The sequence below is a fragment of the Bradyrhizobium sp. UFLA01-814 genome (assembly GCF_046718885.1).
Taxonomy (GTDB): Bacteria; Pseudomonadota; Alphaproteobacteria; order Rhizobiales; family Xanthobacteraceae; genus Bradyrhizobium; species Bradyrhizobium elkanii.
Window position 1 is genome coordinate 1 of record NZ_JAQOSR010000060.1, and the last position, 44,971, is coordinate 44,971.

37 protein-coding genes are annotated in these 44,971 nt (G+C 66.0%); 16 read left to right on the forward strand and 21 right to left on the reverse strand.

What is annotated here, in order from left to right; all coding sequences use genetic code 11:
- Together PMN64_RS19495 and trhA are read right to left on the reverse strand one after the other, a co-directional pair.
- A partial coding sequence (locus tag PMN64_RS19495) for an SDR family oxidoreductase (protein ID WP_411781789.1) occupies nucleotides 1-606 on the reverse strand: 606 nt, incomplete at its 3' end.
- A gap of 252 nt (nucleotides 607-858) precedes the next feature.
- Nucleotides 859-1,554, reverse strand: coding sequence for a PAQR family membrane homeostasis protein TrhA (trhA, locus tag PMN64_RS19500; protein ID WP_304496771.1), 696 nt, complete (start codon nucleotides 1,552-1,554; stop codon nucleotides 859-861).
- 196 nt (nucleotides 1,555-1,750) lie between these two features.
- Between trhA and PMN64_RS19505 the strand changes: the two genes are divergently transcribed.
- Entirely contained in the window at nucleotides 1,751-3,214 is a 1,464-nt protein-coding gene (locus PMN64_RS19505) for a YcjX family protein (RefSeq protein ID WP_411781790.1), read from the forward strand.
- Nucleotides 3,211-4,242, forward strand: coding sequence for a YcjF family protein (locus PMN64_RS19510; protein WP_411781791.1), 1,032 nt, complete (start codon nucleotides 3,211-3,213; stop codon nucleotides 4,240-4,242). Before PMN64_RS19505 ends, PMN64_RS19510 begins: the two co-directional genes overlap by 4 nt.
- Nucleotides 4,243-4,377: 135 nt before the next feature.
- Here PMN64_RS19510 and PMN64_RS19515 read toward each other — a convergent pair whose 3' ends face one another.
- Nucleotides 4,378-5,928 (reverse strand): glycosyltransferase family 39 protein, encoded by a 1,551-nt coding sequence (locus PMN64_RS19515; protein WP_411781812.1) that lies wholly within the window; start codon nucleotides 5,926-5,928, stop codon nucleotides 4,378-4,380.
- 220 nt (nucleotides 5,929-6,148) lie between these two features.
- Between PMN64_RS19515 and PMN64_RS19520 the strand changes: the two genes are divergently transcribed.
- From PMN64_RS19520 to PMN64_RS19540, 5 genes are all read left to right on the forward strand, one after another.
- Nucleotides 6,149-7,894, forward strand: coding sequence for an adenylate/guanylate cyclase domain-containing protein (locus PMN64_RS19520; protein ID WP_411781792.1), 1,746 nt, complete (start codon nucleotides 6,149-6,151; stop codon nucleotides 7,892-7,894).
- Between the two features lie 161 nt (nucleotides 7,895-8,055).
- The gene (locus PMN64_RS19525) at nucleotides 8,056-8,283 is read left to right on the forward strand and encodes a hypothetical protein (RefSeq protein WP_028342505.1); all 228 of its coding nucleotides are present in this window, start codon (nucleotides 8,056-8,058) and stop codon (nucleotides 8,281-8,283) included.
- 208 nt (nucleotides 8,284-8,491) lie between these two features.
- A complete protein-coding gene (locus PMN64_RS19530; protein WP_411781793.1) occupies nucleotides 8,492-9,691 on the forward strand; it encodes a molybdopterin-dependent oxidoreductase in 1,200 nt (399 codons plus the stop codon).
- Nucleotides 9,692-9,702: 11 nt separating this feature from the next.
- Entirely contained in the window at nucleotides 9,703-10,014 is a 312-nt protein-coding gene (locus tag PMN64_RS19535; protein WP_085970707.1) for a c-type cytochrome, read from the forward strand.
- Nucleotides 10,015-10,297: 283 nt separating this feature from the next.
- Nucleotides 10,298-10,498 (forward strand): cold-shock protein, encoded by a 201-nt coding sequence (locus PMN64_RS19540; RefSeq protein ID WP_016842427.1) that lies wholly within the window; start codon nucleotides 10,298-10,300, stop codon nucleotides 10,496-10,498.
- Nucleotides 10,499-10,700: 202 nt separating this feature from the next.
- On the opposite strand, the gene PMN64_RS19545 is transcribed toward PMN64_RS19540, so the two are convergent.
- The 3 genes from PMN64_RS19545 to PMN64_RS19555 form a co-directional block, all read right to left on the reverse strand.
- Nucleotides 10,701-12,773, reverse strand: coding sequence for a tetratricopeptide repeat protein (locus tag PMN64_RS19545; RefSeq protein ID WP_411781794.1), 2,073 nt, complete (start codon nucleotides 12,771-12,773; stop codon nucleotides 10,701-10,703).
- A gap of 225 nt (nucleotides 12,774-12,998) precedes the next feature.
- Nucleotides 12,999-13,619 (reverse strand): hypothetical protein, encoded by a 621-nt coding sequence (locus PMN64_RS19550; RefSeq protein ID WP_411781813.1) that lies wholly within the window; start codon nucleotides 13,617-13,619, stop codon nucleotides 12,999-13,001.
- A 123-nt stretch (nucleotides 13,620-13,742) separates the two neighbouring features.
- Nucleotides 13,743-14,207 (reverse strand): Lrp/AsnC ligand binding domain-containing protein, encoded by a 465-nt coding sequence (locus PMN64_RS19555; protein ID WP_018273295.1) that lies wholly within the window; start codon nucleotides 14,205-14,207, stop codon nucleotides 13,743-13,745.
- A gap of 114 nt (nucleotides 14,208-14,321) precedes the next feature.
- Here PMN64_RS19555 and putA point away from each other — a divergent pair, with 114 nt between their 5' ends.
- The gene (gene putA / locus PMN64_RS19560) at nucleotides 14,322-17,330 is read left to right on the forward strand and encodes a bifunctional proline dehydrogenase/L-glutamate gamma-semialdehyde dehydrogenase PutA (RefSeq protein WP_411781795.1); all 3,009 of its coding nucleotides are present in this window, start codon (nucleotides 14,322-14,324) and stop codon (nucleotides 17,328-17,330) included.
- 367 nt (nucleotides 17,331-17,697) lie between these two features.
- The gene (locus tag PMN64_RS19565; protein WP_411781796.1) at nucleotides 17,698-18,903 is read left to right on the forward strand and encodes a CaiB/BaiF CoA transferase family protein; all 1,206 of its coding nucleotides are present in this window, start codon (nucleotides 17,698-17,700) and stop codon (nucleotides 18,901-18,903) included.
- Between the two features lie 26 nt (nucleotides 18,904-18,929).
- Here PMN64_RS19565 and PMN64_RS19570 read toward each other — a convergent pair whose 3' ends face one another.
- The 3 genes from PMN64_RS19570 to PMN64_RS19580 form a co-directional block, all read right to left on the reverse strand.
- Nucleotides 18,930-19,094, reverse strand: a complete 165-nt coding sequence (locus tag PMN64_RS19570) for a hypothetical protein (RefSeq protein ID WP_304496779.1) — start codon at nucleotides 19,092-19,094, stop codon at nucleotides 18,930-18,932.
- A 99-nt stretch (nucleotides 19,095-19,193) separates the two neighbouring features.
- Nucleotides 19,194-20,741, reverse strand: coding sequence for a hypothetical protein (locus PMN64_RS19575; protein ID WP_411781797.1), 1,548 nt, complete (start codon nucleotides 20,739-20,741; stop codon nucleotides 19,194-19,196).
- 90 nt (nucleotides 20,742-20,831) lie between these two features.
- A complete protein-coding gene (locus PMN64_RS19580) occupies nucleotides 20,832-21,902 on the reverse strand; it encodes a hypothetical protein (RefSeq protein WP_411781798.1) in 1,071 nt (356 codons plus the stop codon).
- A 204-nt stretch (nucleotides 21,903-22,106) separates the two neighbouring features.
- Between PMN64_RS19580 and PMN64_RS19585 the strand changes: the two genes are divergently transcribed.
- The 3 genes from PMN64_RS19585 to PMN64_RS19595 all read left to right on the forward strand — a co-directional run bounded on the left by PMN64_RS19585 (nucleotide 22,107) and on the right by PMN64_RS19595 (nucleotide 24,043).
- Nucleotides 22,107-22,481 carry a Crp/Fnr family transcriptional regulator gene (locus PMN64_RS19585; protein WP_018273297.1) on the forward strand — a complete coding sequence of 125 codons (375 nt, stop codon included), beginning with the start codon at nucleotides 22,107-22,109 and terminating at the stop codon, nucleotides 22,479-22,481.
- A complete protein-coding gene (locus tag PMN64_RS19590) occupies nucleotides 22,478-23,287 on the forward strand; it encodes an MBL fold metallo-hydrolase (protein ID WP_028342514.1) in 810 nt (269 codons plus the stop codon). Before PMN64_RS19585 ends, PMN64_RS19590 begins: the two co-directional genes overlap by 4 nt.
- Before the next feature lie 141 nt (nucleotides 23,288-23,428).
- Nucleotides 23,429-24,043, forward strand: a complete 615-nt coding sequence (locus tag PMN64_RS19595; protein ID WP_028342515.1) for a glutathione S-transferase family protein — start codon at nucleotides 23,429-23,431, stop codon at nucleotides 24,041-24,043.
- A gap of 132 nt (nucleotides 24,044-24,175) precedes the next feature.
- Here the strand turns inward: PMN64_RS19595 and PMN64_RS19600 are convergent, their stop codons facing one another.
- From PMN64_RS19600 to PMN64_RS19610, 3 genes are read right to left on the reverse strand one after another with little or no spacing between them, the layout of a single operon-like run.
- Nucleotides 24,176-24,670, reverse strand: coding sequence for a TPM domain-containing protein (locus PMN64_RS19600; protein WP_028342516.1), 495 nt, complete (start codon nucleotides 24,668-24,670; stop codon nucleotides 24,176-24,178).
- Nucleotides 24,671-24,672: 2 nt separating this feature from the next.
- The gene (locus tag PMN64_RS19605; protein WP_411781799.1) at nucleotides 24,673-25,569 is read right to left on the reverse strand and encodes a TPM domain-containing protein; all 897 of its coding nucleotides are present in this window, start codon (nucleotides 25,567-25,569) and stop codon (nucleotides 24,673-24,675) included.
- Between the two features lie 21 nt (nucleotides 25,570-25,590).
- Nucleotides 25,591-26,208, reverse strand: coding sequence for a LemA family protein (locus PMN64_RS19610; protein WP_028342518.1), 618 nt, complete (start codon nucleotides 26,206-26,208; stop codon nucleotides 25,591-25,593).
- Between the two features lie 159 nt (nucleotides 26,209-26,367).
- Here PMN64_RS19610 and PMN64_RS19615 point away from each other — a divergent pair, with 159 nt between their 5' ends.
- From PMN64_RS19615 to PMN64_RS19625, 3 genes are read left to right on the forward strand one after another with little or no spacing between them, the layout of a single operon-like run.
- The gene (locus PMN64_RS19615; RefSeq protein WP_411781800.1) at nucleotides 26,368-27,222 is read left to right on the forward strand and encodes an enoyl-CoA hydratase; all 855 of its coding nucleotides are present in this window, start codon (nucleotides 26,368-26,370) and stop codon (nucleotides 27,220-27,222) included.
- A gap of 8 nt (nucleotides 27,223-27,230) precedes the next feature.
- Nucleotides 27,231-28,376, forward strand: coding sequence for an acyl-CoA dehydrogenase family protein (locus PMN64_RS19620; RefSeq protein ID WP_028342520.1), 1,146 nt, complete (start codon nucleotides 27,231-27,233; stop codon nucleotides 28,374-28,376).
- Between the two features lie 13 nt (nucleotides 28,377-28,389).
- Complete coding sequence (locus PMN64_RS19625) at nucleotides 28,390-29,586, forward strand: acyl-CoA dehydrogenase family protein (RefSeq protein WP_028342521.1); 1,197 nt, start codon at nucleotides 28,390-28,392, stop codon at nucleotides 29,584-29,586.
- Nucleotides 29,587-29,683: 97 nt separating this feature from the next.
- On the opposite strand, the gene PMN64_RS19630 is transcribed toward PMN64_RS19625, so the two are convergent.
- From PMN64_RS19630 to PMN64_RS19660, 7 genes are all read right to left on the reverse strand, one after another.
- The gene (locus PMN64_RS19630) at nucleotides 29,684-32,011 is read right to left on the reverse strand and encodes a xanthine dehydrogenase family protein molybdopterin-binding subunit (protein WP_411781801.1); all 2,328 of its coding nucleotides are present in this window, start codon (nucleotides 32,009-32,011) and stop codon (nucleotides 29,684-29,686) included.
- Nucleotides 32,012-32,170: 159 nt separating this feature from the next.
- Nucleotides 32,171-33,262: a S1C family serine protease gene (locus PMN64_RS19635; protein ID WP_411781802.1), complete on the reverse strand. Its 1,092-nt coding sequence runs from the start codon at nucleotides 33,260-33,262 to the stop codon at nucleotides 32,171-32,173.
- Between the two features lie 97 nt (nucleotides 33,263-33,359).
- The gene (locus PMN64_RS19640; RefSeq protein WP_411781803.1) at nucleotides 33,360-34,235 is read right to left on the reverse strand and encodes a dihydrodipicolinate synthase family protein; all 876 of its coding nucleotides are present in this window, start codon (nucleotides 34,233-34,235) and stop codon (nucleotides 33,360-33,362) included.
- Nucleotides 34,228-35,184 (reverse strand): NAD-dependent epimerase/dehydratase family protein, encoded by a 957-nt coding sequence (locus PMN64_RS19645; RefSeq protein WP_411781804.1) that lies wholly within the window; start codon nucleotides 35,182-35,184, stop codon nucleotides 34,228-34,230. The genes PMN64_RS19640 and PMN64_RS19645 overlap by 8 nt, the downstream gene beginning before the upstream one ends.
- A 23-nt stretch (nucleotides 35,185-35,207) precedes the next feature.
- Entirely contained in the window at nucleotides 35,208-36,848 is a 1,641-nt protein-coding gene (gene pgm / locus PMN64_RS19650; protein WP_411781805.1) for a phosphoglucomutase (alpha-D-glucose-1,6-bisphosphate-dependent), read from the reverse strand.
- A 244-nt stretch (nucleotides 36,849-37,092) separates the two neighbouring features.
- Nucleotides 37,093-38,745 carry an acetolactate synthase large subunit gene (locus PMN64_RS19655; RefSeq protein ID WP_411781806.1) on the reverse strand — a complete coding sequence of 551 codons (1,653 nt, stop codon included), beginning with the start codon at nucleotides 38,743-38,745 and terminating at the stop codon, nucleotides 37,093-37,095.
- A 78-nt stretch (nucleotides 38,746-38,823) separates the two neighbouring features.
- Nucleotides 38,824-41,490: a M1 family metallopeptidase gene (locus tag PMN64_RS19660; protein ID WP_411781807.1), complete on the reverse strand. Its 2,667-nt coding sequence runs from the start codon at nucleotides 41,488-41,490 to the stop codon at nucleotides 38,824-38,826.
- A 249-nt stretch (nucleotides 41,491-41,739) separates the two neighbouring features.
- Between PMN64_RS19660 and PMN64_RS19665 the strand changes: the two genes are divergently transcribed.
- The gene (locus PMN64_RS19665; RefSeq protein WP_411781808.1) at nucleotides 41,740-43,194 is read left to right on the forward strand and encodes a GH1 family beta-glucosidase; all 1,455 of its coding nucleotides are present in this window, start codon (nucleotides 41,740-41,742) and stop codon (nucleotides 43,192-43,194) included.
- A gap of 1 nt (nucleotide 43,195) precedes the next feature.
- Here PMN64_RS19665 and PMN64_RS19670 read toward each other — a convergent pair whose 3' ends face one another.
- Both PMN64_RS19670 and PMN64_RS19675 read right to left on the reverse strand, forming a co-directional pair.
- Entirely contained in the window at nucleotides 43,196-44,263 is a 1,068-nt protein-coding gene (locus PMN64_RS19670; protein WP_411781809.1) for a maleylacetate reductase, read from the reverse strand.
- Between the two features lie 19 nt (nucleotides 44,264-44,282).
- Nucleotides 44,283-44,971: helix-turn-helix transcriptional regulator (locus PMN64_RS19675; RefSeq protein ID WP_411781810.1), on the reverse strand; the 689-nt coding region annotated here is incomplete at its 5' end.

A 44,971-nucleotide genomic window follows, 5' to 3' on the forward strand; every position in this document is an offset into this window, starting at 1 on the left:
GGATTGCGGGCCCTTCGGGATCGAGCGCAGCATGTTGGTGTCGACGCCCTGCGGGCAGAGGATCGAGACCTTGATGTTGTCGGCGCGGTGCGAGATCGCGAGGTTTTCCGCAAAGCCGACCGCGGCGTGCTTGGTGGTCGAATAGGCCGGGCTGCCGACCTGCGACAAGAGGCCCGCGGCCGAGATGGTGTTGAGGAAATAGCCGCCGCCGCGCGCCTTCATGCGCGGCACCAGATGCCGCGCGGCATAGACATGCGCCATCACATGGATCGCCCAGCTCCGCGACCACGGCTCGTCCGAGGTGCCGCCGGCGTTCACCGACAGCGGATCGAAGCCGCCGCCGATGCCGGCATTGGAGCAGAACAGCGCGATCGGGCCGAACATGCGCTCGGTCTCGTCGATCACGTGCAGGATGTTCTTCTCCTGCCCGACGTCGCATTTGAAGGCGGCACCGCCGACCGTGGCCGCGACCTTCTCGGCCGCGCCATGATCGAGGTCGACGACCACGACCTTCGATGCGCCCGCGGCGTGGAATGCCTCGCACAGCGCCTTGCCGATGCCATTGCCACCGCCGGTGACCACCACAACCTTACCTGCCACCTGCATGGCCATCCTCCCGATATCTTTGCTTGCACACTGTCGCTTTACCCACTCGCTCCTGCGTGACCCGTCACCCCCGCGCAACGGCGAAGCCGTTGTCGCTGGAGGAGCGCGGCACGCGCGTCTCGAAGGGTCGACGGCCACCAGCCGGGCCGTGCATCCTTCGAGACGCGCTCCGCGCTCCTCAGGATGACGGGACAAAGCGCAACGGGCGTATCACGAAGCATGATAGCCCATTCGCCGCAGATGGCGAGAGCTTCAGCTGGCCAGCACGACGTCGAACACCGCCGTGTAGTGGCAGGCGGCCCCGAGCAGCACGAAGCAGTGCCAGATCGCGTTCTGGAAGCGCAGCCGGCGCCAGGAGTGGAAGATCACCCCCAGGCTATAGAGAATACCGCCCGCCAGCACGAAGCCGAGCGCCATCGCCGGCAGCACCCTGACGACGGCGTCGTAGAGCATGATGCCGCTCCAGCCCATCGCGAGATAAAGCCCGACCGAGAGCCGGTCGAAGCGGCCGGGATAGCGCAGCTTCAGCCAGATCCCGACGATCGCCACGCACCAGACCCCGGCCAGCAACGCGATCGCGAAAGTGCTGTCCTTCAGTTCCACGATGAACGGCGTATAGGTCGCGGCGATCAGCAGATAGATCGCGGAATGATCGAAACGCCGCAGCACCCATTTGGCGCGCGACACCGGCCAGAGATTATAGGTCGCCGACAGCACCAACATCGCGAGCAGGCCGGCGACATAGACCGAGACCACGGCGATGTCGAACGGGCCGGCATAGACCGCGGTCAGCACGATCAGTGCGGTGGCGGCGACCAGCCCGAACGCGACGCCGACGAGATGAATGACGCCGTCGGCGATCAGCTCGGCACGGTCGTAGTTCCACAGCGCGGCGCCGGCCGCGTGGATCGAGGTCGAGGCAAGTTGCTTCAGGCGGAAGACCGTCATGCAGGCTTTCCCGTGGGCCGATAGACGATGGGTAGCGCGGGCATGGTGACGCGTTCAATTCCCTTGCCCCCTGACAATCCCCTCGCCTGTAAAGGCGCCGGAAATGTGAAGCTTGATTTTGGCCCGATAATCGCCACTTTGCGGGTGATCGCCCGCCCCTTTTGGTCCCTCCTGCCGGGTTTTTCGTTAACCCTCCATGCCCCCCAGCTTCACTGATATCGTCGAGGAAGCCCGTCTCTCGGCGCGGGCGCTGCTCGACTATGGCGAGGGATTCTTCAACCCGACGGTGCGGCTCGGCGTCACCGGCCTGTCGCGCGCCGGCAAGACCGTGTTCATCACCGCGCTGGTGCACGGCCTGACCCGCGGCGGCCGCTTCCCGGTGTTCGAGGCCTATGCCTCGGGGCGGATCGCGCGCGCCTATCTCGCCCCGCAACCCGACGATGCGGTGCCGCGCTTCGCCTATGAGAACCATGTCCGGACATTGGTCGAGGAGCGGAGCTGGCCGAGCTCGACCTCCGACATCTCCGAGCTCCGTCTCGTGATCGAGTATCAGCGGCAAAATGGCGCGGACCGCACGCTGACCCTCGATATCGTCGACTATCCCGGCGAGTGGCTGCTCGACTTGCCGCTGCTCAACAAGAGCTACGAGCAATGGTCGGCGGAAAGCCTTGCGCTGTCGCGCGAGCCGCTGCGCGCCAAACTCGCGGCGCCCTGGCACGCCCATCTCGCGACGCTGAAGCCCGAGGCCAGAGAGGACGAGCAGGCCGCGCTCACCGAAGCACGCCTGTTCACCGACTATCTGCGCGCCTGCCGCGACGAGCGCTTCGCGATGAGCCTGTTGCCGCCCGGCCGCTTCCTGATGCCCGGCAATCTCGCCGACACGCCGGCACTCACCTTTGCGCCACTCGACGTGCCCGCAGGCGGCAGCGCGAGTGACGGCTCGCTATGGGCGATGATGCGGCGGCGCTTTGAAGCCTACAAGGACGTCGTGGTGCGGCCGTTCTTCCGCGACCATTTCGCGCGGCTCGACCGCCAGATCGTGCTGGCCGATGCGCTCGCCGCATTCAACGCCGGCCCTGAGGCGCTGCACGATCTCGAAGCCGCGCTCGCCGGCATTCTCGACTGCTTCCGGATCGGCCGCAGCACGATCCTGAGCGCGCTGTTCCGGCCGCGCATCGACCGCATCCTGTTCGCGGCAACCAAGGCCGACCATCTGCACCATCAGAGCCACGACCGGCTGGAGGCCGTGCTGCGGCGGATCGTGGCCAAGGCCGCCGAGCGCGCGGAATATGCCGGCGCCGACATCGACGTCGTCGCGCTCGCCGCGGTGCGCGCCACGCGCGAGGCGCAGGTCCAGCGCGGGCGCGACCGGCTGCCGTCGATCCTCGGCACGCCGGCGCCGGGCGAGGTCGCCAATGGCGAGCGGCTTGACGGCGAGACGGAGGTTGCGACCTTTCCGGGCGACCTGCCCGACAATCCGGAGGAGCTGTTCAACGGCGGTTTCCGCGGTCTCTCAAACTCAGACACAGAGGCCGCAGACTACCGCTTCCTGCGCTTCCGTCCGCCAAAGCTGGAACGAAACGGCGATGCAGAGCCGGCGCTGCCTCACATCCGCCTTGACCGCGCCCTCCAGTTCCTGATCGGAGACAAACTGCAATGAACGAGAAGACGCCCCCGCGGCGGCCGGCGACGTTCAAGCTCGACGATCCCGGCGTGGTCGTGATGGATCCGGACGACGGCGGCCGCCTCACCCGCGGCACGATCCAGATCGTGCCCGAGGCCGAGCCCGCGCAGCTCCCGGTCCCGGTTGATACGCCGCTGGTGCCGGCGCGCCGCGGCTTCCGCTGGGGCACGCTGTTCTGGAGCGCGGTCGCGGGCCTCGTGGTGCTCGGCACCGGGCTTGGCGTCATCAATCTGGTTGAGGATCTGTTCGCACGCAATGAAGGCCTCGGCGTCCTCGGGCTGGGACTCGCCGTCATCGCCGCGGTGGCGCTCGCGGTCGTCACGACGCGCGAGCTGGTCGGTCTGGCGCGGCTTGCGACCATCGAGAAGCTGCATCTGCGCGCCGCCGAGGTGCTGATCAGCGACGACCGCGCCGCGAGCCGGGTGATCGTCGCCGATTTGCTCAAGCTCGCGCACCAGACCCCGCAGCTCGCCCGCGCCCGCAGCACGCTGCAGAGCCACACCGACGACATCATCGACGGCGCCGACATGATCCGCCTCGCCGAGCGCGAGTTGATGACGCCGCTCGACGAGGAGGCGCGACGCTTGGTCTCGACCGCCGCGCAACGCGTCTCGGTCGTGACCGCGGTCAGCCCGCGCGCGCTGTTCGACGTGCTGTTCGTGTTCGTGGCGAGCTTGCGGATGATCCGCCAACTGGCGCGGCTCTATGGCGGCCGGCCCGGCGCGCTCGGCATGATCCGCCTGCTGCGCCACGTCATCGCGCATCTCGCCATCACCGGCGGCATGGCCGCCAGCGACAGCCTGATCCAGCAGATGCTCGGTCACGGCATCGCGGCAAAACTGTCACAACGCCTCGGCGAAGGCATGCTCAACGGCCTGTTGACCGCCCGGCTCGGCCTCGCCGCGATCGACGTCACCCGCCCGCTTCCCTTCAACGCCCTGCCGCGCCCGGCGCTAACGGATCTCGCGAAGGACCTGATCCGCAAGCGCGAGGAAGAGGAATAGCGCTTCTCCTGAGCGAGCAGTGCTCGTTGCTGCGCCCTCTCCCCTTGTGGGAGAGGGCAACTCAGTTGTTCACCACGCCCGCGCTTGGGTGAGGGGTCTCCATCCATACGCACCTCGCCCGCGGAGAGAGACCCCTCATCCGGCAGCCTTCGGCTGCCACCTTCTCCCACAAGGGGAGAAGGTGATCTCGCAACGCTCCGCCAGCATCGCCAGCACCCGCCAGCGGAAAAACGTCGTGTCCGGCGGCGGCGACAGATCGGGCGTCCAGCCGCTGATCTTCTCCAGCGAATAGGTGTCCATCACCATGCCGCGCCAGCTCCGCGTCACGCGCTCCAGCGGCTGGCGCACCGCCGTCGTCTCGCTCCACAGCGGCAGATTGTTCTCGGGCTCGCGCCCGACATAAATGCCGGCGTGGTCCCTGATCTTGCTCATGCCGGGATCGGCAAAGCCCTGGAAGCGGCCGCGCTCGTTGATTTCGATGACCGTCACCTTCCCGCGCAGCAACCAGCGCAGCATCGCATAGGTGCGGTAATCCGTGGTCGCGACCCAGGTCGCGCCGGTCGCCTCTACCTGCGCCAGGGTGCGCGCGGCCACCACATCGTAGCCCGCCTCGGTGCCGATCGGATCGGTGTGGCCGATCAGATTCCACGGCGCGAACATGTAGTAGAGGAAGACGCAGACCACGAACACGATGCCTGATGTGATCGCGGTCCGCGCCCAATAGACCGTCGATTTGACGAGCCCGACCGACCAGCCCTCGAACGGCATCCGCGTGACGTTGATGGCAACCGCCGCGAGGCCGGCCGGCCACAGGAACATCGGCCAGGTGTCGCCGACCCGCAGCGTCAGGGACTTCCAGAGGAAGTAGATGAACGGCACCAGCACCGCGGTCGCCAGCAGGATCGCAACCGGCTCGCGCCTGGTGTAGCCGCGCCATGCCGTCAGCGCGGTGCCGAACAGCGTCACCGGCAGCAGCACGAAGCCGACCAGGCCGAACTGCATGCCGACGAATTCGCCGACGGTGCGCAGCGTGAAGGCGCGCTCGGCGGTGGCGCGCACCGCCTGGAAGCGGAACGAGGCCCAGTCGTGCCCGGCATTCCAGATCAGCACCGGCGCGAACACGATAATCGCGATCAGCGCGGCAAGATACGGATACGGGCTGCGCAGCCAGCGCCAGCGCCAATCCGGCACCAGCGCAAAGGCGAGCACCGCCGGCGCGAACATGATCGCGGTGAATTTCGACAGCAGCGCCAGCCCGGCAAACAGCCCCGCGGCGAGCCACCAGCGCCCGTCACCACTTTGCGCAAGCCGGACCAGCGACCACAGCATCGCGACCGAAAACGGGATCAGCGCCGTATCGGGCGCGACCTTGGCCATCAAGAGGCCGTAATACAGCGCCGCCTCCGGCAACAGCAGCGCCAGCATCACGGCGCGGACGTTGTTGGCCGTCACGCGGCGGACGATGTCGGCGAGCAGGAGCTGGGTGGCCAGCATCGCCACGATGCCGCCGAGGCGGACGCCGAGATTGGTGTCGCCGAGGATCGCGGTGCCGAAGCGGATGAACCAGGCAACCATCGGCGGATGGTCGAGGAACGACAGCACGTTTTCCTTCGACCAGGTCCAGTAATAGGCCTCGTCGGTGCGCAGATCGAGCACATGGGCGTAGACCAGCCGCATCGCGGTCATGGCAACGATCACGGCGATGACGCCCCGCCAGTCCGGCGCGCGCGAACGGGCCGGCTTAACGCTGTTGTTATCGGCTCCAGGTTCGGCTTGGGCTATCGTCACGGCGCGCTTTTTGTTCGACTCTTAACGGAGTGTCAACGTGCCGCGCGGCCCGCTCTCACGGCTGGTCCGGACCCGCGACGGTGTTCAGCGCGGGAATTAACCACTAGACTTGCCGATCATGAATCACATGGCCTCCCCCTCGCGCGAGCATTTGCAGGACATGGCCCGCGGTATCGGCCTGCGGCAGGTCCGCATCGTCACGGGGGCGATCATGTTCGCCTACCTGATCAGCCATTTCCTCAACCACGCGCTCGGCAATATCTCGACGCAGGCGCTGGCGATCGGGGTCTACTACCACACCGAATTCTGGCAGTTCCTGCCGGTCGCGATCGTGTTCTACAGCTCCTGCCTGGTGCATACCGGGCTCGGCATCTGGGCGCTCTATCAGCGCCGCGAGTTCCACTGGAAGGCGATCGAGCCGCTGCAGCTGACGCTCGGCCTCAGCATCCCGATGCTGATCGTCGCCCACGTCGTCGGCGTACGGCTCGGCCAGACCCTGTACGGGCAAGAGAAGCTCTACCCCCAGGAGCTGTACACCTTCTTCATCGCCTCGCCGAACCGGCTGTGGCAGATGCTGGCGGTGCTGGTGATCGCCTGGGTGCATGGCTGCATCGGCCTGTATTTCTGGCTGCGGCTGCGTCCGTTCTTCAAGCGCGCCGCGCCGTTCCTGCTCGCCGGAGCCGTGCTGATCCCGACCCTGGCGATGCTCGGCATCTACCAGGGCGGCCGCGCCACGATCATCGACTATCAGGACCCCGACTGGCGGCGCGAGGAGCTGTCGGTGCAGAAGCTCGGCACCGCGGCGCAGGGGACCACGCTCGAGAAGATCACCGACGACCTGACCATCGGCTATCTCGGCTTGCTCGGCCTCGTGCTGCTGGCGCGCGGCGCGCGGGCCCTGCTGGAGCGCCGCGGCGGCATGATCGCGCTGTCCTACGGCAACGGCCGGACGCTGCGGGTACCGAAGGGATTGAGCGTGCTGGAAGCGAGCCTGCGCTACAATGTGCCGCATGCGAGCGTCTGCGGCGGCCGCGCGCGCTGCTCGACCTGCCGCATCCGTATCATCGGCGATCACGCCGGATTGCCCGAGCCCTCGCCGCGCGAAGCCTTCGTGCTGCACCGGGTCGGCAATGACGATCCGTCGATCCGGTTAGCCTGCCAGTTGCGGCCGACCGCCGACCTGAATTTCTTCCAGCTGTTCCTGCCCAGCACGACGTCGGCCAACGCGCACGCCGCCAATCCGGCACGGGTCGGCCAGGAGCGCTATCTGGTCAGCATGTTCGTCGACATGCGCGGCTCGACGCAGCTTGCCGAGAAGCGGCTGCCGTTCGACACCGTGTTCATCGTCAACCGCTTCCTCGGCGCGGTGTCGCAGGCGGTGCTGGAAGCCGGCGGGCGGCCCAACCAGTTCATCGGCGACGGCATGCTGGCGCTGTTCGGGCTTGCCACCGACCGGCAGGTGGCCTGCCGCCAGGCATTGTGCGCGGCGGCGCTGATCGCAACCCATATCGACGAGCTGAACCAGTTCCTGAGCCACGATCTGCGCGAGCCGATCCGCTTCGGCATCGGCATCCATGGCGGCGAGGTGATCGTCGGCGATATCGGCTATCGCGACCACATGGTGTTCACCGCGCTCGGCGATGCCGTCAACGTCGCGGCACGGCTGCAGGACATGACCAAGGCGCTGGCCTGCGAGGCGATCATCTCGGACGAGGTGCGCGTCACCGCCGGGCTGGCCGACGATGCCCTGCCGACGCAGGAGGTCGCGATCCGCGGCCGCAACGAGCCGATGACCGTGCGCACGGTCGAAAAGACGCAGCTCCTGTCGACGCTGGTCGACGACCGGCGTGCCGTCGCGGCCTGACCGGTTCATCCCCCTCTTTCCGAATGTGACCTGCCGCACATCCGGCGGTGCGTTCAGCAGAGATGCTCGAACGTGCCCGGTGCCGGATGCGACTGACTGGCGATGGGTAACACTGCAACCGCGCCGCGACAGAGCTCAACGCGCATCTGAAGGAGAAGACCATGTTTCGCAAAGTCACGCTCGCTCTCGCCACTGCCGCAACCCTCGGTGCCGCCGCGCTGGCGCCGACCGCAGCTTCGGCCAAGCCGTTCTTCTGGCATCCGCATCACCATCACTTCTGGGGTGGCCCGGGCATTGCCGTCGGCTTCGTCGACTCCGGCTGCTACGCCACCCGCCTGGTGCTGACGCCCTACGGCTATCGCTATCGCACCGTGAACGTCTGCTATTGATCGAACCTTCTACTTGGATGGAAACGCCCCGGTCGTCCACGCGACCGGGGCTTTTCGTTGTTGCGACGCAACGCTGCGAAAGCTCAATTGACTTGCCGTTCCCCGGTGCGACATTTGGGCTGCGTGCATTCCATGATGCGAAGGCGCGCAAGGTAATCTGGGGCTGGTGATGACCGGCTCACGACAGAACAGCTTCGGAGGAAGCGGGATGCTCGATCGACGAGACTTGATGAAGCGCGCCGGATTGGCCGCTTTGGTGACGGGGCTGGGATCAAGGGGCGCATTCGCCCTCGACACCGTGACGCTGCCCTTTGGCAATGGCGAGCGACCGCTGGTGCGCTACCCGCAGAAGCGCCCGATGATCGGCCTAACCGCCCGCCCGCCGCAGCTGGAAACGCCGTTTGCGGTCTTCAACGACGGTCCGCTCACGCCGAACAATGCGTTCTTCGTGCGCTACCACCTCGCCGACCTCCCCTACAATCTCGATCCGGACAAGTTCACGCTGGAGATCAAGGGCAAGGTCGACAAGCCGCTGAAGCTGTCGCTGAAGGACATCAGGAAGCTGAAGGCGACGGATATCGTTGCCGTCAACCAGTGCTCCGGCAACAGCCGCGGCTTCTTCAGTCCGCGCGTCGCCGGCGGCCAGCTCGGCAACGGCGCGATGGGCTGCGCGCGCTGGCACGGCGTGCCGCTGAAGACCGTGCTCGACATGGCCGGCGTGCAGGCCGGAGCCAAGCAGGTCACCTTCAACGGCATGGACGGTCCGGTCAGCGACAAGACGCCGGATTTCATCAAGGCGCTCGACATCGACCACGCGCGCGACAGCGAGGTGATGCTGGCCTGGGGCATGAACGGCGAGGACCTGCCGTTCCTCAACGGCTTCCCGCTCCGCCTCGTGGTGCCCGGCTATTACGGCACCTATTGGGTGAAGCACCTCAACGAGATCACCGTGATCGACAACGTGTTCGAGGGCTTCTGGATGAAGTCCGCCTACCGGATACCGGATACGCCGAACAACGCGGTCGAGCCCGGCACCGCACCGAAGGCGACGATCCCGATCAATCGATTCACGGTGCGCTCGTTCATCACCAGCGTTGCCGACGGCGCCAAGCTGAAGGCCGGCCGCACCATGCTGCGCGGCATTGCCTTCGACGGCGGCAAAGGCATCAAGGAGGTGATGGTCTCGACCGACGGCGGCAAGAGCTGGACGCCGGCCAAGCTCGGCAAGGACCTCGGCAAATACGCCTTCCGCGAATGGAAGCTGCCGGTGAAGCTCGCGGCCGGTCCCGCAGAGCTGAAGGTGCGCGCCACCAACAATGCCGGCGACACCCAGCCGATGGATCCGTTGTGGAATCCGGCCGGCTATCTGCGCAACGTCGTCGAAACCGTGCGCGTCACCGCGGCGTGAGGAGAAGCATCATGACCAGCAAGCTGCTTCCATCCCTCGCCGCGATCGCCATGCTGTCGATCGGCGCCGCCGTCGCCGCGCCCGTGAACTACACGGTCCCCGAGGAGACCGCGGCCTTCAAGCCGGGCCCCAACCTCGAGGTGGTGCAAAACAACTGTACCGCCTGCCACTCGGCCGACTACATCAAGACCCAGCCGCAGGGCGAGAAGTTCAAGAAGGATTTTTGGCAGGCCGAGGTGACCAAGATGATCAAGGTCTACGGCGCGCCGATCGACGAAGCCGACGTCGGCAAGATCGTCGAATACCTCTCCGCGACCTATTGAGACGCAGCCGGTTGATCCCCGCGCGCCAGCCGAAAAGGCAGCGCGCGGGACGATCGATCCAATTCGGTACACTGGAACCGATCCGTTTTTGCAGCGCATCAATTGACCACGAAACGGGCAATCCGGCGTCAAACCCCCGCAAAGCGGGTTGTTTCCGGTCAAAAACACACCGTCGTTTGATCTACCCAGCTTTTTTCAAACTGCTATCCTGTCGTTGCGGACAAGCCGGTTTGTGCGGGGGCCGGCTGGTCTGTTTTCGATTGATTCCGCGGAGACGACTGGAATGCCCAAAGGTACAGTGAAGTGGTTCAACCCGACGAAGGGCTACGGATTCATCCAGCCCGCAACGGGCGGCAAGGACATTTTCGTGCATATTTCAGCAGTTCAGAAGGCTGGCCTTCAGACCCTGAACGAAGGCCAATCCGTCGAGTACGAAGAGATCGCAAATCGCGGCAAGACGTCAGCCGAGAATCTCAAGGTCTAGCGTATTAGCGCCAGATCCGGCGGCGCACTCTCGGATACCGTCCGGGAGTGGGGGCCGACCCAACATCAGACAACGTGACGTTCGGCGGGGCGGGCACGATGCCCGCGCGCCACGGCGTTGAGCTTTTTTCGGCCGCCCTCGCCCGCGCGCGCCGACGTTCATCCTTTGCTCCAGCAAAGCGCGCGGCCGCCGAGTTGCCGCGTCACAGGCAGGTGCCGCTCTGGCCGTTGCCGCACGGCACCCGCTTCGACAGCTCCTGAACCTTGCGCTTCGACTCGGCCTGCGCCAGCACGTCGAACACGCTTGACGGCGTGAGCTGCGTTGCCTTGCGGAAGTCCTCGGTCGCCTTGTCGGCATGGTTGAGCGCCTCATGCGCCTTGGCGCGGGCGAACAGGCCCTCAACCGTCTCCTTCTGCGCAATCGCCCGGTCGAGATCCTCGACCGCCTTGTCGTAGTTGCGCAACGCCGACCAGGTGATGCCGCGTAATGTCAGCGCCGGCTGATAATCGGGCCGCGCAGAGAGGATGAAGTTGAGATCCTTCATCGCGTTATCCGGCTTCTTCAGCCCGAGATAGGCCCGGGCGCGGAGCACATGCGGGAAGGCATCGTTGGGCGCCCGCGTGATGATCTGGTCGAAGGCGGCGATGGCACGGTCGTACTGGGACGAGGTCAGCATCGCGAGCCCGCGGCCGAGCTGGGCCGTCGAATTGTTCGGGCTTCGCTCCAGCACAGCGTCGATATCGACCAGCCCCTCATCGGCACGGCCCTTGAGCATCAGCGCGAGGCCGCGCCACGATTTGGCGACCAGATTGGTCGGCACCAGCGCCAGGGCCTGATCGAAATCCAGCAGCGCCTTGTCGAGCTGGTTGAGGCCGATATGGGCGAGCCCGCGCTCGGTAAAGGCGAGCGTCTCCTTGGCATTCAGCGAGATCGAATGATCGTAGTCGGCGAGCGCGTCCTGCACCTTGCCGGTGCCGGCCTTGACGAGGCCGCGCGCCAGATAGGCCAACGAATTGTTCTGATCGAGCGTGATGGCACGGCCGGCATCAGCCATCGCCTCATCGAACTGCCGCATGCCGGCGGCATTGAGTGCGCGGGACGCCAGCAGCTGCGGATCGTCCGGCTTGAGCTTGAGCAGGGCATTGAGATCGTTGCGCGCGTCCGCCAACCGGCCGAGCCTTGAATAGGCCAGTGCACGCAGGCGCAGCGCAGCCTCGTTGCGGGCGTCGCCGCCCAGTACCTGGGTGAGATTGGCAACGGCGCCCGCATTGTTGCCCTGTGCGACGAACTGCTTGGCCTGCTCGACCTGCTGGTTACCCGCCGCCGGCGCGGCTGGCCGCGCCGCCGTTGCACCCGGCGGCGGTGCGGCCTGCGGCGGCGCCGCGCCGCCTGCGGCCTTGGCGAGTTCGGCCTGCATCGCGACCGCCTGCTGGCGCTGCTGCTGGATCTCCTTGTTGTCGGGAAGAACCGTCAACAGCCGGTCGAAGTCGGCAATCGCGCGGGCATAGTCGCCCTTGGCGCTGTAGAGCTGGGCTCGGGCGAAGTAAGCGTTGCGCTCGGCCTGCGGCGCCTGCGCGATGGCGCGCGAGAAATCCTCGATCGCGCGATCCATGTCGCCCTTGCGGCGATAGGCCTGACCGCGCCAGTAGAACGCATTCGGCGTGCCGGCGTTGACGGCAATCGCGGTGTTGGCGTCCGCCAGCGCCGCATCGGGCTGTCCGGATTCGACATAGGCCCGCGCACGGCCGACATGCGCGGCGGGGAGATCCTGCCGCAACGTGATTGCCTGGCCGTAATCCGAGATCGCATCGCTCCAGGCGTGCTGGTCGGCGCGCAGATTGCCGCGCGCCAGGAAGCCGAACGGGTTCTTCGGCTCGAGCTCGATCGCGCGATCGAAATCGGCGCGGGCCTGATCCGGGCTGCCCTTGCGTTGCTGGACATAGCCGCGCGCGATCAGCGCCGGCACGAATTGTCCATTCAGCTGCACCGCCGCATCGGCATCGCTGAGGGCCTGATCGATCTTGCCGCGCGCAATGTCAAATCGCGAGCGGCCGGTGAAGGCCTTGGTGCGATCCTCGGTGGAGCGTGCGGTATCGTTGATGATGCCTGAGCACGCCGCCTCGGCCTTGTCCGTCGGCGGCCCGCTGCAATCCTCGACATCACCCGCGCGCGCCGGGCCGACGAGCACAGGCCCAAGCAGCAACGCAAGCGCCAGCAGCTGTGGAAAACGAACGCCGCCGGCGGCGGCATCAATGCAGATCGAACGTGAACGCATGTGGTAGCCTCGGGTTGACCGAATGCTGCCGGTGTTAACGCGTCACTTGGTTCTTATGGTGATCGGTGCTGAACGTATTTTTTGGAACCATATCGTTCGAAGCTTACTGCTCCAAGCTTAGTGTTCGAACTTTGGCGTTCGGTTCCAGCGTCACGCGGAACGCTATATCCCTGCGATCAATGAGGATGGAACAGCGCGGAACGCGCGCCCGCAAAGCTCAGCCGTTCAATCTTCCGTCACCCATTTGGCGACGGTCATGACATCAGGCGGTTGCAGATAGCCGCGGGGCCAGAGATCGACGGCCCATTCCACCTTGGTCGCGCGCTCGACGAGAACGGCGGTGTTGTGCGGCGTTTGCGCCAACGAAAATCCGCGGTAGTGGGGATCCCCGACGTCATGAAACCTGAACAGGTTCCACGCCTGCATCACCAGCATCAGGCTGGTCGTGTTCCGCGTCGTGTCCCAGCAATCATAATTGTGTTTGTCGTCGTTGGCGCGGAAGTCCGCTTTCGCCACGCGCTTGTCGGTGCCGAGGATGGGCCCCATGCGGCGGTCGAACCAGATCACGGCCTTTTGCACGGCCGCGCGTTCGGCGGCGGCATTGGCGCGGCCCGCGGCCATGATCTTGGTCAGGGCCGCCCGGTCGGCTGCGCTGAAGTCGAGCATCTCGCGACGCCGGCAGACGAAGCCGTAACAGACCGTCATCCCCGTCGCCGACGGCGGATAGATCGAGACCGAGGAATAAAGCTGCATGACGCCCGAGCTGAGTTCGGCCGCGCGGGCCGGAGCGGCCGCGGGCAGCGAGAGCATGAGCAAAGAAAGCGCGCCGGCAAATCCGGCCCGCATCGCTCGTATCGGCTGATCGGCGTCTTTCATGATCCACTGCCCCAACTCAACCAAAGGATTATCGCGGGTGCGTCGCGATGCCAAGACATCCGGCGCATGGCTGTGGATCGCATCGGCTGCATGTCAGCCGACCGGCAGCGGCGCGTCGCGCTTGACTTCCTCCATCACCGCGTAGGTTCGCGTCTCGCGTACGCCCGGCAGCGCCAGCAGCGTCTCGCCAAGAAACCTGCGATAGGCGGTCATGTTCGCGACCCGCGCCTTGACCAGATAGTCGAAGCCGCCGGCCACCATGTGACACTCGAGCACTTCCGGCGCGGTCTGGACCGCCCTGGCGAACTTCTCGAATACGTCGGGCGTGGTCTTGTCGAGCAGTACCTCGACAAACACCAGCAGGCCAAGCCCGAGCCGGTGCGGATTGAGCCGTGCGCCATAGCCCTCGACGAAGCCGTCGCGCTGCAGCCGCTTCAGCCGCTCGCCGACCGAGGTCGGCGACAGGCCGATCCTCTCGGCCAGTTCCACATTGGCAATCCGGCCATCCCCTTGCAGGATCGAGAGGATTTTGCGGTCAGTCTTGTCGATCTCTGTCATATCTACGGTAATTCTCTAATTGATCCTGATTTTCTAAGGCAAATCTGCTAATTTGTCTATCGAACTACGGTTCGCTAGCGCGTACGTGTTCCCATACAATCTCAAGGAACCGCCATGCCAGACCCGTCGCCGCTCCCACCCCCGTTCAGCGCGCCCTACGCGCCCGACGACGCCGCCATCGCCGCCCGCCTGCGCCAGGACGTGAGGCTCGGCGCGGAGGCGGAGGCACGGATCGACCGCACGGCAACGCGCCTGATCGAGGCGATCCGGGCCAACGACGATCCGCTTGGCGGGGTCGAGGACATGCTGCGGGAGTTCGCGCTGTCGACCAAGGAAGGGCTGGCGCTGATGGTGCTGGCGGAAGCGCTGCTGCGGGTCCCGGACGCGCGCACCGCCGACCAGTTCATCGAGGACAAGCTCGGCCAGGGCGACTTCGTCAACCACGAGACCAGATCGAGCGCGTTCCTGGTCAACGCCTCGGCCTGGGCGCTCGGCATGTCGGCCCGCGTGATCCAGCCCGGCGAGACGCCGCAGGGCACGATCGGGCGGCTGACGAAGCGGCTCGGTGCGCCGGCGGTGCGCGCCGCGACGCGGCAGGCGATGCGGCTGATGGGCAGCCATTTCGTGCTCGGCGAGACCATCGAGGCGGCGCTGTCGCGCGCGCAATCGCATACGGCGCGCGGCTCGCGCTATTCGTTCGACATGCTTGGCGAGGGTGCGCGCACCGCCGACGATGCGCAGCGCTATTTCGAATCCTACGCCCGCGCGATCGATGCGATCGGCAAGGCGGCCGGCGATCAGCCCCTGCCCGACCGGCCCGGCATCTCGGTGAAACTCTCCGCGCTGCATCCGCGATTCGAGGCGGTGAGCCACGCGCGGGTGATGACCGAGCTGGTGCCGCGGCTGGTCGATCTCGCGCGCCGCGCCAAGGCATTCGACCTCAACTTCACCGTCGATGCCGAGGAGGCAGACCGGCTGGAGCTGTCGCTCGACGTCATCGCCGCGGCGTTCGCCGATCCCTCGCTCGCCGGCTGGAGCGGCTTTGGCCTGGCAATTCAGGCCTATCAGAAGCGCGCCGCTGACGTCATCGACTATGTCGATGCGCTGACGCGTGCGCTGGATCGCAGGATGATGGTGCGCCTGGTCAAGGGCGCCTATTGGGACACCGAGATCAAGCGCGCGCAGGAGCGCGGGCTCGACGGCTATCCGGTGTTCACGCGCAAGGCGATGACCGACCTGAACTACGTCGCCTGCGCGCGCAAGCTGCTGGCGCTGCGGCCGCGGTTGTTTCCGCAATTCGCCACCCACAACGCGCTGACGGTCGCGACCATCCTCGAACTCGCCGACGATCCCTTGAGCTTCGAATTCCAGCGGTTGCACGGCATGGGCGAAGCGCTCTACGCCCAGCTCGGCGAGGACAGGCCCGAGATCGCCCATCGGACCTATGCGCCGGTCGGCAGCCACCGCGACCTGCTCGCCTATCTGGTGCGGCGGCTGCTCGAGAACGGCGCCAACTCGTCCTTCGTGGCGCTGGCCGCGGACAATCGCGTGTCCATCGTGGACCTGCTGCGCCGCCCGGCCGAGATCATCGGCACCGACGACAAGGCGTCGCACTCCGCGATTCCGTTGCCGGCCGAGCTTTATCGGCCGCAGCGCGAGAATTCGCACGGCATCGAGTTCGGCGAGCGCAAGGCGCTCGACACGATGACATCGGCGATCGCGGCCGAGCGGAAGGCCCCGCCTTCCATCACCCCATCAACAACCGAGCAGGCGAATGCCGCCGTTGCCGCGGCGCGCCGGGGCTTCAAGGCCTGGAACGCCACGCCGGCCACAAAACGTGCGGCGATCCTGGACAAGACCGCGGACCTGCTCGAGCAGCGCCGCGCCCACTTCCTCGCTTTGCTGCAAAGCGAGGGTGGCAAGACGCTCGACGACGCCCTCTCCGAGGTGCGCGAGGCGATCGACTTCTGCCGCTACTATGCCGCGCTGGGGCAAAAGCTGTTCGGTGAAGGCGAGACGATGCCGGGCCCGACCGGCGAAAGCAACGTGCTGGAGCTGCACGGCCGCGGTGCGTTCGTTGCGATCTCGCCGTGGAATTTCCCGCTTGCGATCTTCCTCGGCCAGGTGACGGCGGCATTGATGGCCGGCAATGCGGTGATCGCAAAGCCGGCCGAGCAGACGCCGCGCATCGCAGCCGAAGCCGTCGCGCTGCTGCATCAGGCCGGGGTGCCGCCATCGGCGCTGCATCTGATCCAGGGTGACGGCACGGTCGGCGCCGCGCTGGTGGCGCATCCCGCCATTGCCGGGGTCGTCTTCACCGGTTCGACCGAGGTCGCGCAGTCGATCAACCGCACGCTCGCCGCCAAGGACGGCCCGATCGTGCCGCTGATCGCGGAAACCGGCGGCATCAATGCCATGATCGTCGACGCCACCGCGCTGCCCGAGCAGGTCGCCGACGACGTCGTGACCTCGGCGTTCCGCTCCGCCGGTCAGCGCTGCTCGGCGCTGCGGCTGTTGTTCGTGCAGGACGACGTCGCCGACCGCATGATCGAAATGATCGCGGGCGCCGCGCGCGAATTGAAGATCGGCGATCCCTCGGAACCGTCGACGCATATCGGACCGGTGATCGATGCCGAGGCCAAGCAGCGGCTCGATGCGCATATCGCGCGGATGAAGCAGGAGGCGCGGGTGCATCTCGCTGGCGAAGCGCCATCAGGCAATTTCGTCGCGCCGCACATCTTCGAGCTGTCGGCGGCCGGGCAACTGAAGGAAGAGGTGTTTGGCCCGATCCTGCACGTGGTGCGCTACCGCGCCGACAAGCTCGGCGAGGTGCTGAGCGCGATCGAGGCGACCGGCTTCGGGCTGACGCTCGGCATTCATTCCCGCATCGACGACACGATCGAGCACGTGATCGACCGCCTCCAGGTCGGCAACATCTATGTCAACCGCAACATGATCGGCGCGGTGGTCGGCGTGCAGCCGTTCGGCGGCAGCGGCCTCTCCGGCACCGGCCCCAAGGCCGGCGGCCCGCATTACCTCGCGCGCTTCGCCACCGAGCAGACGATCACCATCAACACCGCGGCCGCGGGCGGCAATGCGGCGCTGATGGCGGGGGTGGAATAAGCACTTCACCCTCCCCTGGAGGGCAGGGCTATCGCATTTCGTGGCGGTGCCCTCGTGGCCATCCTTCGAGACGCCCGCCTTCGGCGGGCTCCTCAGGATGAGGTCTTGTTTTGCGGCACAATAGTAGACCCTCATGGTGAGGAGCGCCGCTTGCGGCGCGTCTCGAACCACGAGGCCAAGCACTTGCGCGGTCGCCAGGGGGCATATGCGATAGCCCTGCCTGGAGGGGCCCTCCAGAGGAGGGTAAGAAAGTGCCGTTGCATCGTGCCCCCCAGATGGGTCAAATGGCGGTCCGATCGGGATCATCGCGCGCGATAATTCCAGCTACCGGAAAAACACCAACAAGCGCCACGGGAGCGACGGCACGATGGAAAAAGGCATTTTTGACGGGCTCAAGGTCCTGGACTGCGCGAGCTTCATCGCCGCGCCCGCGGCCGCCACCGTGCTGTCCGACTTCGGCGCCGACGTCATCAAGATCGAGCCGCCCGGCGCCGGCGACCCCTATCGCAATCTGCCCAATCTGCCCGGCTATCCATCGAGCGAGCACAATTTCGCGTGGATGCTGGAGGCCCGCAACAAGAAGAGCCTCGCGCTCGACCTCACCAAGCCTGACGCGCAGCAGGTGCTGTACAAGCTCGTCGCCGAGGCCGACGTCTTCATCACCAACATGCCGCCGCAGGTGCGCCAGAAGCTCGGCATCACCTACGACCATCTTGCCCATCTCAACGACCGGCTGATCTACGCCTCCTTCACCGGCTATGGCGAGAAGGGCGAAGAGGCCAACAAGCCCGGCTTCGACTCCAACGCCTATTGGGCCCGCTCCGGCCTGATGGATCTGGTGCGCGCCGACGAGGACACCACGCCGGCCCGTTCGGTCGCCGGCATGGGCGATCACCCCTGCGCGATGGCGTTCTACGGCGCGATCGTCACCGCGCTGTTCCAGCGCGAGAAGACCGGCAAGGGCTCGCACGTCTCGACCAATCTGATGGCCAACGGCGTCTGGGCCAACGGCGTGCTGGCGCAGGCCAAGCTCGCCGGCGCCAAGTTCAAGAAGCGCAAGCCGCGCGAAGAGGCACTGAACGCCGTCACCAACCACTACAAGTGCAAGGACGGCCGCTGGCTGATCCTGTCGCTGCTCAACGAAGACCGGCAATGGCCGACGCTGGCGCGCTGCATGGGCCGCGAGGACCTCATCGCCGATCCGCGCTTCGCCACCAAGGCGGACCGCCATGCGCGCTCGGTCGAGCTGATCAAGATCTTCGACGAGGTGTTCGCCGGCAAGGATCTCGCCGAATGGCGCAAGATCCTCGACGGCAACGGTCTCGTGTTCGGCGTCGTCGGCATCCTCGACGACATCCCGAACGACAAGCAGATGATCGAGAACGAGGTGCTGGTGCGCTTCGAGAACGACACCATGCTGACCGTCAACAGCCCGATCTTCATCGACGGCGCGAGGAAGGTGCAGCCGCGCAAGCCGCCCGAGGTCGGCGAGCACTCCGACGAGATCCTGCGCCAGGCCGGCTACGACGAAGCCACGATCCAGAAGCTGCGCGCATCCGGCGCGGTGGCGTAGCGGATCGATCTCCGTCGAGCGTCGCTTCAGCGCTTCATCCAGGCCCAGACCAGGGCCACCGCGATGATGCCGATGATGACCGCGAGCCCGATCGCCCAGCTGCTGACACGGACGGCGCTGACCGCCTGACGCTCGGCCTCGTTGGCCGCGATCTCGCGGTCGCGCTGCTTGTCGTCCTCGGGAGCACTCATCGGCTGGTCTCCGCTCAAGGCTGGGCTGTTCGGGGCGTGATCGCGACGCGGAATGTAGCATCGAATAATGACGCGCAGCCGCTTCGGTTCCGGCCGAAATCACCGGCCCTTCACGAAGCACATCCCGATGCGCGAAGCCTTCCCGGCCACCTGGCAGGCAAGGCCCTCGGCGCAGGTCCAGCCGCGGAAGCTGCGGTCGCTTTCGGCGGGCCTCGCGCCCGGCAGATAGCAGTGCGCGCCCCAGCCGTCGCTGTATTCGGTGCCGGCAAGCTCGGTGCTGCCGCGCAGCTGCGGCCGGTTGGAGAAGCCGCGCGAAAAGTCCGGCGCCTTGCCGTCGCGGAGACTTGCGAGGATATCGCGGCGGCGGGGCTGGTCGCCGAAGAAATGCGGCGAGGCCGGCACCACGGTGGAGTTCGACGGCTTTGCCGCCATCCAGTCGACGCCGGGGAAATGGAAGCCGCCGATGCCGCGGGTCTGGTGGCAGCCGGCACAGGTGACATCGTTGAGGCGCCGCTCGAAGCCGGCCAGCGACTGGATGTTCTGCAGCTTCGTTCCGTCGGCCGCGGCCTTCTGCAGGGCGCCGACGACGTCACCATCCGAGAACACCGCATTGCCGGCGGTGCCCTCGCCCTGCACCATGCCGAACTCGGGCTCCAGCTCGCTGACCTCGAAACCGGTCGGCGTCGGCGCGACCGCTGAGGTCGCGAGGAAGCGATCGGGGATCAGCAAGGTGCCGCGATCGAGCTCGGTAAAATGTTTGGGATCGAGCAACCACGCCTTGAAGTCGCGCCTCAGTGCCTCGTCCGCCAGAATGCGGTCGCGATCGATCTGGTTCTCCAGCGGCGCTTCGGCAAAGCGCTTTGCCACGCCGTTATAATCGAACACTTTGAGCAGATAGTCGGTGCGGAAATCGCGCACCGCGGATTTCGGCGCGTGCGCGATCTGCAGATTGGTCTCGATGCGATCGATATTGCGCGCGTCTATCAGGTAGAGCGGACCATCCTTGCCGAACAGTTTCTCCATCGCCGGCGGCGCGCTGCCGATCGCGAGCCAGCGCCGCGCGATTTCGCGGCAGCTGAGCGATGCGTCGTTGCCGTCACCCTTCGCCTTCAGCACGAGGTTCAGCGTCATCGGCAGCCGCTGCGACACTGCGTTCTCGCCGATCGGCGGCACATCGGTGCGGGTCAGCCGGTAGATCAGCCGGATTTCACCGCAGTCTTTCGGCCCCACATAGGCGCGGTCCATGCGGTTGACGATGCCTGACAGCACGAAGCGGACGTCGGGCGATTCAAGCAGCGCGCGATCGAACAGCTGAAACGCGAAGCTGTCGCCGACACCGACGCTCTCATTCGGCAGGCTTGCCTTATGTTTCGAGACATAGCGATCGAACTCGCGATCCAGCGCCTCGCGCACCGGTACCATCGCGGCGAGCGCGAACAGATCGCGGTTGGACAGCGGCGTGTCGGCGGAACGCTCCGGCGCGAGCATCCGGCCGAGGTTGAAGCGGCCATGATCGAGCTCGCGCAGGATTGCGGGATCGATGACCGCCGCGCCGCGCTCGAGCACGCGATCCTCGGCGGCCTGTACGGGCGCAACGCCGCAGAGCAGGACGGACATCAGCAGGAGGCATTTCAGCGCACGGCTCATGCCCCACTAACACCGCGCGGCAAACCCTATTCAAGAAAAAAGGCGCTTCACATCGTGGTGAAGCGCCTTGGTGTTGTCGCGTTTCGGCGATCAGCGAGAGACGATCAGGCCCTTGCTGGTGACGACCACCCAACGGCCGTCCTGCTTGCGGATGGCGTCGACGCGGCCGAGACCCGGGACGGGGTCGCCGGCATAGACCTCGTAGATGCCGCCGCGGCCCTCGATCAGCGCACCGCCATTGCCGACATCGCGCAGCGACCAGCCGTCGACCACCGGCAAACGGCCGACCTCGGGCCTGGGGGCGGCGGGTGCCGCCGCGGCAGTCGCCGGGGCGATCGAGCCCGTGACCTCGCGGGCGGGCGTCGCCGCGGCGACGGTCGTCTGCGGCGTGGCGCGGAGCTTGTCGACCGCCTCGCTGAGCTTGTTAAGCTTGGCCATCGGCTCGGCCTGGGCTTTCTCGACCTTCTCGATCCGGTCGCTGGCCTTGCTGAACTGGGCCTGGCCGGCCTTGGCGGTCTGCTCGACGCTGGCCTTCAGCGCGGCGATTTCGGATTCGATCCGGGCGAGCGCGGCATCGGCCGCTTCCTTCGCCGCCGCGTCCTTGGCAGCCGTATCCGTCGCGGAGGCGACGGCGGGGGTGGCAAGATGGCCGAGCCCCGCGGTCGCGAGCGCACCGCCAACGGCGCCGGCCACGGTCGCCAGCGCGATCACCGCGGCCATCGCCCCGATCCGGCGCGGGCCGGCCGGCTTGCCTGCCGCCTTGGCCGCCTGCTCGGCGCCCGGCCTGGATGCGGTCGCCTCATGGTCCCAGGTGCGGTCACCCGGCGCCATGATCATCAGCTTGCCCGGAAAATGCGGCTCTTCCCGCTTGCCGGTCTCGACCTTGGGCACGTCCATATTGGTCGGCTCGACCTTGGCCTCGACCTTCGGCTCGATCGTGGACCCGATCTTGGGCTCGATCTTGGGCGGTTCAACCTTCGAGGGTTCAATCTTGGGCGCGTCCATCCGGGGCGCGTCCGCCTTTGGCGACGTCTCTTCCTGCTCGGGCGCAAGCCGGGGAGCTTCGACACCGGTCGCGGCCATCACGGGCTCGCTTTTCGCCGCCGTTTCGGCGCCGGTTTGACCGCTGACCGGCTCGCTCTGCTGCTCACTCACGTTCAAAGTCTCCAGACTAGGTTGACAATTCGGTAACTTTTATTGCTTGCGAAATGGTTACCCCGCTCCGCCATTACCTAAATTTTAGGGAGTTTTCCGGGCCGGATTTGGGCGATGCTGCCCTGCGGCAATCTGCGCCGCTTCCGTTTGCGCGCGGCGCTTTCCCGATTAACATACCGCCATCTTCCAGCCAGAAGGCAGGAGAGCGCCATGACGATCGAGAAATGCATCAAGGAATTTGGTGTCGATGACGTCATCTTTGAGGAAGGCTCGACCGGCCGCGAGCTGTTTGTCGTGCTCGACGGCAAGGTCGACATCGCCAAGATCGATCGCGGAAACAAGACTGTTATCGTCAGCCTCGGCAAGGGCGAGTTCTTCGGCGAGATGGCCGTGATCGACGGCTCGGCGCGCTCGGCGACCGCGATCGCCTCAGCGCCCGCGACGCGGGTGATGCGGATCAACCACGCCCGCTTCGTCTATCTGGTCAGCCAGCAACCGGCGTTTGCGCTGATGGTGATGGATGCGCTCTCGAAGCGCCTGCGCGCATCCAACGCGGTCACTTACCGGACGGCGGCAACCCCATGAGCGACCGCAAGCCAAGCCCGTTCAAGACGCTGTTCGACGCCGAGGTCGCAACGCTGATCCAGGCTGCCGACGACGTCTATCAGATCCGCTTCAAGAACCGTGCGGCGAACGCCTATCTGGTGCGCGGCAGCAAGCGGACGATCATGATCGACGTCGGACTGTCGACCAACTATCCATCGCTCATTGCCTGCCTCAACCATCTCGGGGTGACGCCCGAGATGATCGACATGGTGGTGCTGAGCCATGAGCATCTCGACCACATCGGCGCGGCCTATCATTTCCACGGCAGCGCCTATATCGCCGCGCACCGGCTCGCCGCCAACAAGATCATGCTGCGCGACGATTTCTCGATGCTGCGCAAGATGTTCAACGAGCCGAACGTGCCGATCGATATCGACATCTGGCTCGAGGAAGGTAACCTGATCGACCTCGGCAATTTCCGCCTCAACGTGATGTACACGCCCGGCCACACCTCGGCCTGCATCACGCTGTTCGACCAGGACAAGGGCCTGCTGTTCGCCGCCGACACGCTGATGCCCGGCGGCGTGATGGGCGGCGTGTTCGGCTCCGGCTCGATCGCCGACTACATCCAGTCGCTGGAGCGGCTGAAGGGCCTCAACTCGAAGATCCTGCTGTCGGGTCATGGCCGGCTGTCCGATACGCCGCAGGATGATGTCCGGATCGCGCTGCAGCGCTCGCACGGCCTGCTCGAGGACACCGCGCAACTGTTCGACGCGCTCGACGCGCGCTCGAATTTCGAGCCGATCATGCAGTCGGTGCGCGACCTCAACAAGCTCGACGATTGACGCTTGGTTCTTCCCCGTCGTTGCGAGCCAACGGGTCGCAATGACGTTCGGGCGACCGAGCACCTTCACATTTGACAAATCCACGCCCGGCCTGTTCAACAGCGGCAACAACAACGCTGAAGAAAACAGGGAGCGAGGACCATGAAGCTTTACGACTCGATCGGACCCAATCCGCGCATCGTGCGCATGTTCATGGCGGAGAAGGGCATCGAGATACCCAAGCAGACCGTCGACCTGCGCAAGGGCGAGAACCGCGAGACGGAACACCTGAAGCGTAATCCGCACGGCCAGATGCCGGCGCTCGAGCTGGATTGCGGCAACTACCTCTCGGAAATTACGGCGATCTGCGAATATCTCGAGGAGAAGCACCCCTCGCCCGCGATGATCGGCACCACGCCGGAAGAGCGGGCGGAATGCCGGATGTGGACGCGCCGCGTCGATCTCAACATCGCCGAGCCGCTCGCCAACGGCTACCGCTTCGGCGAAGCGCTGAAATTCTTCGAGAAGCGCATTCCCGTTGCGCCCGAAGCCTCGCCCGGCCTGAAGATGATCGCCGCCAACCGCATCAAATGGCTCGATGACCAGATGGCCGACGGCCGCGACTATATCTGCGGCAAGCGCTTCACGCTCGCCGACATGCTGCTCTATTGCTGGCTCGATTTCGGCAACCAGGTCGGCCAGCCGCTGGACCAGTCGAACGCCAACATCGTCGCCTGGTTCAGCCGCGTCGGCGCGCGGCCATCGGTGAAGGCGTAGACCCTCTCTCTACCGTCATTCCGGGGCGCGCGTAGCGCGAACCCGGAATCTCAAGCCAGTACCCCTGGATTCCCCGATGCGCGATTGCGCATCTGAGGTTCGATGCTCTCGCATCGCCCCCGAATGACGAACTCAAATCACCACCGGCTTGTCCGGCAGCTCGTTCGGGCCGGCCGGCGGCGGAAAATACTTCGCCAGCTCGCGCGACACCGCCTCAATCCCCTTGATCACGCCCTGCTCGAACCGGCCGGCCCGGAAGTCCGTTTCCATCGTGCGGCAGATCGCCTCCCAGCCGGCATGGCTGACCTTCGCGTCGATGCCGCGGTCAGCGACGATCTCGACGTCGCGGTCGGCGAGCAACAGATAGATCAGAACGCCATTGTTGTGATCGGTGTCCCAGATCCGCAAATGCGAGAACACGTCGAGCGCGCGCTCCCGCGCAGGCTGATTGCGGAACAGCGGCACGCCGTCGAGCGCGCCCTCGACGACGAAACGGATTTGGCCGGAATGAGTGGCCTCGCCGGCCTTGATCGCCCGCTCGATGGCGTCGAGCACGCGCGGCGGAAAATCACGCCGCACCCGCCAGCGGTGTTCGAGCAGATGCTTGCCAATGCGCTTGATGCCCATGCCTACCAGCTCCCCGAGGCGCCGCCGCCGCCGAAGCTGCCGCCTCCGCCGCTGAAGCCGCCGCTATCGCTCGAGCTCGAGCCGCTGCTCCAGCCCCCGCCGCCGGACCAGCCGCCGGAATAACCGCCGCCGCGCCGGTACGGTCCCGAGCCTGCCGCCGGACCGCCAAAGTTCAATCCGCCGAAGATCAGCGCCGCGATGGCGGCGAACAGGCCGACCACCAGCGCCGTGGCGAGCGAGCCGGCCACCATCCAGGTGAAGACGCCGACGACACCGCCGGTCGCGACCGAGCCCAACAACCGTCCCAGTATCCCACGCAACACGCCGGCCACGATGATGACGATAAAGATCGTCACCGGATTGGCGAAGTCGACCAGGTTCGGCCCTTGCCAATGCTCGGGCTCCGGCGCCGGCAATTGCTCGCCATTGATCAGGCGGATCATCCGGTCGACGCCGGCCGAGATGCCGCCGGCGAAATCGCCGGCCTTGAATTTCGGCGTGATGTCTTCGTCGACGATGCGATGGGTGACGGCATCGCTCAGCACGCCTTCGAGGCCGTAGCCGACCTCGATGCGCAAATGCCGATCGTTCTTGGCGACGACGAGGAGCGCACCGTCGTCGATCTTCTTGCGCCCGATCTTCCAGGCCTCGGCCACGCGGATCGAGAACTGCTCGATGGTTTCTTCGCCCGTAGTGGGCACGATAAGGACTGCGATCTGGCTGCCCTTGCGGGTCTCCAGATCCTTCAGCCGGTCGGTCAGCGATGCGACATCGCCGGCGGACAGCGTCCCGGTCTGGTCGACGACGCGGCCGGTGAGCGGAGGCACCGCGACCTCAGCCCATGCCGGGCACACCAAGCCCAGCAGGAAGGCGAGCAGGATAACGCGTGCGGCGGTCATCGCGATGCGCGCACGCCGGCGTTATTTCGACGGCGCCGGGGCCGGCGACGGATTATTGAAATCGACCTTCGGCGCGGTCGATATTTCCTTTTCATTGTCGACCGTGAAGTTGGGCTTCTCCTTGTAGCCGAACGCCATCGCGGTCAGATTGTTCGGGAAGGTGCGAATGCCGACGTTGTAGTCCTGCACCGCCTTGATGTAGCGATTGCGCGCCACCGTGATGCGGTTCTCGGTGCCCTCGAGCTGCGCCATCAGGTCGCGGAACAGCGCATCCGATTTCAGCTGCGGATAATTTTCAGTGACGACCAAGAGCCGCGACAGCGCGCTGGTCAATTCGCCTTGCGCCTGCGTGAACTTCTGGAACGCAGCCGGATCGTTGAGCACCTCGGGCGTTGCCTGGATGCTGCCGACCTTGGCGCGCGCGTTGGTGACGCCGAGCAGCACGTCCTTCTCCTGCTGCGCAAAGCCCTTCACCGAGTTGACCAGGTTGGGCACGAGATCGGCGCGCCGCTGGTACTGGTTCACCACCTCCGACCAGCCCGACTTGACCTGCTCGTCATTGGTCTGGATCGCGTTGTAGCCGCAGTTGGTCAGGCTCAATGTCGCCAGCGCTGCGAGCACGGTCCAAAGCTTGCGCATGAAGATGGTCCTCCCCGGTGGATTCCGCGTCAGCTTAACAGATTTTCGCCGGATAATCCCGTGCGGCGGATTTCGCGGCTTCTTTTGCGGATGATGACGCTTGCCTATCCCTGCCCGCGCCGTTCATCATGGCAAAAAAATCGATCGCGGGAGGATCCATTGGCGTCTGAACAATTCGAGACGATTGTTGTCGAACGGCCCGAGCCCGCGATTGCGCGGATCGTGATGAACCGCCCCGAGGCGCGCAACGCCCAGAACCTGCAGATGACCTACGACCTCAACGCCGCCTTCGACCAGGCGGTGCAGGACGACGCGATCAAGGTCATCATCCTCGCCGGCAACGGTCCACATTTCTCGGCCGGCCACGATCTGCGGCCCGGCGCCAAGAACCAGGCCGGCGTCGATTTCCCGCCAGTCGGAAATTGGGGCGGCTTCGCCGAGCCCAACGCCCACGGCCGCTTCGCGCGCGAGCAGGAGATCTATCTGCAGATCACACGGCGCTGGCGCAATCTGGCAAAGCCCACGATCGCGGAGGTGCACGGCAAGTGCATCGACGGCGGGCTGATGCTGGCCTGGGCCTGCGACCTGATCGTCGCGAGCAGCGATGCCGAATTCTGCGATCCCGTGGTGACGATGGGCGTCTGCGGCGTCGAGTGGTTCGTGCATCCCTGGGAGCTCGGCGCGCGCAAGGCCAAGGAGATGTTGTTCACCGCCGACATCTGGAGCGCCGACGAGGCGCATCGCCTCGGCATGGTCAATCATGTGGTGCCGCGCGGCGATCTCACGTCGTTCACGCTGGCGCTGGCACGGCGCATTGCCGCCAAGCCCGCCTTTGCGCTGAAGCTCTCCAAGGAAGCGGTGAACCGCTCGATCGACATCATGGGGCAGCCAGCCGCGATCGATCAGGCGTTTGCGCTGCATCAGCTCTGCCACGCCCATAATCTCCAGGAATTCGGAATGGTGGTGGACCCCGCGGGTCTGCATCCCTCCGTCAAGAAAACCGCCAACGTGTAGAAAGCCAGATGGACCTCACCCTCAGCGACGAGCAGCGCCTGCTGCGCGAAAGTGCCGACCGCTTCGTGGCGGAGACCTTCACGTCAGATCATCGCAAGAAGGCGGCGAACGACCCGTTGGGCTATTCGCCTGCGATCTGGAAGCAGTTCGCCGAGCTTGGCTGGCTTGCGCTGCCGATCGCCGAAGCCCATGGCGGGCTCGGCGGCGGCGCGATCGAGATCGGGCTGCTGATGGAGGCGTTCGGTCGTGGCCTGGTGTCCGAGCCGTTCCTTTCCACCGTCGTGATCGGCGCCGCACTGGTCGCCGAATGCGGCACCGAGGCGCAGCAGCAGGCGATCCTGCCCAAAGTTGCCGAGGGCGCGCTCACGCTCGCCTTCGCGCATTCCGAGCGCGCCGCGCGCTTCGACCTCGGCCATGTCGACACGACGGCGACCAAGACTGCCGACGGCTGGAAGCTGAACGGCAGCAAGATCGCGGTGCTCGACGGCGCCGCCGCCAACCAGATCATCGTCTCCGCCCGCGCTGCCAGCGCCAACGGCGCGACGGGCAAGCTCGGACTGTTCCTGATGCCGGCGGGAACGGCGGGTCTCGCGCTGCGCGATTACGCGCGGCTCGGTGGCGGCCGCGGCTGCAATCTCGATCTCAGGGATGTGCAATTGCCCGCCGATGCGCTGCTCGGCGACGGCCAGGATGCGCTGTCTGCGATCGAAACCGTGGTCGACCGCGCGATGGCCGCGCTCGGTGCGGAAGCGGTCGGCATCATGCAAACGCTGCTCGACACCACGCTCGAATACACCAAGATTCGAAAACAGTTCGGCCGGCCGCTGTCGGCCAACCAAGTGATCCGTCACCGCCTCGCCGACGTCGCGATGCAGGTCGACGAGGCGCGCTCGATGGCCCTGCGCGCCGCGCTGATGGCCAATGCCGAGCCCGTGGCCCGCAGCCGTGCGGCGTCCGGCGCCAAGGCGAAGATCGGCAAATGCGCGCGCTTCGTCGCCGAGCAGGCGGTGCAGCTGCACGGCGCGATGGGCGTCACCGAGGAGCTCGACATCGGCGCCTATTTCAAGCGGCTGCTCGCCTTCGATACGCTGTTCGGCAACAGCGCCCATCATTACCGCCGCCACGCCGCGCTCAGCGGCCGCGCCCACGCCTAACGGAGAGCGCACCATGGATCTCACCTTCAGCGCCGAGGAACGCGCCTTCGAGCAGGAAGTCCGCGAGTTCATTGCCGGGAGCCTCACGCCGGAGATGAAGCGCGCCACCGCGCTGACGCCGTCGGTGTTCTCCGACCCCGATATCGGCATGGCCTGGCAGCGCGCGCTGCACAAGAAGGGCTGGGGCGCCCCGGGCTGGCCGGTGGAACATGGCGGACCGGACTGGACGCCGGCCCAGCGCTGGATCTTCGAGGCCGAATGCGCCCGCGCCGGCGTGCCCAATGTCAACGTGATGGGGGTGAAGATGGTCGGCCCCGTCATCATCGGGTTCGGCTCGCCCGAGCAGCAGAACTTCTACCTGCCGCGGATTCTCTCCGGCGAAGACTACTGGTGTCAGGGCTATTCCGAGCCGGGCTCGGGCTCCGACCTCGCCTCACTGAAGACCCGCGCGGTGCGCGACGGCGACGACTACGTCATCAACGGCACCAAGATCTGGACCACGCATGCGCACCACGCCAACCGCATGTTCGCGCTGGTGCGCACCAATGACGGCGAGCGGCAGCAGGACGGCATCAGCTTCATCCTGATCGACATGAAGACGCCGGGCATCACCACGCGCCCGATCCTGACCATCGGCGGCGACCACGAGGTCAACCAGGTGTTCTTCGACGACGTCCGGGTACCCGTCGCCAACCGCGTCGGCGAGGAAGGCAAGGGCTGGACCTACGGCAAGTACCTGCTCGAATTCGAGCGCGGCTCCGGCATCGCGTCGGCCAAGCTGCGCGAGGCGCTGAAGACGATCTCCGATCTCGCAGTCTCCGAGATCACCGGCCGCGCCATCGAGGATCCCGACATCGCGATCCCCATGTCGGAGGTCGAGGTCGATATCGATGCGCTCGAGATGACCGAGCTCAGGGTGCTGTCGGCGCTGCAGACCGGGCAGAATCCCGGCGCGGTGTCGTCGCTGATCAAGCTCCGCGTCAGCGAGATCCGCCAGGCGGTGACGCGGCTCGGCGTCGACGTGATCGGCCAGGATGGGCTTGCCGTCGAGCCGGCGCGGCCGTTCTACCGGCTCAACCACGAGCCGGCGATCCCCGAAGAACTGCTGCCGGTGGTGCCGGAATATCTCAACGGGCGCGCCTATACGATCTTCGGCGGATCGTCCGAGATTCAGCGCGACATCATCGCGAAGATGGTGTTGGGGCTGTAGGGCACAGTCGTTCCGGGGCATCGCAAAGCGATGAACCCGGAACCTCGATGTTATGGCGCGAGATTTCGGGTTCGCGCTGGCGCGCCCCGGAATGACACTACGCCGCCCCCACCTTGGCGTCGCGGATCGCCTGCCAGATCTTCGACGGCGTCAGCGGCGTGTTCAGCTGGATGATCCCGACTTCGCTCAGCGCATCCATCACGCCGTTGGTGATGCAGGGCGGCCCGCCGATCGCACCGGACTCGCCGCAGCCCTTGGCGCCCAGCGGATTGGTCTTGCACGGCGCGGAGCCATCGAGCGTCACCGTGATCGGCGGAATGTCGTCCGCGCGCGGGATGCAATAGTCCTGATAGCTCGCGGTCAGCAGCTGGCCTTCTTCGTTGTAGGCCACTCCTTCGTACAACGCCTGGCCGATGCCCTGGACAACACCGCCATGCACCTGCCCCGTCACCAGCATCGGATTGACCGCGACGCCGACGTCGTCGACCGTGGTGTAGCGCACCACCCGCGTGACGCCGGTCTCGGGATCGATCTCGACCTCGCAGATATGGGTGCCGTTCGGCCAGCTCGGCCCGTCGACATTGCCCTCGCTCTCGACCGAGAGCTTTGCGCCGTTTTCCTTCGCCGCGATCTCGAACAGGCTGATGCGCCTGTCGGTGCCGACCACGGTGAGGAAGCCGTCGCGATACTCGATGTCCTCGACGGAGGCTTCCAGCAAATTGGAGGCCTTGTCGCGCGCCTTGTTGATCATGTCGTTGCTGGAGACCGCAACCGCGGTGCCGCCGACGAACAGCGAGCGCGAGCCGACACTGCCGAAGCCGGTGGCGAGGTCCGTGTCGCCCTGGATGACGTCGATCTTGTCCATCGCGATGCCGAGCGTATCGGCGATCATCTGGGTGTAGGTGGTGGCGAGGCCCTGCCCCATCGCCATGGTGCCGGAATGCAGGATGACGCGGCCTTCGGCGGTCGCATGCAGCGAGACGTTCTCGGTGTGGGCGCGGCCGCCGGTCCATTCGATGTAGCTGGTCAGGCCGCGGCCATAGAGCAGGCCCTTCTTCTTCGCCGCCTTCTTGCGCGCGGCAAAGCCGTTCCAGTCGGCCAAATCAGACGCGCGCTCCAGCATGTGCGCGAAGGCTCCGGAATCGTACACCTGCCCGACCGCATTGGTGTAGGGCAGCTGCGCCGGCTTGATGTAGTTGACCTTGCGGATGGCGCGCGGGTCCATTCCGATCTGGCGCGCAGCGGCGTCGAACAGCCGCTCGACGATGAACACCGCCTCGGGCCTGCCGGCGCCGCGATAGGCGCCGACCGGCGCGGTGTGAGTCATCACCGACTTCACCTCGAAATGCACCAGCGGCAAATCGTAGACGCCGGTCTGCACGAACGGGCCGAGCACCAGCGGAATGATGTTGGCGGTGCCCGACGAATAGGCGCCGGTGCCGCCGATCGAGCGCACCCGATAGGCCAGCACGCGGCCCTTGGCGTCGAGCGCGAACTCGCCGGTCGAGGTCAGATCGCGGCCATGGGTGCCGCCGACGAACTCGTCGGTGCGGTCGCTGCGCCAGCGGATCTTCTCATTCAGCTTGGTCGCGGCATAGGCGACGATGCCGTCTTCCGGATACAGGCTGGTCTTCTGCCCGAAGCCGCCGCCGATATCGCCAACCAGCACGCGCACGCTGTCCTTCGGACGCTTCAGGATGGATTCCGCCAGCAGGTCGCGGGTCGAGCCCGGGGTCTGCGATTGCACGTGGAGAATCAGCCGGCCGGTCTTCTTCTCGATCTCGGCAATGGTCGAGCGCGGCTCCATCGCCGACGGCACCAGGCGCTGGCTGACCAAGTCGAGCGACACTTTATGCGCGGCGTTGGCGAAGGCTTCCTCGACCTTGGCGGCATCGCCATAGCTCATCGCGGCCACGATGTTGTCGGGCGCCTCCGGCCAGACCGCCGGCGCGCCCGGCTTGGTCGCCTCGACCGGATCGACCACCGAGGGCAGCACCTCGTAATCGATCTCGATCGCCTCAGTCGCGGTCTGCGCCAGCACGCGCGAGGTCGCGACCACGGCCGCAACGCCCTCGCCCGCGTAACGCACCACCTCATGCGCCAGCAGGCGCCGCGGCGGCACGGTCATCGGCGAGCCGTCGGGCCGCTTGAAGATCGCAAGCGTCGGCAGCGTGCCGATATCGTCCTTGACGAGGTCGGCGCCGGTATAGACGGCCTTGACGCCGGGCATCTCCAGCGCCGCCCTGGCGTCGATCGACTTGATGTTGGCGTGTGCGTGCGGCGAGCGCAGCACGTGCAGCCAGAGCGCGCCGTCCTGCGGCTTGTCGTCGATGAAATGCCCCTTCCCGGTGACCAGCCGCTGGTCCTCCAGACGCTTGACTGGCTGGCCCGCACCAAAACGCATATTGCCGGGAAGAATGTTCATCAGAGGGTCCTTCGAGCTTCCAAGAATTTCCAGAGAATTTGGCGGGGGTTTTAGCGGATTTTGGCGGCCTGACAACCACGCGCCGGCCGGAGGACAGGCGTCTCGTCGTGCGGCGCGCGGAAGCACAATCCGGTGGCACGCGTCAGGCCATCAACGACATTATTGCGCCCGACCGATATCGACGATGGCGACCTCGATATCGCGCGCCGAGCCGTCGCGGTTCACGCTGAGCCGCACCTTCTTGCCGACCCCGATCTGCTCGAGCTGGTCGGCCAGATCGGAGAGCCGGTGGACCGGCTTGCCGTCGACCGCGGTGATCACGTCGCCGAGCTCACCGGTCGACATGTCGACCCCGCGTATCCCGGCGCGCTCGGCCGACGACCCCGGTGTCGTGCGCACCACGATCAATCCTTCGGCACCGATACGGGTGGCGACCGCCTCATTGGCGGTGACGATGCCGATCCCCGGCGTCGGCACGCGGCCGTTGCGGATCAGCTCGGGCACCACGCGATTGACGATGTCGACCGGGATCGCAAAGCCGATGCCGGCATTCGAGCCCGACGGCGACAGGATCGCCGTGGTCACGCCGATCAGCCGGCCGGCGGAATCGAGCAACGGGCCGCCCGAATTGCCCGGATTGATCGCGGTGTCGGTCTGGATCACGTTGGAGATCTCGCGGCCGCTCGAGGTCGGCAGCCGGCGCTTGAGGGCGCTGATGATGCCGCTGGACATCGATTGATCGAGTCCGAACGGGTTGCCGATCGCATAGGCAAACTGGCCGACCTTGAGATCGGCTGAGCTGCCGAGCGCTAACGACGGCGGCAGCTTGCGCGCGCTGCGGATGCGCAGCACGGCCAGATCGTAGTTCGGCGCCGTGCCGACGATCTCGGCGCGTACCGCCTCGCCGGAGGCAAAGCGGATCGCGACCTGGCTTGCGTTCTGCACCACATGGTTGTTGGTGACGACGTGGCCGTCATTGTCCCAGACAATGCCGGTGCCTGACGCCGCGCCGCCGCCCTCCTGCTCATCGCTCAGCGGATTGGCGGCGGTTTGCGTCACCACCTGCACGACCGACGGCGAGACCTTCTCGAAGATCTCGACATTGGCCTTTTCGGCATCCGACAGCGCGCCGCGCTCGGCGACGGCGCGGGCAGCCGGGCCGCTCCACGGCGCCTGACGGATGCTGCCGGCCGCGAATATCAGCAGAATGGCCGCGATCACGGTCAGGACAAGGACGGTACGCCGATTCATTGGTGTGCTCCACGCAACAAACGCGCTGACCAAGCGGAGGTTTCCGGCATAGCCAAGGCGGATTGCCCGGCATTTTGCCGCGCAGCCCCCGACGGCTTCAGGCCAGATCGCGCAACGCCGCCTCGACCACCTTGCGCTGCTCGGCCGTGAGCGGCGCCTGCGGCGGCACGGGATCGCCGACGTCGTAGCCCTGGCTCGCGAGCCCGGCCTTGATGCAGGCGGCGAGGTTGAAGCGGGCGAACGCCTCGTTGATGCGCCACAACTTGCGCTGCAAGGTCATCGCCTCATCCCAGCGGGTGCGGCGGCACAGATTGTAGAGCTCGACGCTTTGCCGCGGGATGATGCAGGCCGGGCCCGCCATCCAGCCGTGGCCGCCGATCAGCATCACCGCGGCCGGAATATGCGCCGAGGCCGAGAACACTTTCAGGCTGTCGCCACAGCGGTTCATGATCGACAGCAGTCGGCCGGTGTTGGTCGAGGCGTCCTTGATGTAGCCGATGCGCGGATGCTCGGCGAGCCGCGCGATGACGTCGAGCGTGAGGTCGGAGCGCTGGAAGTTCGGATTGGTGTAGATCACGACCGGAATGTCGACTGCATCGGCGATGGCGCGGAAATAGGATTCGACCTGCGCATCGGCGACCGGGAAATAGGCCTCCAGGATCGCGAGGATGCCGGTCGTGCCGCGCTTCTGGTAGGCCTTGGCCTGCGCCACCGCATCCGCCGTCGAGGTCGAGGCGACGCCGGCCACCACGGGCACGCGGCCCTGCGCGGCCTCGATCGTGGTCTGCACCACCTGCATGCGCTGCGCATTGTTGAGATAGGCGAACTCGCCGGTCGAACCGAGCGGCGTCAAGCCGTGGACGCCGGCCTTGACCAGATCGTCGCAGAGCCGGCCCAGCACCTCGGTGCGGACATGGCCGGCGGGGTCGACGGGGGACACCAGGTACGGAAAGACGCCGTGGAAATCAGCCATTTGCGAGCCTCGTTGACGGCGAGACATAATCGGGATCGTGCGCAAAGGGAAGCGGCGCACCGCTGCGCAAGGCGCCGAGCACCGCTGCGAAATCCGTGCCGGCGCGGAAGCCAAGCAGCCGTTCGGCCTTGCCGGCGTCGTAGATCCGGCCTATCGATTTCGGCAGGCGCCAGCCGCGCCGCGCGAACAGCGTCGACGCATCGGGGAAATAGCGCGCGATTACTCCGGCCGCATCCGTCTTCAGGTCCGCGACATCGCTGCGCGCAAACGGCGTCGGCGCGCTGATCACAAAGACCTCGAAGCCGCGGATCTTCTCCAGCGCGACGACATGGGCATCGGCGGCGTCCTCGACCGTGAGGCGGCGGTACAGCAGCTCGGTCGCCTTCAGATTCTCGCCATGGATGTCGCGGATGGTGTCGTCATCCTCGGGGAAGAAGCGGCTGGTGCGCAGCACCGCGCAGTTCAGCCCGTGCTCGCGGCTGTACAGGCGGCACAGCCCTTCAGCGGCGAGTTTTGTCACTCCGTAAATGTTGCGCGGCTCGAGCGGTCCAGTCGTCTCGTCGAGCCACACCGCAGCATGGCCTTCCTCGTCGCGGATCGCCTGCGAGATCATCAGCGACGTTGTCGAGGTGAAAACGAAACGATCGTGGCCGGCAGCCACTGCCGCCTGCAGCAGGTTGAGCGTGCCTGTGACGTTGACGTCGACAAAGGCCTGCGGGGAGAACCGCGCGATATCGGGCTTGTGCAGCGCCCCGCCATGGATCACGGCCTCGATGCCGTGATCGGCGAACACACGCTCGACCACCGATCGTTCGGCTACCGAGCCTGTGACATCGGTCGCCTCACCCGCGACGACATCGAGGCCGACCACGTCATGGCCGGCCTGTCGAAGCCGCGGCGCGAGGAAACGGCCGAGCCAGCCGGAGGAGCCGGTCAACAATATTCGCATGAATTCCGCCCGGCCCGCGCCTTTCAGAACACCTTGGCGATCGCGGCCTGCGCATCGCCCTGGATCAGCTTCAGATGATCCGGCCCGCGGAAGCTTTCGGCGTAGATCTTGTAGACATCCTCGGTGCCGGAGGGACGCGCCGCGAACCAGCCTGCCTCGCTCTCGACCTTGATACCGCCGAACGGCTGGTCGTTGCCCGGCGCCTTGGTCCTGACCGCGCGCACGGCATCGCCGGCGAGCTGCGTCATGTTGAGTTGCTCGGGCCCGAGCGCCTTCAGCGCGTTCTTCTGCTTCGGCGTCGCTGCCACATCGATGCGCTCGTAATAGGGAACGCCGAGTTCGGCGGTCAGCTCGCCAAACAATTCGCTCGGATCGCGGCCGGTCTTGGCGATGATCTCGGCTGCCAAGAGGCCGAGGATGATGCCGTCCTTGTCGGTGGTCCACACCGAGCCGTCGCGCTTCAGGAACGAAGCGCCCGCGCTCTCCTCGCCGGCAAAGCCGAAGCCGCCGCTGCCGAGCCCGTCGACGAACCATTTGAAGCCGACCGGCGTCTCGACCAGCTTGCGGTTCAGCTTCTTCGCCACGCGATCGATGATCGAGCTCGACACGATGGTCTTGCCGATCGCGGCGTCCTTGCTCCATTGCGGCCGGTGCGCGAACAGATAGGCGATCGCGGTGGCGAGGAAGTGGTTCGGGTTCATCAGCCCGTTCGAGCGGGTCACGATGCCGTGGCGGTCGGCGTCGGTGTCGTTGGCAAAGGCGACGTCGAACCGGTCGCGCATCCCGATCAGGCTCGCCATCGCATAAGGCGACGAGCAGTCCATCCGGACCTTGCCGTCCCAGTCCGCGGTCATGAAGCGGAAGGTCGGATCGACGGCCTCATTGACGACGCTGGCGCTGATGCCGTAGCGCGCGATGATCGGCTGCCAGTAGTGCACCGCCGCGCCGCCGAGCGGGTCGATGCCGATCTTGACGCCGGCGGACTTGACGAGCGCGAGATCGACGGTGTTGCCGAGATCGGCGACATAGGGCGTGATGTAGTCGTGCAGATGCGTGGTCGCGGCCTTGCGCGCGCGATCATAGGGCAGCCGCGCGACACCCTTGAGGCCGGCCTCGATATAGCGGTTGGCGTTCTTCTCGACCACGGCGGTGACATCGGTGTCGGCCGGGCCGCCATGCGGCGGATTGTATTTGTAGCCGCCATCCTCCGGCGGATTGTGTGACGGCGTGATGACGACGCCATCGGCAAGGCCCGTGCTGCGGCCCTTGTTGTAGCTCAGGATCGCGTGCGAGATCACCGGCGTCGGCGTGTAGCCGCCCTGCGCATCGATCATGATCTCGACGCCGTTCGCCGCGAACACCTCGACCGCGCTGGCCAGCGCCGGCTCGGCCAGCGCATGGGTGTCGATGCCGATGAACAGCGGCCCGGTGAGGCCCTTCTCGCGCCGGTAATCGCAGATCGCCTGCGTGGTGGCGACGATATGGTCCTCGTTGAAGGAATTCTTCAGCGACGAGCCGCGATGGCCCGAGGTGCCGAACGCAACCCGCTGGGCGGGATCGGTGGCATCGGGTTTGCCGGCAAAATAGGCCGTGACCAGCCGCGGCACATTGGCGAGCGAGGCGGGATCGATGGGTTTTCCGGCGGCAGGATTTGGTGCAGTCACGTGACCTCTCAGATCTGGTATCGCCGACAATCTGCGCAATGGTGATGCCATTGCGTGACATCTTGGCGTGCTACCATGGCGGCTTACGTTCAATCAAGCCGAGGGCTTTTCGTTCCTTGCCCACCGCAGCCATGCTTCAGCTTCTTGTTTGAGCATGATCTCCGCGCAAACGCTTTGCGTTTGTCGCAAGGGAAAACCGCTTCGCACTTTGCGCTAACGCGGCCCTTCGGGTCCGGATCATGCTCTACGACACATCGATCTGCTGCACCTTCTCGCGCAATTCGTCGACCAGCACCCGCTTGTTCTCGGTATAGTCGATCGGCACCACGACGAGGTGCACGCCGCCGCCGGAAAACGCCCGTTCCAGGGTCGGGACGATCGCATCCGTGCTCGCGATCCGCGAACCCTTGGCGCCGTAGCTTTCGGCGTATTTGACGAAATCCGGATTGCCGAAGGTCAGGCCGAAATCCGGGAAATGATCGACCGCCTGCTTCCAGCGGATCATGCCGTAGGCGGAATCCTCCAGGATCAGGATCACAAGATTGAGCTTGAGGCGGACCGCGGTCTCGAGCTCCTGCGAGTTCATCATGAAGCCGCCGTCGCCGCAGACCGCGAGCACGCGGTTGTTCGGATACAGCATCGCCGCCATCATCGCCGACGGCAGGCCGGCGCCCATGGTCGCGAGCGCGTTGTCGAGCAGCAGCGAGTTCGCGAGCAGCGTGCGGTAGTTGCGCGCAAACCAGATCTTGTACATGCCGTTGTCGAGCGCGACGATGCCGTCCTCCGGAATCACCTGCCGCACATCATGCACGATGCGCTGCGGCGTCGGCGGCCAGCGGCCCTCGGTGGCGCGATCGGTGATCTTCGCCAGAATGCTCTGGCGCAGGCTGAGCAGCGCGCTGGCATGCGGCAGCTTTCCCTCGACCCGATCGGCCAGCAATTCAAGGCTCGGACCGACGTCGCCGATCACCTCGCATTGCGGGAAATAGACCTGCTCGACCGTTGCCGGCATGTAGCTGACATGGATCACCTGCGGGCCCTTCGGGCCCATGATGAAAGGCGGCTTCTCGACCGTGTCGTGACCGATCGCGATGATGAGGTCGGCGCGGTCGATCGCCTCGTGCACATAGTCGCGCTCGCTCAGCGCGGCGGTTCCCATATACTGATTGGTGCCGCCGGATACCGTGCCCTTGCCCATCTGCGTGGTGAAGAACGGGATTTTCGTGCGCCGCACGAAGTCGCCGATCCCGGCGGTCGAACGCGGACGCGATGCCGCCGCACCAAGCATGATCAGCGGGCGCTGCGCCTTCAGGATCATGTCGGCGGCGCGGTCGAGCGCGGCGGCGTGCGCGATCGGAATCTCGATCGGATGCGGCGGTATCATTTCGACCGGCGCGGTCTCGTCGCCTGCGATGTCTTCCGGCAGCTCGAGCAGCACCGGCCCCGGCCGTTCCTGCGTCGCAATGCGGAAGGCGTCACGGACCAGCGTCGGAATGGTCGCGCCGCTGACGATCTGCAGCGACAATTTGGTCAGCGGGCGGAACGTGTTGACGATGTCGACGATCTGGAACTTGGCCTGCCGGCTGCTCAAGATGCCCTTCTGGCCCGTCAGCATCACCATCGGCATCGCGCCGAGCAGCGCGTAGGCGGCGCCGGTAGTGAGGTTGAGCGCGCCGGGGCCGAGCGTCGTCATGCACACACCGGGCTTACCGGTCAGCCGGCCATAGGTCGCCGCCATGAAGGCCGCGGCCTGCTCGTGACGGGTCACGATCAGTTTGATCGAGGATTTGCGCAGGCTCTCGACGACGTCGAGATTCTCCTCGCCGGGAACGCCGAACACCCTCTCCACGCCCTCATTCTCGAGGGCAGCGACCAGCAAATCGGAACCTTTGACCATCTCAGCCTCGCATCGTTGATTGCATGCCGCGCACGGAGCATAGCCGCATCGCGCGCCGCCGGAAACTCCCTCGCGATCTCACGGCCTGTGCGCCCTGATCCAGGAGTCGGCGGCGGGCAACACGCGCGCGGCAAGATCGGCCGAGATCGCGATCGCCTGCACGGATCGCGCCACCATCACCCGTCCGCCGGTGGTTGATTGCGACGGAGCAAACGCGGCGAGTTCCGCCGCGTGGTCCTCATCGGTAAAATTGGTCATGAAGTTCGGCACGAACTGGTCGCGGAAGTTCGGCCCCTGCCTTGCCAGCAAGATATCGAAATTGGTCCGGACGAAGTCCCAGGCGAGCTGTGGCTGCTCGCCTGCGGACGCAACCGCGTTGATCATCCCCGTCACGATCGTATCGGGCAATTCGTTGGTCAGCGTCAACGCCAGCGTCGCCCGCGCCAATTCGGCATCGCGGGCGCTTGCCGCCGCGAGATAATAACGCAGCCGTTCATTGGTCGCCGTGCTGTTGCGCGCCAGCGCGAGCAATTTGTCATAGGTTGCCCGATCGGCGGTCACACCGACAACATGCGTGACGGCATCGCGCAATGCGGTCGGAAGCGAATTGGGATCATCGACGAATGCCGCAAAGCGCCGCTTCGCTTCCGCCACAATAGCCGCATCCCCGAGGTCGCTAAGCGTCGAGATCAGGCTTGCACGCAACAACGCAGTGTCATCGCCGCCTGAACCGGCGCCCTCCCATCCGATCCGATCGAACACCGGGCGCAGCTTGGCGCGGGCATAGGCCTGGATCACCGGCCGCTCGGTGCGGCCGCGCGACAGGCGGTTCAGCGCCGCGAATGTCGAGATCACCTGGTCCCACACCGCGCGATGGTCACCGGCATCGAGCGCGTCGAGCAGCGCGAGATAGGACGGCGCCTCCGCGCGGCCCGCCTGCACCAGCGCCCAGCTGTCGGTGACGACATTGAGACGGTCGGCGACCTGCATTTGCGGGAAGGCGTTCAACAACGCCGCACGGTTCTTCGGACCGTACTCGACCCTGTAGTAGCCGACATCGCCGAGATTGACCTTGATCGCATCGCCGCAGGCGCCGGCCGGGATATTGGTGCTTCCCTTCAGCAATATCTCGTCAAACGGCCTGCCATGCGCCGGTCCGACCGCGACCGGAATCTGCCAGTTGCGGGCCGGCAGCGGCGGATTGTTGGCCGGCACGATCACGAAGCGATCCTGCCGCAAGGTCAGGCGTTGCGCCACGCCATCGCAAGCCGCCTCGGCCACGACCAGCGGCACGCCGTCCTGCTCGGTGAACGAGGCCGCGATACCGGCGATCGTCTTGCCGCCGGTACTCTCGAGCGCCTGCCAGAGATCAGCGGTCGTCGAGTTGCCGTAGGCATGCGCGGCCATGTATTTGCGGATGCCGTCGCGGAACGCCTGTTCGCCGAGATAGGTCTCGAGCATGCGGATCAGCGCCTGCCCCTTGTTGTAGGTGATGGCGTCGAATGCCGTGACTGCCTCACTGTGATCGGCAATCGGCTGCTGCACCGGATGCGAGGTGCGCCGCGCATCGAGCGTCATGGCAAACTGCTTCGCGCCGTAGCCGTTCAGCCAGCCCTGCCACTCTGGATAGAACTGTTCCGAGGCCTTGGTCGCCATCCAGCTGGCAAAGCCCTCGTTGAGCCAGAGATTGTCCCACCACGCCATCGTGACGAGATCGCCGAACCACATATGCGCCATCTCGTGCGCGATGATCGCGAAGATGCCGCGCCGCGCGGTCTCCGCAGAGGTCGCGGGGTCGAACAGCAGCCGGCTCTCGAAGAAGGTGATGCCGCCCCAGTTCTCCATCGCGCCGCCGAACCCGCCGGGAACGGCGATCAGGTCGAGCTTCGGCAGCGGATATTTCACGCCGAAATAGTCGTTGTAATAGGCGAGCAGCTTCACCGCGCTGTCGAGCGCGAACCGGCCCTGCCCGCCCTTGCCCTCCGTCGTCACCACGCCGACCGTGACGCCGCCGGCATCCGCTGTGACGCGCTCGAGCTCGCCGACCGTGAGCACGAACAGATAGCTCGACATCTTCGGCGTCGGCGCGAACGCAACCTTCTTAAAGTCGCCGGCGACCGGCTCTTCGCCCGTCACGGGCATGTTGCCGACCGCGAGCAGATTGCGCGCAATGACGACGGTCAGCGCGAAGCTCGCCTTGAACGACGGCTCGTCCCAGCACGGGAAGATCCGCCTTGCATCGGCCGGCTCCAGCTTGCTGGAGATCATTCGCTTGATCCCGGTTTTGGTCGGGTAGTCGACCGAGAACAGGCCGGTGCCGAATTTATTGATCTGCGCCATGAAGCCGATGCGCAGCTTGTGACGGCCGGCCGCAAGCGGCTTGGTGAAGGTCAACGTTGCGGTCTGCGCGGTGGCGTCGGTCTCGACCTCCGCGCGCTGCGCGCCGTCATCGATCGTAACCTCTGCGAATGTCGTGTTAACGGCGTTCAGCGTCAGCTGCGCGGTCGCCTCGCGCACCTCGATGTCGACGGTCTCGACGCCGGGCAGAGCGAGGCTGGCGATGTCAGGCGTCAGCTCGATCGCGTAATGCAGCGGGACGACCGTCTTCGGCAGCTTTCCGGGCGTGCGGTCGAACGAGAATGTCTGCTCGGCCTGCGCGCTTGCGGCCATTGTCAAAGCCAAGCCGATCGCAGTGGCAAGACGACGCAGCAGCGCCCTTCGGACATGGGTTGCAGGCCTGTTCATCGCGCGCAGCTCACCGGGATCTCGGGGATTATCGGATGTCATTGCGGAAGGACGTAGCAGGCAATCTAGTAGAGAAAATGTCGCCACAAAACTGACAACTCCGCGACATTGACATCACAATGGTTGGCATTGATTGGTGCGCCGCTCGCCATGGCGCTTTGGCCGGCTGACCCTCGTTGCTCAACGGCGGGATGGAAGGTTAACCTACGGCTCGCATTCCAGCGGCAACGTCCGCGACGGGAGACAACAATGTTCGGAAAGTTCTCGCGACGGCAGTTTGCGGGCCTCGCAGGCCTCTCGGCGCTCGGTTTGACCGGCGCCGCCGAGGCTGCAAACCGTGCGTCGCGGCCGGACGGCACGAACTTTCCCACGGGCTTCGTCTGGGGCACCGCGACCTCGTCCTACCAGGTCGAGGGCGCGGTCAATGAGGACGGCCGCGGCCCATCGATCTGGGACACATTCACCCATACATCGGGCAAGATCGAGGACGGCTCGACCGGCGATCGCGCCAACGACCACTATCACCGCTACAAGGAGGACGTCCGCCTCATCAAGGAGCTCGGCGCCAAGGCCTATCGCTTCTCGATCGCCTGGCCGCGGGTGTTTCCCGACGGCACCGGGGCGCCGAACCCGAAGGGCCTCGACTTCTACAACCGCCTGGTCGACGAGTTGCTTGCGAACGGCATCGAGCCCTACGCCACGCTCTATCACTGGGATCTGCCGCAGGCGTTGCAGGACCGTGTCGGCGGCTGGCGCTCGCGCGACACCTCGAAGGCATTCGGCGACTATGCCGGCTACGTGGCGCAGCGACTGACCGACCGCGTGAAGAACGTCTTCACCCTCAACGAGGTCGGGCGTTTCCTGCCGTTCGGCTATGCGCTCGGCGTCGACGCCCCCGGGCTGAAGCTGCCGGCGGGCGAGGTGAACCAGGCGCGCCACCACGTCGCGCTGGCGCATGGCCTTGCGGTGCAGGCGATCCGCGCCAAAGGCCGTGCCGGCACGCGGGTCGGGCCGGCCGAGAACATCACCGCCTGCGTGCCCGCCTTCAACACGCCGGAGAACATCCGCGCCACCGAGATCGCGACCCGCGAGCTCAATGCGGGTTTTCTCGGTGTCGTCCTCGAAGGCAAGTACACCGAAGGCTTCCTGCAATATGCCGGCGCGGATGCGCCCAAATTCACCGCGGACGAGCTGAAGATCATCGCACAGCCCAATGATTTCGTCGGGCTGAACATCTACGCGCCGCAATGCTACATCCTCGCGACCGATAATGCGCCCGGCTGGAAGCCGCTGCCGATGCCGGCTTCCTTCCCGCATATGAGCTCGGAATGGTTGCGGATCGCGCCAGAGACGATCTATTGGGCGCCGCGGATCGCCGCCAAGCTGTGGAACATCAAGAGCATCTATATCAGCGAGAACGGCACGTCCGGCGAGGACAAGGTGCATCCGGACGGGCAGGTCTACGACCTCGACCGCATCATGTTCCTGCGCAACTACCTTGCGCAGTTGCAGCGCGCGACCGCCGACGGCGTCCCGGTCCACGGCTATTTCCTGTGGAGCCTGATGGATAATTTCGAATGGATCTTCGGCTACGAGAAGCGCTTCGGCCTCTACCGGGTGGATTTCGAGACCCAGGCCCGGGTGCCGAAATTGAGCGCGGCATTCTACCGCGACGTGATCGCGCGCAACGCGATCGGGGTTTGATCTATCCGGCCTGCGGGCGCGCGCCGGACCAGGCGCGCTTCAGCAGGTCGCGGATGCCGCTCTCCTCGATCGGTCGAGGATTCCAGTAAGGGTTTTTGGTGGCGAGCGCGGCCGCCTTTGCGATGCCGTCTTCGGGCATGCCGACCTCGGCGAGCGAGCACGGCGCGCCGAGCCTTGCCGACAGATCGAACAGGCCGTCGGCGGCGCTAGCAGCCCCAAGCGCCCTCGCCGCGCGGCTGACTGCATCGCGGGCGGCCGGTGTGTTGTAGGCGATGGTATGCGGCAGCAGCACCGCATGGGTCTCGGCATGCGGCAGGTCGAACAGCGCGCCGACGGTGTGGCAGAGCTTGTGATGCAGCGCCATGCCGACGGTGCCGAGACAGACCGCGCACAGCCACGCGCCATAGAGCGCGTCCGAGCGTGCCTCGAGATCGCGCGGCCGCGCGATCACGTCGGGCAGCGACGAGGCAAGCTTCGCCATCGCCTCCTCCGCCATCAGCGAGGTGATCGGGTTGCCGTCCCGCGCGTAGAGCGCCTCGGCCGCATGCGCGATGGCGTTGAGGCCGGAGATCGCCGAGAATTTGGCCGGCATCGAGACGGTCAGGTTGACGTCGTAGATCACGGCCTCGGGCAGGATCTTCGGCGACGATTGCGTGGTCTTGACGCCGTCGACGGTCTCGCCGAGCACCGGCGTCATCTCGGAGCCGGCATAGCTGGTCGGCACGATCAGTTGCGGAAGGTCGGTGCGCAGCGCAATCGCCTTGCTGAGGCCGGTCGCGGCGCCGGCGCCGATCGCAACCACGCCGTCGGGCTTGAGCTCGCGGACGATCTGCATCGCACGTTCGGTCACCGCGACCGGCGTGTGCACCACTGCACCGTCGAACAATCCGGCCACACGGCCGCCGGTCAGGCCAGCGAGATCGCCGAGCTCGGCCTGCTGCCGCCGGCTCGCCAGCACCAGCGCGCGGCTGATGCCGAGCCGGTCGAGCTCGTCCGCCAACTGCGCGACCGTGCCGACCCCGAACACGACCCGCATCGGGCTGGCCTGGTAGGTGAACGGCTGCGCCATGGCGATTTCCAAGCGTTGGTCAGCCGCGGCGCCAGTCGCGCGGCGCGCAGCCGAAGCGGTGCCTGAAGCGCCGCGTGAAATGCGACAGGTCGGAGAAGCCCCAGTCGAACGCGATGTCGCCGATCGTGCGCCCGGCGATCGCGGGGTCCCTCAGATCGCGCGCGGCGCCGTCGAGACGGCGGTCCATCACATGGCTGGCGAATGTCGTGCCGGCGCGCTCGAACAGTTTGTGGACGTAGCGCTCGCTGATACCGATCGCAGCCGCAATGGCGGCAACGCCGAGCCCGGGCTCGCGCAGCCTGCGGTCCACGGCGCGGCGCAGCGCAAGCCACGTCGCATCGGCAAGGCCGGCACTCTCGGCGACGCCTGCGCGGCCGCTGCGCGACAGGCTGAGCGCGACCAGATCGAGCAGCACGCCGAGCAGCCGCGCGTTGTCCGCATCCGAAGCACGGAGCGCGGCCGTGTTCAGGACCTGCGCCGTTTCTGTGATGAGGTGGCCGACGAAGGGATCATCCGAGACCCGCGCCGGCGCGACCTCGGGCGCCGACGGCAGCCGTTCATCCAGCGCCTCGGCCGGCACCCAGAACGAGGCGACCTGCAGCGCCGGGCCGCGGTCGTGCAGCAGCGCAAAGCGCTGGCCGCTGTCGAAGATTCCGACCTGTCCCGGCTGTCTCTTATACACATCTCCGAGCCCACGAGACTTAGGAT

Excerpts from the sequence above, each read along its gene's own strand:
- PMN64_RS19610 (WP_028342518.1), bottom strand. The coding sequence starts at position 26,208 with ATGCGCAAGCTTTGGACCGTGCTCGCAGCGCTGGCGACATTGAGCCTG.
- PMN64_RS19520 (WP_411781792.1), top strand. The coding sequence starts at position 6,149 with ATGAATCACATGGCCTCCCCCTCGCGCGAGCATTTGCAGGACATGGCC.
- PMN64_RS19530 (WP_411781793.1), top strand. The coding sequence starts at position 8,492 with ATGCTCGATCGACGAGACTTGATGAAGCGCGCCGGATTGGCCGCTTTG.
- PMN64_RS19565 (WP_411781796.1), top strand. The coding sequence starts at position 17,698 with ATGGAAAAAGGCATTTTTGACGGGCTCAAGGTCCTGGACTGCGCGAGC.
- PMN64_RS19515 (WP_411781812.1), bottom strand. The coding sequence starts at position 5,928 with ATGACCGCGATGCGGCTGGTCTACGCCCATGTGCTCGATCTGCGCACC.
- PMN64_RS19590 (WP_028342514.1), top strand. The coding sequence starts at position 22,478 with ATGAGCGACCGCAAGCCAAGCCCGTTCAAGACGCTGTTCGACGCCGAG.
- PMN64_RS19625 (WP_028342521.1), top strand. The coding sequence starts at position 28,390 with ATGGATCTCACCTTCAGCGCCGAGGAACGCGCCTTCGAGCAGGAAGTC.
- PMN64_RS19655 (WP_411781806.1), bottom strand. The coding sequence starts at position 38,745 with ATGGTCAAAGGTTCCGATTTGCTGGTCGCTGCCCTCGAGAATGAGGGC.
- PMN64_RS19620 (WP_028342520.1), top strand. The coding sequence starts at position 27,231 with ATGGACCTCACCCTCAGCGACGAGCAGCGCCTGCTGCGCGAAAGTGCC.
- PMN64_RS19600 (WP_028342516.1), bottom strand. The coding sequence starts at position 24,670 with ATGGGCATCAAGCGCATTGGCAAGCATCTGCTCGAACACCGCTGGCGG.
- PMN64_RS19630 (WP_411781801.1), bottom strand. The coding sequence starts at position 32,011 with ATGAACATTCTTCCCGGCAATATGCGTTTTGGTGCGGGCCAGCCAGTC.
- PMN64_RS19635 (WP_411781802.1), bottom strand. The coding sequence starts at position 33,262 with ATGAATCGGCGTACCGTCCTTGTCCTGACCGTGATCGCGGCCATTCTG.
- PMN64_RS19665 (WP_411781808.1), top strand. The coding sequence starts at position 41,740 with ATGTTCGGAAAGTTCTCGCGACGGCAGTTTGCGGGCCTCGCAGGCCTC.
- PMN64_RS19575 (WP_411781797.1), bottom strand. The coding sequence starts at position 20,741 with ATGAGCCGTGCGCTGAAATGCCTCCTGCTGATGTCCGTCCTGCTCTGC.
- PMN64_RS19505 (WP_411781790.1), top strand. The coding sequence starts at position 1,751 with ATGCCCCCCAGCTTCACTGATATCGTCGAGGAAGCCCGTCTCTCGGCG.
- PMN64_RS19595 (WP_028342515.1), top strand. The coding sequence starts at position 23,429 with ATGAAGCTTTACGACTCGATCGGACCCAATCCGCGCATCGTGCGCATG.
- PMN64_RS19570 (WP_304496779.1), bottom strand. The coding sequence starts at position 19,094 with ATGAGTGCTCCCGAGGACGACAAGCAGCGCGACCGCGAGATCGCGGCC.
- trhA (WP_304496771.1), bottom strand. The coding sequence starts at position 1,554 with ATGACGGTCTTCCGCCTGAAGCAACTTGCCTCGACCTCGATCCACGCG.
- PMN64_RS19545 (WP_411781794.1), bottom strand. The coding sequence starts at position 12,773 with ATGCGTTCACGTTCGATCTGCATTGATGCCGCCGCCGGCGGCGTTCGT.
- PMN64_RS19555 (WP_018273295.1), bottom strand. The coding sequence starts at position 14,207 with ATGACAGAGATCGACAAGACTGACCGCAAAATCCTCTCGATCCTGCAA.
- PMN64_RS19585 (WP_018273297.1), top strand. The coding sequence starts at position 22,107 with ATGACGATCGAGAAATGCATCAAGGAATTTGGTGTCGATGACGTCATC.
- PMN64_RS19640 (WP_411781803.1), bottom strand. The coding sequence starts at position 34,235 with ATGGCTGATTTCCACGGCGTCTTTCCGTACCTGGTGTCCCCCGTCGAC.
- PMN64_RS19540 (WP_016842427.1), top strand. The coding sequence starts at position 10,298 with ATGCCCAAAGGTACAGTGAAGTGGTTCAACCCGACGAAGGGCTACGGA.
- putA (WP_411781795.1), top strand. The coding sequence starts at position 14,322 with ATGCCAGACCCGTCGCCGCTCCCACCCCCGTTCAGCGCGCCCTACGCG.
- PMN64_RS19660 (WP_411781807.1), bottom strand. The coding sequence starts at position 41,490 with ATGAACAGGCCTGCAACCCATGTCCGAAGGGCGCTGCTGCGTCGTCTT.
- PMN64_RS19550 (WP_411781813.1), bottom strand. The coding sequence starts at position 13,619 with ATGCGGGCCGGATTTGCCGGCGCGCTTTCTTTGCTCATGCTCTCGCTG.
- PMN64_RS19525 (WP_028342505.1), top strand. The coding sequence starts at position 8,056 with ATGTTTCGCAAAGTCACGCTCGCTCTCGCCACTGCCGCAACCCTCGGT.
- PMN64_RS19605 (WP_411781799.1), bottom strand. The coding sequence starts at position 25,569 with ATGACCGCCGCACGCGTTATCCTGCTCGCCTTCCTGCTGGGCTTGGTG.
- PMN64_RS19535 (WP_085970707.1), top strand. The coding sequence starts at position 9,703 with ATGACCAGCAAGCTGCTTCCATCCCTCGCCGCGATCGCCATGCTGTCG.
- PMN64_RS19670 (WP_411781809.1), bottom strand. The coding sequence starts at position 44,263 with ATGGCGCAGCCGTTCACCTACCAGGCCAGCCCGATGCGGGTCGTGTTC.
- PMN64_RS19510 (WP_411781791.1), top strand. The coding sequence starts at position 3,211 with ATGAACGAGAAGACGCCCCCGCGGCGGCCGGCGACGTTCAAGCTCGAC.
- PMN64_RS19645 (WP_411781804.1), bottom strand. The coding sequence starts at position 35,184 with ATGCGAATATTGTTGACCGGCTCCTCCGGCTGGCTCGGCCGTTTCCTC.